43 protein-coding genes, 1 tRNA gene and 1 rRNA gene (1 of these 45 cut by a window edge) are annotated in these 44,042 nt (G+C 67.7%); 16 read left to right on the top strand and 29 right to left on the bottom strand.

The window, feature by feature from the left end; genetic code table 11:
* From ABZW96_RS11755 to argS, 24 genes are all read right to left on the bottom strand, one after another.
* Positions 1-122, bottom strand: a 16S ribosomal RNA gene (locus ABZW96_RS11755); the annotation flags it as partial.
* Between the two features lie 506 nt (positions 123-628).
* Positions 629-1,888: a UDP-N-acetylglucosamine 1-carboxyvinyltransferase gene (gene murA, locus ABZW96_RS11750; protein WP_355073717.1), complete on the bottom strand. Its 1,260-nt coding sequence runs from the start codon at positions 1,886-1,888 to the stop codon at positions 629-631.
* A 214-nt stretch (positions 1,889-2,102) separates the two neighbouring features.
* Positions 2,103-2,684: a cob(I)yrinic acid a,c-diamide adenosyltransferase gene (locus ABZW96_RS11745; RefSeq protein ID WP_355073715.1), complete on the bottom strand. Its 582-nt coding sequence runs from the start codon at positions 2,682-2,684 to the stop codon at positions 2,103-2,105.
* A gap of 57 nt (positions 2,685-2,741) precedes the next feature.
* A complete protein-coding gene (locus tag ABZW96_RS11740) occupies positions 2,742-3,164 on the bottom strand; it encodes a DUF2550 domain-containing protein (RefSeq protein WP_039796346.1) in 423 nt (140 codons plus the stop codon).
* Between the two features lie 252 nt (positions 3,165-3,416).
* Entirely contained in the window at positions 3,417-3,794 is a 378-nt protein-coding gene (locus tag ABZW96_RS11735; RefSeq protein WP_355073713.1) for a F0F1 ATP synthase subunit epsilon, read from the bottom strand.
* Positions 3,795-3,800: 6 nt separating this feature from the next.
* On the bottom strand, positions 3,801-5,249 hold the full coding sequence (gene atpD / locus ABZW96_RS11730; protein ID WP_355073712.1) for a F0F1 ATP synthase subunit beta: 1,449 nt from the start codon (positions 5,247-5,249) through the stop codon (positions 3,801-3,803).
* Between the two features lie 79 nt (positions 5,250-5,328).
* The gene (locus tag ABZW96_RS11725) at positions 5,329-6,300 is read right to left on the bottom strand and encodes a F0F1 ATP synthase subunit gamma (protein WP_355073710.1); all 972 of its coding nucleotides are present in this window, start codon (positions 6,298-6,300) and stop codon (positions 5,329-5,331) included.
* Positions 6,301-6,426: 126 nt separating this feature from the next.
* Positions 6,427-8,064, bottom strand: a complete 1,638-nt coding sequence (gene atpA, locus ABZW96_RS11720) for a F0F1 ATP synthase subunit alpha (RefSeq protein ID WP_355073709.1) — start codon at positions 8,062-8,064, stop codon at positions 6,427-6,429.
* A gap of 54 nt (positions 8,065-8,118) precedes the next feature.
* Positions 8,119-8,928 (bottom strand): F0F1 ATP synthase subunit delta, encoded by an 810-nt coding sequence (locus ABZW96_RS11715; protein WP_355073707.1) that lies wholly within the window; start codon positions 8,926-8,928, stop codon positions 8,119-8,121.
* A gap of 19 nt (positions 8,929-8,947) precedes the next feature.
* The gene (locus ABZW96_RS11710) at positions 8,948-9,508 is read right to left on the bottom strand and encodes a F0F1 ATP synthase subunit B (RefSeq protein WP_355073706.1); all 561 of its coding nucleotides are present in this window, start codon (positions 9,506-9,508) and stop codon (positions 8,948-8,950) included.
* Between the two features lie 5 nt (positions 9,509-9,513).
* Complete coding sequence (locus tag ABZW96_RS11705) at positions 9,514-9,762, bottom strand: ATP synthase F0 subunit C (RefSeq protein ID WP_039796339.1); 249 nt, start codon at positions 9,760-9,762, stop codon at positions 9,514-9,516.
* A 79-nt stretch (positions 9,763-9,841) separates the two neighbouring features.
* Positions 9,842-10,690: a F0F1 ATP synthase subunit A gene (atpB, locus tag ABZW96_RS11700; RefSeq protein WP_355073704.1), complete on the bottom strand. Its 849-nt coding sequence runs from the start codon at positions 10,688-10,690 to the stop codon at positions 9,842-9,844.
* A gap of 271 nt (positions 10,691-10,961) precedes the next feature.
* Complete coding sequence (locus ABZW96_RS11695) at positions 10,962-11,417, bottom strand: hypothetical protein (protein ID WP_355073702.1); 456 nt, start codon at positions 11,415-11,417, stop codon at positions 10,962-10,964.
* Positions 11,418-11,428: 11 nt separating this feature from the next.
* Positions 11,429-12,586, bottom strand: coding sequence for an MraY family glycosyltransferase (locus ABZW96_RS11690; RefSeq protein ID WP_355073701.1), 1,158 nt, complete (start codon positions 12,584-12,586; stop codon positions 11,429-11,431).
* Positions 12,583-13,251 (bottom strand): L-threonylcarbamoyladenylate synthase, encoded by a 669-nt coding sequence (locus tag ABZW96_RS11685; RefSeq protein WP_355073699.1) that lies wholly within the window; start codon positions 13,249-13,251, stop codon positions 12,583-12,585. Before ABZW96_RS11685 ends, ABZW96_RS11690 begins: the two co-directional genes overlap by 4 nt.
* Positions 13,252-13,831: 580 nt before the next feature.
* Positions 13,832-14,710: a peptide chain release factor N(5)-glutamine methyltransferase gene (prmC, locus tag ABZW96_RS11680; RefSeq protein WP_355073697.1), complete on the bottom strand. Its 879-nt coding sequence runs from the start codon at positions 14,708-14,710 to the stop codon at positions 13,832-13,834.
* A gap of 25 nt (positions 14,711-14,735) precedes the next feature.
* Positions 14,736-15,806: a peptide chain release factor 1 gene (gene prfA / locus ABZW96_RS11675; protein WP_355073695.1), complete on the bottom strand. Its 1,071-nt coding sequence runs from the start codon at positions 15,804-15,806 to the stop codon at positions 14,736-14,738.
* An 82-nt stretch (positions 15,807-15,888) separates the two neighbouring features.
* On the bottom strand, positions 15,889-16,119 hold the full coding sequence (gene rpmE, locus ABZW96_RS11670; protein ID WP_039796334.1) for a 50S ribosomal protein L31: 231 nt from the start codon (positions 16,117-16,119) through the stop codon (positions 15,889-15,891).
* A 632-nt stretch (positions 16,120-16,751) separates the two neighbouring features.
* Positions 16,752-18,704 (bottom strand): transcription termination factor Rho, encoded by a 1,953-nt coding sequence (gene rho, locus ABZW96_RS11665; protein WP_355073693.1) that lies wholly within the window; start codon positions 18,702-18,704, stop codon positions 16,752-16,754.
* A 415-nt stretch (positions 18,705-19,119) separates the two neighbouring features.
* Complete coding sequence (gene thrB / locus ABZW96_RS11660) at positions 19,120-20,073, bottom strand: homoserine kinase (RefSeq protein WP_355073692.1); 954 nt, start codon at positions 20,071-20,073, stop codon at positions 19,120-19,122.
* 25 nt (positions 20,074-20,098) lie between these two features.
* A complete protein-coding gene (thrC, locus tag ABZW96_RS11655) occupies positions 20,099-21,220 on the bottom strand; it encodes a threonine synthase (RefSeq protein ID WP_355073777.1) in 1,122 nt (373 codons plus the stop codon).
* A 23-nt stretch (positions 21,221-21,243) separates the two neighbouring features.
* On the bottom strand, positions 21,244-22,599 hold the full coding sequence (locus ABZW96_RS11650; protein WP_355073690.1) for a homoserine dehydrogenase: 1,356 nt from the start codon (positions 22,597-22,599) through the stop codon (positions 21,244-21,246).
* Positions 22,596-24,017 carry a diaminopimelate decarboxylase gene (gene lysA, locus ABZW96_RS11645; RefSeq protein ID WP_355073688.1) on the bottom strand — a complete coding sequence of 474 codons (1,422 nt, stop codon included), beginning with the start codon at positions 24,015-24,017 and terminating at the stop codon, positions 22,596-22,598. The genes ABZW96_RS11650 and lysA overlap by 4 nt, the downstream gene beginning before the upstream one ends.
* A 61-nt stretch (positions 24,018-24,078) precedes the next feature.
* Positions 24,079-25,737 carry an arginine--tRNA ligase gene (gene argS, locus ABZW96_RS11640; protein ID WP_355073686.1) on the bottom strand — a complete coding sequence of 553 codons (1,659 nt, stop codon included), beginning with the start codon at positions 25,735-25,737 and terminating at the stop codon, positions 24,079-24,081.
* Between the two features lie 92 nt (positions 25,738-25,829).
* On the opposite strand from argS, the gene ABZW96_RS11635 reads away from it, so the two are divergent.
* The 3 genes from ABZW96_RS11635 to ABZW96_RS11625 all read left to right on the top strand — a co-directional run bounded on the left by ABZW96_RS11635 (position 25,830) and on the right by ABZW96_RS11625 (position 28,104).
* Positions 25,830-26,750, top strand: a complete 921-nt coding sequence (locus ABZW96_RS11635; protein WP_355073684.1) for a DUF3105 domain-containing protein — start codon at positions 25,830-25,832, stop codon at positions 26,748-26,750.
* Between the two features lie 539 nt (positions 26,751-27,289).
* Entirely contained in the window at positions 27,290-27,925 is a 636-nt protein-coding gene (locus tag ABZW96_RS11630; RefSeq protein WP_062976440.1) for a DUF305 domain-containing protein, read from the top strand.
* A 106-nt stretch (positions 27,926-28,031) separates the two neighbouring features.
* Positions 28,032-28,104 (top strand) — tRNA-Arg (locus ABZW96_RS11625).
* A 41-nt stretch (positions 28,105-28,145) separates the two neighbouring features.
* Here the strand turns inward: ABZW96_RS11625 and ABZW96_RS11620 are convergent.
* Positions 28,146-28,367 (bottom strand): type II toxin-antitoxin system Phd/YefM family antitoxin, encoded by a 222-nt coding sequence (locus ABZW96_RS11620; protein WP_355073683.1) that lies wholly within the window; start codon positions 28,365-28,367, stop codon positions 28,146-28,148.
* A 176-nt stretch (positions 28,368-28,543) separates the two neighbouring features.
* Between ABZW96_RS11620 and ABZW96_RS11615 the strand changes: the two genes are divergently transcribed.
* Entirely contained in the window at positions 28,544-29,482 is a 939-nt protein-coding gene (locus ABZW96_RS11615; protein ID WP_355073682.1) for a PHB depolymerase family esterase, read from the top strand.
* A 192-nt stretch (positions 29,483-29,674) separates the two neighbouring features.
* Here ABZW96_RS11615 and ABZW96_RS11610 read toward each other — a convergent pair whose 3' ends face one another.
* The gene (locus tag ABZW96_RS11610) at positions 29,675-29,881 is read right to left on the bottom strand and encodes a DUF397 domain-containing protein (RefSeq protein WP_355073680.1); all 207 of its coding nucleotides are present in this window, start codon (positions 29,879-29,881) and stop codon (positions 29,675-29,677) included.
* Positions 29,882-30,038: 157 nt separating this feature from the next.
* Here ABZW96_RS11610 and ABZW96_RS11605 point away from each other — a divergent pair, with 157 nt between their 5' ends.
* Positions 30,039-30,206 (top strand): hypothetical protein, encoded by a 168-nt coding sequence (locus ABZW96_RS11605; RefSeq protein ID WP_355073678.1) that lies wholly within the window; start codon positions 30,039-30,041, stop codon positions 30,204-30,206.
* A gap of 243 nt (positions 30,207-30,449) precedes the next feature.
* Positions 30,450-30,998 carry a L,D-transpeptidase family protein gene (locus ABZW96_RS11600; RefSeq protein ID WP_355073676.1) on the top strand — a complete coding sequence of 183 codons (549 nt, stop codon included), beginning with the start codon at positions 30,450-30,452 and terminating at the stop codon, positions 30,996-30,998.
* 249 nt (positions 30,999-31,247) lie between these two features.
* Here the strand turns inward: ABZW96_RS11600 and ABZW96_RS11595 are convergent, their stop codons facing one another.
* Together ABZW96_RS11595 and ABZW96_RS11590 are read right to left on the bottom strand one after the other, a co-directional pair.
* A complete protein-coding gene (locus tag ABZW96_RS11595) occupies positions 31,248-31,931 on the bottom strand; it encodes a hypothetical protein (RefSeq protein WP_355073675.1) in 684 nt (227 codons plus the stop codon).
* A 136-nt stretch (positions 31,932-32,067) separates the two neighbouring features.
* Positions 32,068-32,490 carry a hypothetical protein gene (locus ABZW96_RS11590; protein WP_355073673.1) on the bottom strand — a complete coding sequence of 141 codons (423 nt, stop codon included), beginning with the start codon at positions 32,488-32,490 and terminating at the stop codon, positions 32,068-32,070.
* A 140-nt stretch (positions 32,491-32,630) separates the two neighbouring features.
* Here ABZW96_RS11590 and ABZW96_RS11585 point away from each other — a divergent pair, with 140 nt between their 5' ends.
* The 6 genes from ABZW96_RS11585 to ABZW96_RS11560 all read left to right on the top strand — a co-directional run bounded on the left by ABZW96_RS11585 (position 32,631) and on the right by ABZW96_RS11560 (position 39,545).
* Positions 32,631-33,032, top strand: coding sequence for a nuclear transport factor 2 family protein (locus ABZW96_RS11585; protein ID WP_355073672.1), 402 nt, complete (start codon positions 32,631-32,633; stop codon positions 33,030-33,032).
* Positions 33,033-33,972: 940 nt separating this feature from the next.
* Positions 33,973-34,383: a hypothetical protein gene (locus tag ABZW96_RS11580; RefSeq protein WP_355073670.1), complete on the top strand. Its 411-nt coding sequence runs from the start codon at positions 33,973-33,975 to the stop codon at positions 34,381-34,383.
* Between the two features lie 115 nt (positions 34,384-34,498).
* Complete coding sequence (locus ABZW96_RS11575; protein ID WP_355073668.1) at positions 34,499-35,809, top strand: metallophosphoesterase; 1,311 nt, start codon at positions 34,499-34,501, stop codon at positions 35,807-35,809.
* Between the two features lie 108 nt (positions 35,810-35,917).
* Complete coding sequence (locus tag ABZW96_RS11570; protein ID WP_355073667.1) at positions 35,918-36,940, top strand: iron ABC transporter substrate-binding protein; 1,023 nt, start codon at positions 35,918-35,920, stop codon at positions 36,938-36,940.
* A gap of 2 nt (positions 36,941-36,942) precedes the next feature.
* On the top strand, positions 36,943-38,496 hold the full coding sequence (locus ABZW96_RS11565; RefSeq protein ID WP_355073665.1) for an iron ABC transporter permease: 1,554 nt from the start codon (positions 36,943-36,945) through the stop codon (positions 38,494-38,496).
* Positions 38,493-39,545, top strand: a complete 1,053-nt coding sequence (locus ABZW96_RS11560; RefSeq protein WP_355073663.1) for an ABC transporter ATP-binding protein — start codon at positions 38,493-38,495, stop codon at positions 39,543-39,545. The genes ABZW96_RS11565 and ABZW96_RS11560 overlap by 4 nt, the downstream gene beginning before the upstream one ends.
* Positions 39,546-40,468: 923 nt before the next feature.
* Here the strand turns inward: ABZW96_RS11560 and ABZW96_RS11555 are convergent.
* Positions 40,469-41,206: a GntR family transcriptional regulator gene (locus ABZW96_RS11555; protein ID WP_355073661.1), complete on the bottom strand. Its 738-nt coding sequence runs from the start codon at positions 41,204-41,206 to the stop codon at positions 40,469-40,471.
* 230 nt (positions 41,207-41,436) lie between these two features.
* Between ABZW96_RS11555 and ABZW96_RS11550 the strand changes: the two genes are divergently transcribed.
* The 4 genes from ABZW96_RS11550 to ABZW96_RS11535 form a co-directional block, all read left to right on the top strand.
* Complete coding sequence (locus ABZW96_RS11550) at positions 41,437-41,838, top strand: hypothetical protein (protein WP_355073659.1); 402 nt, start codon at positions 41,437-41,439, stop codon at positions 41,836-41,838.
* Complete coding sequence (locus tag ABZW96_RS11545; protein WP_355073657.1) at positions 41,838-42,125, top strand: hypothetical protein; 288 nt, start codon at positions 41,838-41,840, stop codon at positions 42,123-42,125. The genes ABZW96_RS11550 and ABZW96_RS11545 overlap by 1 nt, the downstream gene beginning before the upstream one ends.
* On the top strand, positions 42,122-42,547 hold the full coding sequence (locus tag ABZW96_RS11540; RefSeq protein ID WP_355073656.1) for a hypothetical protein: 426 nt from the start codon (positions 42,122-42,124) through the stop codon (positions 42,545-42,547). The genes ABZW96_RS11545 and ABZW96_RS11540 overlap by 4 nt, the downstream gene beginning before the upstream one ends.
* 77 nt (positions 42,548-42,624) lie before the next feature.
* A protein-coding gene (locus ABZW96_RS11535; RefSeq protein ID WP_355073654.1) for a replication initiator crosses the window boundary here: on the top strand, positions 42,625-44,042 show its 5' portion. It continues 223 nt past the right edge of the window; the window shows 1,418 of its 1,641 coding nt (coding positions 1-1,418); the start codon lies at positions 42,625-42,627; its stop codon lies beyond the right edge, outside the window.

The raw sequence follows: 44,042 nt of genomic DNA, 5'->3' as shown, positions 1-44,042 counted from the left end.
ATCACCCACGTGTTACTCACCCGTTCGCCGCTCGTGTACCCCGAAGGGCCTTACCGCTCGACTTGCATGTGTTAAGCACGCCGCCAGCGTTCGTCCTGAGCCAGGATCAAACTCTCCGTTGAAGACTCTCGAAACACCCCGAAAGGTGAATCAGAAATATCTAAACTAGAGTCCGAAAACCCAGCAAAACAATCGCCAGCCGGAAATTAGCTGACTAAAAATGTCCGACCCTCCACACGGGGGGTGAAAAGGCCGGAACCAAAAAATATTTGGCACTGACATTCATCGACACACTATTGAGTTCTCAAAGAACACACGCACACACCATCGCCCGGTTTGAGCCGATTGATCGGTGAAGCAACTTTTCCAGCTTAGCTCAGCCGTGAACCCAGTTGCAAACTGAGGTCTCGTTCGAGCTAGTGTGACCGTCAGGCGCTCCTCGTCCTACCTCGTTTCCCTGGCCTCCCGCTCAGCGTTTCCGCTCAGCTTCTCGGCTCCGGGTCGGTGTCCGTGTCGCTCTGACTTGGAATAAGTTACGTGTCTGCGTGCACCATGTCAAATCGCCTGGTCAGCACGCATTTTCCGGAACGCTTTCGGTAACTCGCCACCGACCCGAACGCCGCGGCACTCAATCCGCGACGCCGACGCGCCTTACATCGCCACCGAGGGCCTGCAGCTGCTCGACGAAATTCGGATATCCGCGATCAATGTGGAAGACGTCGTGCACTTCGGTGGTCCCGTCGGCGACCAAGCCCGCGAGCACCAGACCCGCGCCGGCTCGAATATCCGACGACCACACCGGAGCGCTCGACAACCGCGGAATCCCACGGACCACCGCGTGGTGCCCATCGGTGCGCGCGTCGGCGCCGAGCCGGATCATCTCCTCCACGAACCGGAAGCGCGCCTCGAAGATGTTCTCGGTGATCATCGAGGTCCCGTCCGCGATCGACGCGAGCCCGATGGCCATCGGCTGCAAGTCGGTCGGGAAACCGGGGAACGGCAGGGTCGAGAAATTCACGGCGCGCGGACGCTCCGCCTGGACCACCCGGAAGCCGTCCTGCTCGAACGAAATGCGCGCACCCGCGGACCGCAGCTTGTCCAGCACCAGCGACAGGTGCTTGGGATTCACACCGGTGACGCGGATGTCGCCCAGCGTCATCGACGCGGCGATGCCCCAAGTCGCGGCGACGATGCGGTCCCCGATGACGCGGTGCGTGGTGGGCTCGAGCCGTTCGACCCCCTGGATGGTGAGCACCGACGTGCCCGCGCCGCTGATCCGCGCGCCCATCCGGACGAGCATGTTGCACAGGTCGACGATGTCGGGCTCGCGCGCGGCGTTGTCGATCACCGTCTCGCCCTCGGCGAGCACCGCCGCCATGAGGATGTTCTCGGTCGCGCCGACCGAGGGGAAATCCAGGCGGATGCGCGCACCCTGCAATTCGTCGGCCTTGGCGACCACACAACCGTGCTCGATCTCGCTGGTCGCACCGAGTAGGCGCAGACCGGCCTGGTGCATGTCCAGCGGGCGGGAGCCGATGGCGTCACCGCCGGGCAGCGCCACGACGGCGCGCTTGCACCGCGCCATCAGCGGACCGAGCACGCACACCGACGCGCGGAACTGGGTCACCGCGGGGAAGTCCGCGTGATACTTCGGTTCGGCGGGCGTGGTGATGGCGACCACTCCGCCGTCGATGGTCACGTCGCAGCCGAGACCGCGTAGGACATCACCCATCAGCGGCACGTCGAGGATGTCCGGGCAGTTCGTGATCGTGGTGGTGCCCTCGGCCAGCAGCGCAGCGGCCATCAGTTTGAGGACGCTGTTCTTGGCGCCCCCCACCGTGACCTCACCGACGAGTCGATTTCCGCCGGTAACCAAAAACCGTTCCATGCCGCCTCTCCGCGTATTCGGCGCACTGTTGGTGCAAGGATAGTTGGGGCGGCGCACTCCGGTGCCGCCTCTCCACGACTCCCCTCGCCTCCGGACGTTTTCGCCGTTGGAGCGAGTGCCGCGGGATGGGCGTACTGCGATCGACGAGGTGGTCTCGTCACCTTGCCGGCAATACCCAGTGATCGCTCGGGTACTCGCCTCGGGTGCTACGCGATCAGACGCCCGGCCGTTTCCCGCCGGGCTTCCACAGGATATCGCCGCCGGGATTGGCGACCCGGCTCAGGATGAACAGCAGATCCGAGAGGCGATTGAGGTACTTGGCCGGCAGCGCGTTGGTGTCCTCCGGATGGCACTCGATCGCCGCCCAGGCCGAGCGCTCCGCACGGCGGGCAACCGTACGCGCGGTGTGCAGCAGGGCCGCCAGCGCGGTACCGCCGGGCAGGATGAACGAATCGAGCGCAGGCAGTCCGGCGTTGAACTCGTCGCACCACGCTTCGAGCCGATCGATGTAGGGCTGGGTGACCCGCAGCGGCGGGTACTTCGGCTCCGCGACCACCGGGGTGGAGAGGTCGGCCCCGGCGTCGAACAGATCGTTCTGTATCTGTCGCAGCACCGCGAGCATCGTTTCGTCCGGGCCGCCGAGGGCGATCGCGACGCCGATGGCGGCGTTCGTCTCATCGCAGTCGGCGTAGGCGACCAGGCGTGGGTCGGTCTTCGCGACCCGGGAGAAGTCGCTCAATCCCGTGGTCCCGTCATCGCCGGTCCGCGTGTAGATCCGGGTCAAATGCACGCTCACAGCACAACCCTAACGGGCGCGGCCTGCTCGGGCCGCCGATAGCCGTCGGACCGGGAACTACAGCCCCGGCATCCGCCGGGTGCGATCGGAGGGGCGGGACTCCACCCAGGAGAGGAAGGCGGTCAAAGAGTCGCGATCCAGGGCCAACTCGAAGTCGCCCGCGCGGTCGGACACCGCGATCACTGCGATGTCGTCGGTCATGATGTCGTATTCGTCGCCACGGGGGCCGCGGCGATCGCCGATCTCGATGCCCTGACGCCGGATGGTGGAATCCGGGCCGAGTTTCAGGCTGGTGAGTTTGAAGAAGACGAGACGATCCTCGTCATAGCGGATCAGGCCGTGCCGCCACCCCTGACCGCCGCGGGCGGGCAGTACGCGCAGGATCGCGGCAGTTCCGCCGCGCCGCAACATGATCAGGCGGTAAGTCGAGGCCAAGGCGAGGAACACGAGCGTTAGCACCAGAATGATCAGCAGAACCATCCCGGTTTGCAATGCCGTACGTCCCTTCGCTCCGCCGCCGTGTCGTCCACGGCATTCGATTGGCGGTGTACCAGCTTCTCGTGGTTTCGCGGGCTTTCGCCCCCGAGCCCGATGCTGACACCGCGTGCGGTCATTCAATCACGGCCCCGAGTTTACAAATGCCCCGGCCGTGTCCGACTCGCCTGAAAGACGCTGTCGGCGGTGAAGGAAGCTTCACCGCCGACAGCGATCGTTCTCGATGACAGGTTGTTGCTAGGCGTTCGCGTTCTGCTCGACCGCGCGCACCCGAGCCTGAGCGGCTCGCTGCTGCTCCTCGCTGGCGTCGGAGTCGGCCAGCACCCGGCGGGCCTCCTCGACGTCCACCTCGTCGGCGAATTCCGCCGACTCGGCGAGCACCCGAACCGAGTTCGCGGTCACCGAGAAGAAGCCGCCGTGCACCGCGGCGACGACCCGCTGACCATCGGTGTCCACGATCGCCACGGTGCCGCCCTCGACCAGCTGGCCGAGCAACGGCTCGTGCCCGGCCATGATGCCGATCTGGCCCTCGGTGGTCTGCGCGCTGACGAACGTCGCCTGGCCGGACCAGAGCAGTCGTTCGACCGCGACGAGATCGACTGACATTTCCGCCATCGGTGACTACTTTCCGAGGATCTTCTTCGCGGCCGCCTCGACATCGTCGAGACCACCGCAGCTGTTGAAGGCCTGCTCCGGGTAGTTGTCGAACTCACCCTTGCAGACGCGGTCGAAGTCGTCGATGGTCTGCTCGAGCGGCACGACCGAACCCACCTGACCGGTGAACTTCTCGGCCACGATGAAGTTCTGGCCGAGGAACTTCTCCAGACGACGGGCGCGGCCGACGAGCACCTTGTCCTCTTCGGACAGCTCGTCCATACCGAGGATGGCGATGATGTCCTGCAGTTCCTTGTACTTCTGCAGGATCCGCTTCACCTCGTTGGCCACCCGGAAGTGCCGGTCGCCGACGATCGAGGCCTCCAGGATGCGGGAGGTCGAGGTCAGCGGGTCGACGGCCGGGTAGATGCCCTTCTGCGAGATCGGGCGGGAGAGCTCGGTCGTCGCGTCGAGGTGGGCGAAGGTGGTCGCCGGAGCCGGGTCGGTGTAGTCGTCAGCGGGCACGTAGATGGCCTGCAGCGAGGTGATCGACCGACCACGGGTCGAGGTGATGCGCTCCTGCAGCTCTCCCATCTCGTCGGCCAGCGTGGGCTGGTAACCGACGGCGGAGGGCATGCGGCCGAGCAGGGTCGACACCTCGGAACCGGCCTGGGTGAACCGGAAGATGTTGTCGATGAACAGCAGCACGTCCTGGTGCTGCACGTCGCGGAAGTACTCGGCCATGGTCAGGGCCGAGAGCGCGACGCGCATACGGGTGCCCGGCGGCTCGTCCATCTGTCCGAAGACGAGGGCGGTGTCCTGGAGGACGCCCATCTCCTCCATCTCCAGGCGCAGGTCGGTGCCCTCACGGGTGCGCTCGCCGACGCCGGCGAACACGGAGGTGCCGGAGAATTCCCGCGCGATACGGGTGATCATCTCCTGGATCAGAACGGTCTTGCCGACACCGGCGCCACCGAACAGACCGATCTTGCCGCCCTTCACGTACGGGGTGAGCAGGTCGATGACCTTGATGCCCGTCTCCAGGATCTCGGTCTTGCCCTCGAGCTGGTCGAACGACGGCGGCTTGCGGTGGATGCCCCACTGTTCGCCCTCGCGGCCGAGGCCGGGGGTGTCCAGGCAGTCGCCGAGGGCGTTGAAGACGTGGCCCTTGACCACGTCACCGACCGGCACCGAGATCGGCTTGCCGGTGTCGGTGACGGTGGCACCGCGGACCAGGCCGTCGGTCGGCTGCATCGAGATGGTGCGCACGATGTTGTCGCCGAGGTGCTGGGCGACCTCGAGGGTGAGGGTCTTGGCCACCGAGGTCAGGGTGATCTCGGCGTGCAGAGCGTTGAACAGCTCGGGAATGGCTCCGCGCGGGAACTCGACGTCCACGACGGGGCCGATGACCCGGACGACGCGGCCTGCGGCGCCGCCGGTCCGGCTCGTGTTGTCTTGAGTGACAGCTGCGGTCATTGGTGTTGGTTCTCTCCGTGTCGATGTGCGGCCTTCGAGGGGCCTTCTACGTGCCCGTCGCTCAGGCCGCTGGTGGCGCTCAGTCGCGGTCCGAGCTCGACGCCAGCGCGTTCACGCCGCCGACGATTTCGCTGATTTCCTGCGTGATCTGGGCTTGGCGCACCGAGTTCGCCTCGCGCTGGAGCACGCTCGCGAGTTCGTTGGCGTTGTCGGTGGCGGCCTTCATTGCGGTGCGCCGAGCCGCTGACTCGGATGCCGCTGCCTCGAGCAACGACGCGTAGATGCGCGTGTTGACGTACTTGGGCAGCAGCGCCGCCAGCAGCACATCGGCGTCGGGCTCGAATTCGTACTGCGCGTGGACGTCCGCGGTCGGTGAATCCGACACGATGTCCTCACCCAGGTCGAAGTTCTCGTCGACGTAGCTCACCTGGATCGGCGCCAACCGGCGCACCTCAGGGGTCTGCGTCAGCATCGAGACGAAGCGGGTGTACACGACGTGCAGCTCGTCGACACCGGCGATGTCACCCGTCCCGTTCGGAGCGGGCACCGCCCCGTCGGAGCCTGCCATGAAGGCGTCGACCAGGTGGTGGCACGCGGACGAAGCATCGGAGTACTTCGGCTGCTGCGAGAACCCGGTCCACGCCGACACGTACGAGCGATTGCGGAAGGCGTAGTACGTCAGGCCCTTGTTGCCCATGACGTAGAGCACCGGCTCTTTGCCTTCGTCACGCAAGGTGGTCATCAGCTCTTCCGCGCGCTTGAGCACGTTCGAGTTGTAGCCACCGCACATGCCGCTGTCACTGGTGATCACCAGCACGGCCGCCCGGCGCGGGTTGGCGCGCTCGGTCAGCAGCGGATGCGAAAGGTTCTTCGACGCGCTCGCCAGCTCGCTGAGGACCTTGGTGATCTCCTCCGCGTACGGCTTCGCGGCCGCGACCCTGGCCTGGGCCTTGGAGATGCGCGAGGTCGCGATCAGCTCTTGGGCCTTGGTGATCTTCTTGATCGAATTCACACCACGAATGCGGGAGCGCAATTCACGCAAGCTTGCCATCAGCGGTTCACACTCCCTTCATTCGCTGCGTGGGATGGGCGGCATCCGCCGGGCACGAGGTGGTCGCTGCCACCCTCGTGCCCGTCGCGCATGCCGCGGATCGAATAGCGCATTTGCCGACCCGCGTTACTTCTCGACGTGCTTGCGGGTCACCGACAGCGACTCGACCTCTTCGTGGTCGAGCTGGCCGGCTTCGGCCTCGTTGACCACGGGGGTGCCGTCGGAGGTGAGGAAGGTTCCCAAGAACTTCTTGGTCGCCGCCTCGACCTGCTCGGCCGTCTCGCCGGCGAGCACCTTGCCGCCCTCGATCGCCTTGAACACGTCGGCGGCGCTGCGGTGCAGCTCCTCGAGCAGTTCGGCGTTGAAGCGGCGGATGTCCGCGACCGGGATCGAGTCGAAGTGGCCACGGTCGACCAGGTAGATCGAGATGATCTGATCCTCGACCGGCACCGGCGAGTACTGGTCCTGCTTGAGCAGCTCGACCCAGCGGGCGCCGCGCTCGAGCTGAGCCAGCGAGGCCGCGTCCAGGTCGGAGGCGAAGGCGGAGAACGCCTCCAGCTCGCGGTACTGCGCCAGCTCGAGGCGCAGCGAACCGGCCACCTTCTTCATGCCCTTCGTCTGGGCGGCGCCACCGACACGGGAGACCGAGGTACCGACGTTGATCGCCGGGCGGACACCCTTGTTGAACAGGTCGGACTCGAGGAAGACCTGACCGTCGGTGATGGAGATGACGTTGGTCGGGATGAACGCCGAGATGTCGTTGGCCTTGGTCTCGATGATCGGCAGACCGGTCATCGAGCCCGCGCCCAGCTCGTCGGACAGCTTCGCACAACGCTCCAGCAGCCGGGAGTGCAGGTAGAAGACGTCACCCGGGTAGGCCTCGCGGCCCGGCGGGCGACGCAGCAGCAGCGAGATGGCGCGGTACGCCTCGGCCTGCTTGGTCAGGTCGTCGAACACGATGAGCACGTGCTTGCCCTGGTACATCCAGTGCTGGCCGATGGCCGAACCGGTGTAGGGGGCCAGCCACTTGAAGCCGGCGGAGTCGGAGGCCGGGGCGGCGACGATGGTGGTGTACTCCAGCGCGCCGTGCTGCTCCAGCGCGGCCTTGACGCCCGCGATGGTGGAGCCCTTCTGGCCGATGGCTACGTAGATGCAGCGCACCTGCTTGGTCGGGTCGCCGGTCTCCCAGTTGGCCTTCTGGTTCAGGATCGCGTCGATGCAGACCGCGGTCTTGCCGGTCTTGCGGTCGCCGATGATCAGCTGACGCTGGCCACGGCCGATGGCGGTCAGCGCGTCGATCGCGGTGATGCCGGTGGCCAGCGGCTCCTCGACCGGCTGGCGCTCCAGCACGGTGGCGGCCTGCAGCTCGAGCACGCGCTGTTCCTCGGACTCGATCTCGCCGAGGCCGTCGATCGGCTGGCCCAGCGGGTTCACCACGCGGCCGAGGAACTTGTCGCCGACCGGAACCGAGAGCACGTCACCGGTCCTGCGGACCTCCTGGCCCTCCTCGATCTCGGCGTACTCGCCGAGGATGACCGCACCGATCTCACGGTCCTCGAGGTTCAGCGCGACGCCGAGCACGCCGCCCGGGAACTCGAGCAGCTCGTTGGCCATTGCCGAAGGCAGGCCGCTGACGTGCGCGATGCCGTCACTGGTGTCGGTGACCACACCGACTTCTTCGATGGAGGTCTCGGGGGTGTAGCTCTTGGTGTAGCTCTCGATCGCGCTACGGATCTCGTCGGAGGAGATCGTCAGCTCCGCCATGTTCTTCCTGCTCTCGCTGTCTGGGTCTGGAATGTCGGGGGTGGTGGAAGCGCGCTAGGTCAGGGCCCGGCGCAGCTTCTCCAGTCGGCCGAGTGCGCTGCCGTCGATCACGTCGTCACCGACGCGCACCACGACTCCGCTCAGCAGACTCGGGTCGACCTGGATGTGCACCGTGGTCGCCTTGCCGTAGATGCGCCGCAGCGACGCGGCCAGCCGGTCGCGCTGCTGCTCGCTGAGCCCGATCGCGGCGCGCACGTGCGCGACGATCTGATCGCGACGCGCCGCCGCGAGGTCGGCCAGCTCGTCGAAGGCGGCGCTGATGCCCGACCGCTGCCTGGTCACCACCTGCTCCGCCAGGGTCAGGGTGATGGGCTCCGTCTTACCGGCGAGCAGCCGGTTGACCAGCTCGCTCTTGGCCGAGGCCTGCTGCGACCGATCCGACAGTGCCTGCTCCAACTCGGGGTTGTCGCTGATGATCCGGCCGAGCCGGAACAGCTCGTCCTCCACCGCTTCGAGCCGGCCACGCTGGGCCGCCGACTCCAGCAACGCCTCCTGGCCGAGCAGCACCAAGGTGTCCACCAGGTCGGAGGTGCGCGACCAGTCCTGGGCCACCGCGGTGGTCAGCACTGCCAGCGTGGCAGCGCTGACCTTGCCGCCGAAGACCCGCTCGCACAGTTCCGCGCGCACGGAACCCGGCACCGACACGTCCGCGAGCGCCACACGCAGCGAACGCTGGTCGTCCAGCACGGCGACAACGGCGAACAGTTCCGAGCCCGTCGTGGCCGCAGCACTGTCGCTTCCGGTCAGAGCGGCCCGAAGCGCCTCCCGAGACCGGGCACTGGCCTCGCGGCTCGCTGCGTACATGCTTCTCACTTTCGCGTCGTTACCTTCCGACCCCGATGCCTGCGTCGGTCTGGTCGAGCTCGTCGAGGAACCGGTCGATCGAGGCGGCCTGCTTGGCCTCGTCCGAAACCGACTGCCCGATGATCTTCTCGGCCAGGTCGACGGCCGTGCGGCCGACCTCGTGGCGCAGCTCCGTCAGGATCTGCTGGCGCTGTGCTTCCAGCTGGGTGTGGCCCGCCGCGATGATGCGATCGGCTTCGGCCTGGGCCTCCGAGCGCATCTGCGCGAGGATCTCCTGGCCCTGGGTGCGCGCGTCCTCCCGGATGCGCGCGGCCTCGAGCCGGGCCTCGGCCAGCTGCTGCTGGTACTGCTGCAGGGTGAGCTGAGCTTCTTCCTGCGCGGCTTCCGCGCGAGCGATGCCGCCTTCGATCTTGTCCGAGCGCTCGTCGAGCGTCTTCATCAGGCGCGGGACCACGTACTTGTAGAACAGGGCCGCGATGATGACGACGCAGACGATCGACCAGACGATGTCGTACGTTTCGGGGATGAGAGGATTCACATCCTCTCCCTCCGCCGCCGCGAGCAAAACTGACTCGTACATCGGAATCAGAAAATGAAGCCGGCGACGAGACCGATAAGGGCGAGGGCCTCGGTGAACGCGATACCGAGGAACATGTTGGTGCGGATGGTGCCCTGCAGCTCAGGCTGACGCGCGATGCCCTCGATGGCCTTGCCGACGACGATGCCGACGCCGATGCCGGGGCCGATCGCGGCGAGACCGTAGCCGACGGCGCCCAGGCCCTTGAAGGTGCTCTCGTTCGTGGCGGCTTCCTGGGCCAGGTAAGCGAGGCTCATGAGTCTTCCATTCCCTTTCTGTTGCTCACCCGCCGGTCGGCGTGGTGTAGCAGGTTTTCCGGTAGTTGTGTCGGTCAGGTCAGTGATCGGCCGCGTGCTGTGCGAGTCCGATGTATACGGCGGTCAGCAGCGCAAACACGTAGGCCTGCAGGAAGATGACCAACAGCTCGAAGAGCGTGAATCCGAGTCCCGCGACCAGCGAGAACGGCGAGAACACCTTCATCCACGAGGTGGCGTCGAACAGGAAGAACCAGGTCGCGCTGAAGAACAGCACCAGCATGATGTGGCCGGCCAGCATGTTCGCCATGAGTCGGACGGTCAGCGTGAACGGACGCAGGATGAAGGTCGAGACGAACTCGATCGGAATCAGCAGCACATGCAGCGCGGGGGGAACGTTCGGAACGACGATGCTGCTGCGCATGTAGTTGAAGAAGCCGTACTTCCTGATACCGACGTAGTTGAACGCCAGGTACGCGATGACGGCCAGCACCAGCGGCATGCCGATTCGGGCGTTCGACGAGATGTTCAACCCCGGAACGACACCCGAGAAGTTCAGAAAGAGGACCGTGAAGAAGATCGTCGCGATCAGCGGGAAGAACTTCCGTCCCGTTTCCTTGCCGAGGACCTCGTCGCAGATCTGCTCTTTGACGAAGACCAGGCCGATTTCGGCGACATTCTGCAGGCCGCGCGGAACGATCCGGGGCGAGCGGAATGCCAGCACCATCACGACCGAGAGAACAGCCGTCATCAGAATGCGGATCAGCATCAATCGATCGAGTTCGAACGGCGTTCCCTCGAACAGCACAGCTGGAGGGAAGAAGTCGGTAAGCGACGGCGCGTGGAACTCGGCCGCCAGAGTGGTGACGCTCAGCGTTCTCTCCCGTGTTCGGGCCGCGGGTACGGTCATTCCCGCGGTTCGATCGGACATTGACGATCAATTTGGGTCGACTCAGGTCGGCTCGAAGTTCGTCAGCAGCTGTGCGGTGGTTCGAAATCCACCAGGCGTCTGTACGTGTGTCGGCGACATTCGTCGACATGCAGAACCGGAACACCCCTCGGAGCCCGGCACGGCAGTAAGCATAGCGGCCCATGCAGGGGATCTCGGCGGTGACCCCTCACTGATCCCCGACTTGGTCGCTTGCTTACCAACACTTTACCAAGTCATCTACGACAGCGTGTAGGGGGTGGGGGGTTTTTCGTTACTGGCGGGTATCGGACGTGGGTTCCGAGTCGGTCGTCGTCACGTACGGAACCTTCTGCCGGACAACGCCGTACGTCTCCGCACCGAGCACGATCACCAGGGCGCCGACCACGGTGAGGAACAACACGACCCGGTCGTAGAAGTCGAATCGGTGCAGGATCCCGACGACGATCAGCGCCACCAGGACCTTCCCCACCCAGCTGACCAGCATGACCAGCCCCGCGGTGCTCGGCGGCAGTTTCGCGCCGAACAGCACCACGGCCGCGGTGGTGAGGATGAAGCCGCCGCCGATCGCGGCGCCGAGCACCGCGCCCCACACGCCGGCGACACCCGAGACGGCCGCGCCCAGCGCGACCGACAGGACCACCAGCACGCCCAAGCCGATCAGTCCGTAGCGCAGCGCGGACCGCAGCGGCGCGTCGGGGCCGGGGACGGGTTCGGGTGTGAAGCTCACAGTCGCCGACTTTACCCGGACGCCGATCCGTCGCCCGCCGGGTCCCCACGCCGCAGCCCCGGAATAGCGGTGATCACCAAAGCGAAAACCAGCCCGCCCGCCATCAGCAACACGACCAGCCTGCGATCCATCAGCGAGGTGCCGACCGCGCCGAACGCGAGCACACCGACCCACAAATAGATCAACAACACCACGCGGCGATGGGAATGGCCGATCTGCAGCAAGCGATGATGCAAGTGCATTTTGTCCGGCGTCGAGAAACTGACGCCCGCGCGAACCCGTCGCACAATGGCGAGCAACAGGTCCAGCACCGGAATGAACATCACCGCGCCGACCAGCAACAGCGGAGAAAGCAGACCGACGATGTCGCGCGGACCGTATCCCTGCAGGGGGATTCGCCCCGAGGCGCCGGTCGAGACCGCGGCCAGCATCAACCCGATCAACATCGAACCGGAGTCGCCCATGAATATGCGCGCGGGCTGGAAATTGTGCGGCAGGAATCCGAGGCAGCCACCCGCGAGCGCGGCGGCGAGCAACGCGGGCGGGTAGGTGTCGACCGAGCCGCCCTGCTCGTTCATCAGACCGAGGCAGAACACGAAAACCGCCAGCGCGGCGATCAGCCCCAAGCCCGCCGCGAGGCCGTCCAAGCCGTCGACGAAGTTCATGGCGTTGACCAGGGTGACGGTGACCGCGACCGTAACGAGCCCGCCCTGCAATCCGTCCAGCACCACCGTGGTGTTGCTGAACGGGTTGTAGATCACATACCAGCCCAATCCCATGACGGCCATCACGCCCGCCGCCGTCACCTGGCCCGCGAACTTCGTCAGCGCGTCGAGTCCCCAGCGGTCGTCGACGATGCCGACCAGCACGATGATCGTGGCAGCCACCAGCACGGCGATCGGGATGTTGGGTTTGTAGTCGAAGCCGCTGCGCAGCGCGGGCAGCTGGTGGGCGAACAGCACCGCGGCGACCACACCGATGTACATGCCGACGCCGCCCATCCGCGGAATCGGCTTGACGTGCACGTCCCGGTCACGCGGCACGGCCACCGCGCCGAAGCCGATCGCCAGCACCCGCACCCCACCGGTGGCCAGGAACGTCACCACCGCGGAGATGAGCAGCACGACGAGCAGCTCCCGGAGCGGGACGACGGCGCTCGAACCCATCATCCGAGCTGCGCGGCGCCGCTGAGCGCTTCCGGCGACATGCCGAGCACCTCGGCGATGTCGGCGACGGGCACCGCGCCCACGCGCAGGATGCGCGGCTGATCGGCGGTCAGGTCGACGATGGTGGAGGCGACCGCGTGTTCGGCCGGGCCGCCGTCCAGATAGACGCCGACCAGATCGCCGAGTTGATCGCGTGCCTCGGCGGCGGTCTTCGCCGGCGGCTGCCCGGACACGTTGGCGCTGGACACCGCCAGCGGGCCGACCTCGCGCAACAGTTCGAGCGCGACCGGGTGCAGCGGCATCCGCAACATCACCGTCCCGCGGGTGTCGCCGAGATCCCACGCGAGCGAAGGCGCTTGCTGCACAACCAGACTCAGACCGCCAGGCCAGAACGCCCGGATCAGCTCGCGCGCCTGCGGGCGCACCGAGAACACCAGGCCGTCGATGGTGTGCCAGGACCCGACGAGCACCGGCACCGGCATGTCCCTGCCGCGGCGCTTGGCCGCGAGCAACGAGCTCACCGCGGTCGAATCGAACGCGTCGGCGCCCAGCCCGTACAGGGTGTCGGTGGGCAGCACGACCAGACGTCCGGATTTCAGGGCGCTGGTGGCTGCGGACAGTCCCGCGGCGCGCGAGTCGGGATCCGCGCAGTCGTAGACGGTACTCACGGCAACCATCCTGGCATGCTCCCCCGCCTCTCCGCGTATTCAGGCCGTACTAGTGGGGTGAAACGAGAGTTGCGTTCAGGTCTTGCGCCGGGTGCCGAGCGAGTTCTGGGCGTGCCCGGCGAGTTACCCATGTGCTTACGAAATCAGTCGTCACGTGGGATGCGGCGGCTGTCGCCGCGCATCGGGAGCATCCTCGAGGCGACTTTGCGGCTCGGTGCGATACGCGGCGCGCTCGCGATCGTCTCGAGTGCGGGCCTTGCAGTTGGCCAGCTCTACAGTGCCGCGCACGCCATAGTCGCCGAGTGCAAATCCCTCCGTTCGGCAGCGCACAGTGCCGTGCGGAGGCCGCGCCGATCCGTTGAGCCCAGTTCCCGGCATAGCGAACGATCGCGAATCGTCCCGCGCACGCCAGTGCGGCCGGAAAAGTCTCGGATCGCGCAGGGCATCGTCGTTGCTTCATCCGGCGGCACGTCGTCAGACGACGCCGTCATCAGAGGAATGGACGTGGTCGGCATCACAGGAGCCGGGCAAGACCACACGAATTCGGTGCCCCACGCGAAGAACCGCGCGGAAGACTCCCTCACGTGTGGGTGGCGGCGACGAAGCGGGGTTTGCCTGCCAAGTCGGGGTGTTCGACGACGTCGGTGAAGGCGCCGGTGGCGGTGAGGAGGGCGGCTACGCCGGAGCCGTTGGTGTCGTCGTGCTCGATGGCGGTGGCGCCGCCTGGGCGCAGCAGCCGGGTGATGTTCGGGATCATGCCGCGTATTACCGACAATCCGTCCGGGCCGCCGAACAAGGCGACGGACGGATCGTGCTCGGCCACTTCGGGGTCGAGACCTGCGCCCTCGGGGATGTAGGGCGGGTTGGACACGACGATGTCCACCCGGCCGTTCAGGTCGGTGAGCAGGCCGGGATCGGTGGCGTCGTCGGCGTAGAGGGTGATCGGGGTATCGCCCGCGGCGATCCGGTCGTCGGCGTTGCGCCGGGCCCAGACCTGCGCGGCGGGATCGAGTTCCACGGCGTGCACTTCGGCGTCGGGGCGCGCGTGCGCGAGGGCCAGTGCGAGCGCGCCCGATCCGGTGCACAGGTCGACGACGATCGGCGTGTGATCGTGCGGCAGCGCCTCCAACTGCGCCAGCGCCCAGGCGTACAGCAACTCGGTCTCCGGGCGCGGCACGAAGACGCCGGGGCCCACCGCGAGATCGAGCGCACCCATCACGGCCGTTCCAGTCAAGTGCTGCAACGGGATTCGCCGTGCCCGGCGGGCGACCAACTCGCGGTACTCGTCCAACTTGCCGGGCGGGACGAGCGGCGTCAGCACCAGCCTTGTCCGCTCCACGCCGAGGACGTGCGCGGCGAGATGTTCGGCGTCGGCCCGCGGGCTGTGCACCCCGGCGATCCGTAACGTCTCGATGGCGTCGTTGATGACGGGGCGCAGCGCTACTCGGCTCGTGGACATGACACCGACTCTGCCCGAAGGACGATCATTCCGCGGCCATACGCGCTTCGCGATCCGCCTTCCCCAGAGCGTCGAGCAGCGCGTCGAGTTCTCCGTCCAGCACGGCGTCGAGGTTATGCGCCTTGAAGCCGATCCGATGGTCGGTGATCCGGTTCTCCGGGAAGTTGTAGGTGCGGATGCGCTCGGAGCGGTCCACCGTGCGGATCTGGCTGGCGCGGCCCGCCGCGGCCTCCTGATCGGCCTGTTCTTCCGCCAGTGCCTGCAAACGCGCCGCGAGGACCTGCATGGCGCGCGCCTTGTTCTGCAGCTGGGAACGCTCGTTCTGGCAGGTGACCACGATGCCGGAAGGCAGGTGGGTGATGCGCACCGCGGAGTCGGTGGTGTTGACGCCCTGACCCCCCTTGCCGGAGGAGCGGTACACGTCGATGCGGAGATCGGACTCGTCGATCTGCACTTCTTCGATCTCGTCGGGTTCCGGGTAGATCAGCACGCCCGCCGCCGAGGTGTGGATGCGGCCCTGCGATTCGGTCACCGGGACGCGCTGCACCCGGTGCACACCGCCCTCGAACTTGAATCGCGACCAGACACCGTCGCGCGCCGCGTCGCGGCTCTTGATCGACAGCGTCGCCTCTTTGTATCCGCCCAGGTCCGACAGGGCGGCGTCGAGGATCTCGACCTTCCAGCCGTGGCGCTCGGCATACCGCACGTACATGCGGGCCAGGTCGGCGGCGAACAACGCGGACTCCTCGCCGCCTTCGCCGGACTTGACCTCGAGCACGACGTCGTCGCCGTCGTGCGGGTCGCGCGGGGCCAGCAGGTCGGCGAGGGCCTGTTCCAGTTCCTCGACCTGTCGTTCCAGATCCGGGATCTCCGCGGCGAACGCGGCGTCGTCGGCGGCGAGTTCCCGCGCGGCGGACAAGTCGCCGCGGGCCGTCTCGAGCTTGCGATAGGTGGCCATGACCGGGGCCAGCTCGGCGAATCGCTTGCCGACCCGGCGCGCGGCGCCCGCATCGTTGTGCAGCGACGGATCGGACAGCTGCGTCTCCAAGCCGGCGTACTCGGCCAGAATGTCGTCGATGGCGGACGGTTGCGTCACAGTGCTTCCTTCTCCTGGTAGCTGTCCATACAAAAACACCGACGCCCGGCCTGCGGGACAGGACCGGGCGTCGGCGAGGAAGCTACTTGGCGTCGGCCTTCTTGCCGGCACGCTTGCCGTAACGAGCCTCGAAGCGGGCCACGCGGCCACCGGTGTCGAGGATCTTCTGCTTGCCGGTGTAGAACGGGTGGCACTGCGAGCAGACCTCGACGGTGATGTGTCCCGACTCCTTGGTGCTGCGAGTCTGGAAGGTGTTGCCGCAACCACAGACGACCGTGGTGTCGACATACGTCGGGTGAATTCCTGCCTTCATGGATGTCCTCTCGATTGTGGTCGCCGGGTCGCCCGCGCGAACGCGAAGCGTGAACCGGAACCGACTAGGCGGGAGCTCTGCTCACCTGAGCAGACGCAACGACCGTTCAGTATGCCAGAACTGCCGTTACGCTCCCAAAACGCCCCTGGCGAGTGGTTTGTTCCCACCCCAGGTACTCCCCCATCGTTCGCGCCCCCGGAAGTCCGGGCACGCGAATCCGCGCCACCTCCTGGACCCTGAAGTCGGGTAGTCCGCTACTCACGAATGTGAACGAATTCGTTCATAGAGTGGCAGACCTGGTGCACATCGGCGTGCCGAGACAGGAAGGAGACCCCGTGAACGTCCGGATCGCGGCCGCGATTTTCGTTCTGCTGTTTCTCTCGGTGGCCGTCGGTGTATCCGCGCTCCCCGCGAACCCGAACTATCCCGCGCCGAAGAACGCCGTGTACGTCCACACCTCGGAATCCGCCGCCCCCGATCCCGACGTCGGGCCCTGCGCGCTGATCATCGCTCTCCTCATCGGCGGCGCGGCCACGGTCGGCCTCGTATTCTTCGCTCCCCGGACGCCGAAAGGGTCCCGCATCAGCGGGACCCTTTCGGCCGTTGTCACGGCGCCGACCTGGCGCCGCTACTCACTCGTCGAGCGCGCCCGGCGCGGTCTTGCTCACCTGCATCAAGAACTCGAGGTTGTTCTTGGACTTCTTCAGACGGTCGATCAGCAGATCGATCGCCTGGTGCGAGTCCAGGCCGGACAGTACGCGGCGCAGCTTGTGCAGTACCCCCGCCTCGTCGGGGCTGAGCAGTAGCTCGTCCTTGCGGGTACCGGACGGGTTGACGTCCACCGCCGGGAACACCCGCCGCTCCGCGATCTTGCGGTCCAGCTTGAGCTCGGCGTTACCGGTGCCCTTGAACTCCTCGAAGATCACCGTGTCACCGGTCGAACCGGTCTCCACCATGGCGGTGGCGATGATCGTCAGCGAGCCGCCGTTCTCGATGTTGCGGGCCGCGCCGAGGAACCGCTTGGGCGGGTACAGCGCGGTGGAATCCACACCACCGGAGAGGATTCGGCCCGAGGCGGGCGAGGAGTTGTTGTACGCGCGCCCGAGCCGGGTGATCGAGTCGAGCAGCACGACGACGTCCTTGCCCATCTCCACCAGGCGCTTGGCGCGCTCGATGGCGAGTTCGGCGACCGAGGTGTGATCCGACGGCGGACGGTCGAAGGTCGAGGCGATGACCTCGCCCTTCACCGAGCGCTGCATGTCGGTGACCTCTTCCGGACGCTCGTCGACCAGCACCACCATCAGGTAGCACTCGGGGTTGTTGGTCGCGATCGCGTTCGCGATGTCCTGCAGGATCGTGGTCTTACCGGCCTTCGGCGGCGACACGATCAGGGCGCGCTGGCCCTTGCCGATCGGCATGATCAGGTCGATCACCCGGGTGGTCAGCTTGTTCTGCTGGGTCTCCAGCCGCAGGCGCTGGTTCGGGTACAGCGGGGTGAGCTTGCCGAATTCGGGACGGCGCTTGGCCGCCTCGACGTCGCCGCCGTTGACCGTGTCCAGCCGCACCAGCGGATCGAACTTCTGGCGCTGGTTGGACTGTTCGCCGTCGCGGGGGGCGCGCACCGCGCCGGTGATCGCGTCACCGCGGCGCAGGCCGTTCTTGCGGACCAGGTTCATCGACACGTAGACGTCGTTCGGCCCGGCCAGGTAACCCGAGGTGCGGACGAAGGCGTAGTTGTCCAGCACATCGAGGATGCCCGCGACCGGCTGGAGGACGTCGTCCTCGCGGATCTCGAGCTCGCGGGTCTCGCCGCCACCGCCGCCGCCGTCGCGGTCACGCCCACGACGACGCTCCCGGAAGCGGCGTCCGCGCCGTCCGCGACCGCCCTCGTCGTCGTCGCCGCCGCGGCCACCCGCGCTGCCGTTCTGGCTCTGCTGGCCACGCTCGCCCTGGCCGCGCTCACCCTGGCCACGCTCACCCTGGCCACGCTCACCCTGGCCACGCTCACCCTGGCCACGGTCGCTCTGGCCGCGGTCGCGGCGGCGCTCGCCACCTTGCTCGGCGTCCTGCTTCGGTTCCTCGGTACGCGTCTCGGCCTGCGCGGTATCGGTCGCGGATCGCGCCTGGTCACGGCCGCGCCGCTGCCGACCGCGGCCACGCTGGCCGCTGTCTCGGCCGGACTCCTCGGTGGTCTCGGTCGCCGTGGACGACGCCGCCTCGGCGGCGGGCGCGGAATCGGCGGGGGCCGTCTTCGCCGGGGCGGGAGCCTCGCTGGGCGCGGCCGAAGCCGCGGGCGTCACGTCGAGGGTCGCCTGCTCGGCCTTGGCCGGCGCCTGCTCAGCGGGAGCGGCGGTCTTCGCGGGGGCGTCGGCCTTCGCGGTTGCCGCGGACTTGGCCTCGCTCTTGGCGGGCTTCTCCGCCTTCGCCGCCTTGCCCGCGGCCTGATTTTCCTTGATGGCGGCGATCAGATCGCCCTTGCGCATCCCGGAGGTGCCTCGGATACCGAGCTCCCCCGCGAGCGCACGCAACTGCGGCAACAACATTCCAGTCAGCCCCGATCGTGCGACGTCGGTGTGTTCGCTCATCTTCGAAATCTGTCCGGATTCACTATCGCGCTCGCCCGTCGGGTTCGATTCCACGCCGGGTGTCGCGAGCAGGTCCGTATCTGTCACGGAAATCCTTTCCTTCCCTCGATCGCCGTGTGCTGTTTCGAGGGTTCGTCCCGCAGCCCGGGCATTCTGCCGGACTGGGATGCGTCCGTCCGGGCGCTGTGTGCCGTATCACCTGCCCCGCCGGACCGGCGGCTTCTCCACCATTGGTGAAAGGTGGGGAGAGATCATTCCAGTTGCGCAGCTACGCAGCACCCCCATGGCCTGGAGGCTCGAGCCTGGAGCCTGCTGGAGCGATTGCCCTGATGAAGCACCGGCGTCTGATGCGCACGATGTACGGACCTGCCCAGAATAGCTGTCCATTGCGAATCTCGGCAAGACAGACTCGCCGTCAGTCGATCAGGACGCCTTCGGCGATTCCCGGCTCCACTACGCGCAGGCCGTCGACCGCCGCCAGTTCGCGGAGTTCCGCGGGAAATTCGCTGGTCCCCAGGGCCAGGATGGTCGGTCCCGCCCCGGAGACGGTGGCCGCGATGCCCGCCGTGCGCAGGCGCGTGATCCAGGCGGTGGTCAGCGGTAGCGCGGGCGCACGCTGGGCCTGGTGCAGGCGGTCCGCGGTGGCGGGCAGCAGCAGGTCGGGACGCTGGGTGAGCGCCACCACGGCCAGCGCGGCGCGGCTGACGTTGAACGCCGCGTCGCCGTGCGGCACGACGTCGGGCAGCAGGCCGCGGGTGTGCGCGGTGGACGAGCGCTCCTCCGGGATCAGCACGACCGGGCGCAGTGCCGAATGCGCCTCCAGCCGCACCGCGCGGTAGACGCGACCGTGGTATTCCGTGCCCGGGGCCTCGTCGGCGGGGCGATCGCTCTCGGTCCACGAGACCACGATCCCGCCGAGCACGCTGGCCGCCGCGTTGTCCGGATGCCCCTCGAATTCCGCTGCCAGCTGCACCAATCTGTCGGCAGGCGTGGCCGGCGCCGAGTCCAGCTTCGCGGCGAGGGCGCACCCGGCGGCAAGTCCGCCGACCACCGCCGAGGCCGAGGACCCGAGGCCGCGCGAATGCGGAATCACGTTGCGGCACACCACATCGAGGCCGTCGGCCCACACCCCGGCCGACTCCAGGCCGCGCTCGATCGCGCGGACCACGAGATGCGAAGGGCCCCAAGGCACATCGTCGGCACCCTCACCCTCGACCCGGATGGTGAGCCCGGAATCGGTAGTGCGCACCTGGATTTCGTCGTAGATCCCCAATGCCATACCGAGCGAGTCGAACCCGGGACCGAGGTTCGCGGTGGACGCGGGCACCCGGGCGGTCACGGTCAGACCGGCGGGCAGCGTCGCGCTCATGACCTGGCTGTCGCGCGAATTCAACTCAGGCCAGCTCTAATTCGGCGGCGACCGCGACCGGATCGACCGAGATCGGCTGCACCTTGGGCATGCCCGACAGCGCGGTGTCGGGGTCCTTGAGACCGTTGCCGGTCACGGTGCACACCACGGTGAGCCCGGCAGCCAGCCAGCCCTCCTTGCGTGCGGCGAGCACACCGGCCACGCTGGCCGCCGACGCGGGCTCGACGAACACGCCCTCGGTCGCCGCGACCAGGCGGTACGCGTCGAGGATCTCCTCGTCGGTGGCGGCGCGGAAAGCGCCGCCGGACTGCTCCTTGGCCTCGACCGCGCCGTTCCAGGAGGCGGGCGCGCCGATCCGGATCGCGGTGGCGATGGTCTCGGGATCCTTCACCGGGGCGCCGTTGACCAGCGGGGCCGCGCCCGCCGCCTGCACGCCGAGCATGCGCGGCAGCCCGCCGGTGACGCCGTCGGCGTAGTACTCCCGGTAGCCACGCCAGTAGGCGGTGATGTTGCCCGCGTTGCCGACGGGAAGGGCGTGCACGTCGGGGGCCTTGCCGAGCACGTCGCAGATCTCGAAGGACGCTGTCTTCTGGCCCTCGATGCGGGCCGGGTTCACCGAGTTCACCAGTCCGATGCTGGGGAAGTCAGCGGTGACCTTGCGGGCGAGTTCGAGGCAGTCGTCGAAGTTGCCCTGCACCTGGATGATCTTCGCGCCGAGCATCACGGCCTGGGCCAGCTTGCCCATCGCGATCTTGCCCTGCGGAATCAGCACGGCGCAGCTCATGCCCGCGCGGGTGGCGTACGCCGCGGCGGATGCCGAAGTGTTGCCGGTGGACGCGCACAGCACCGCCTTCTGGCCGCGGTACTTGGCGTCGGTCATCGCCATCGTCATGCCGCGGTCTTTGAACGAGCCGGTCGGGTTCAGGCCCTCGACCTTCAGGTAGACCTCGCAACCGGTGATCTCGGACAGGTGCGGCGCGGGCACCAGCGGCGTTCCGCCCTCGTACAGCGTGACCGGCTCCCAGTCGGCCGCGCCGGCGAGCCGGTCGCGGTAGGCCGCGATCAGGCCCGGCCAGCGGGAGTGCACCCCTGCCTGTGGCGCGACGCCGGTCGTGTGCCCGCCCGTCTCCCGGCCGCCGCCCCTCATGGAGTCGTTGCGCGACGCTGTGGTCATTCTTCGGTGCCTTCCAATCTCAGAACGCTGGTCACGGATGTGACGGATGCCATTCCCGCCAGTGCGGCCACGGTGTCCGCGAGCGCCGACTCCACGGCGTGGTGGGTCACCACGACCAGGCGCGCACCCGAGCCGTGCCCTTCTTGACGGACGGTCGAAATGCTCACCCCGTGTTTGGCGAATTCGCCCGCCACCGCGGCCAGGACTCCAGGACGGTCCTCGACTTGCAGGTTCACGTGATAGCGGGTGGGCGTATCGCCGATCGGCGCGATCGGTAGCTCAGCATAAACCGATTCGCCGGGAGCGCGACCCCCATAGAACTTGTTCCGTGCCGCCATCACCAGATCGCCGAGTACGGCCGACGCGGTCGGAGCGCCGCCCGCGCCCTGCCCGTAGAACATCAGCCGCCCGGCGTTCTCCGCCTCGACGACCACCGCGTTGAACGCACCGGTCACCGCGGCCAGCGGGTGCTTGCGGGGGATGAGCGCCGGGTAGACGCGCACCGAGACGCGCTCTTTGCCGCCGTCCTCCGGTCCGGGCTCGCCGGGACCCGCGTCCACCCGCTCGCAGATGGCCAGCAGTTTGACCGTGCAGTCGAGCGCGGAGGCGGTTTCCAGATCCTCGGCGGTGATCCGCGAGATGCCCTCGCGGTAGACATCGGCGGCGGTGACCCGGGTGTGGAACGCCAGCGAGGCGAGGATCGCGGCCTTGGCCGCGGCGTCGTAGCCCTCCACGTCGGCGGTCGGGTCGGCTTCGGCGTAGCCCAGCCGGGTGGCCTCGGCCAACGTCTGCGAGTAGTCGGCGCCGGTCTCGTCCATCGCGGAGAGGATGAAGTTGGTGGTGCCGTTGACGATGCCGACGACCCGGTTCACCCGGTCGCCCGCCAGCGACTGGATCAGCGGGCGCACCACGGGGATGGCGCCCGCGACGGCGGCCTCGAAGTACAGATCGGCGCGACTGGCTTCGGCCGCGGCGGCGAGCTCGCCGGTGTAGTCGGCCAGCAGCGCCTTGTTCGCGGTCACCACGGATTTGCCCGCATTCAGCGCGGCCAGGATCAACCGGCGCGGCGGATCGATGCCGCCGATCACCTCCACCACCAGGTCGACGTCGTCGCGGGCGACCAGCGCGTCCGCGTCGGTGGTGAGCAGGTCCGCGGGGATGCCGCGGTCGGTGTCGAGGCTGCGCACGGCCACCCCGCGGAGCACCACCGGCGCGCCGACGCGGGAACGCAGGTCCTCGGTGTGCTCGCGCAGGATGCGCACGACCTCGGTGCCCACATTGCCCATGCCGAGGACCGCGACCCCGATCGGGCGATCGGTCCCCCACACGCCGTTCTTCGCGTTGGCCGTCACGCTTCCACCTCCAAGCTGAGCAGGTCCGCCACCGTCTCCCGGCGCAGTATCAGGCGCGGCTGTCCGTCCCGCACCGCGACGACCGCGGGACGGGTCAACTGGTTGTACCGGCTGGACATCGAGTAGCAGTACGCGCCGGTGGCGGCGACGGCGATCAGGTCGCCGGGGCCGACGTCGGCGGGCATCCAGGTGTCCCGGATGACGATATCGCCGCTCTCGCAATGCTTTCCGACGACGCGCGCGACCACCGGCCCGGCCTGCGACGACCGCGAGACCAGACGGCAGTCGTAGTCGGCCTGGTACAGCGCGGGCCGGATGTTGTCACTCATGCCGCCGTCGACACTCACGTACCGGCGGCGCAGACCGCCGTCCAGCGAGACGTCCTTGATGGTGCCGACCTCGTAGAGCGTCACCGTGCCGGGCCCCGCGATGGCGCGGCCGGGCTCGACAGCGATCGTCGGCGTGGGCAGACCCGCGCGTTCGGCTTCGGCTGCGACCAGTTCGCGCAGGCTCGCCGCGAACCGGTCCAGCGGCGGCGGGTCGTCCGACGGAAGATACGAAATGCCAAGTCCGCCACCGAGATCCAGCGTCGCGATCTGTGCGGTGCGCTCGATGCCGAATTTGTCGATGGCCTCGCGGAGCAGGCCGAGCATGCGCCGCGCGGCGATCTCGAAGCCGTCGATCTCGAAGATCTGCGAGCCGATGTGGCTGTGCAGGCCGACCAGGCGCAGGTTGTCGGCGTCGAAGACGCGCGCGAGCGCCTCCATCGCGTCGCCGCCCGCGATCGAGAAGCCGAACTTCTGGTCCTCGTGCGCGGTCGAAATGTATTCGTGGGTGTGGGCTTCCACCCCGACGGTGACCCGGACCAGCACGTCCTGCACCACGCCCGCGCGGCTCGCGACGGCCTCCAGGCGCTCGATCTCGATGAGCGAGTCCACCACGACGTGGCCGACCCCCGCGGACACCGCGGCTTCCAGCTCGGCGACGGATTTGTTGTTGCCGTGCAGGGCGATTCGCTCCGCGGGGAAGCCCGCGTGCAACGCTACGGCGAGTTCGCCGCCGGAGCAGACGTCCAGCGAGAGGCCCTCGTCCCGGATCCAGCGGGCGACCTCGCCGCACAGGAACGCCTTCGACGCGTAGTGGACTCGCGCGTTCGCCCCGAACGCGCGGACCATGTCGCGGCAGCGGGAACGGAAGTCGTCCTCGTCCACCACGAACAGCGGGGTGCCGAACCGCTCGGCCAGCTCGTACACCGGCACGCCCGCCAGGTGGACCACGCCCGCGTCGTCGCGGGTCGCGTTGCGCGGCCAGACGTTCGCGGGCAGGTCGATCATCTGCCGCGGATCGCTCGGGCGCTCAGACAGATTCGGCGCATGCGGAATCTCGGCATGCCGGGGACCGGCGGGATGCGCGCTCATAATTCCACCTCGCTGCGCTCGCTCAACTTCGCTTCCTTCCTCGCTCTGGTCGACCGGACGGTCACATGCGCTCCGGCGCACTGACGCCGAGCAGGCCCAAGCCGTTGGCCAAGACCTGGCGCGTGGCGTTGACCAGAGCGAGCCTGGCCGCGTTCGTCGGCGAGACGGGGTCGTCGCCGAGCGGCAGGACGCGCAGGTTCTTGTTGGTCTGGAAACGGTGGTACGCGCCGGCCAATTCCTCCAGGTAGCGGGCTACCCGATGCGGTTCGCGCAAGCTCGCCGCACCGCTCACCACGCGCGGGTATTCGCCGAGGGTGCGGATCAGCTCGCCTTCCTCGTCGGCCGACAGCAGCGCGAGGTCGGCGGCGACGGAGTCGTAATCGAACTCGGCGGCGTTGCGCGCGATGGACGCGGTCCGCGCGTGCGCGTACTGCACGTAGTAGACCGGGTTCTCGTTGCTCTGACTGGCCCACAGGTTCAGATCGATGTCGATGCTCGAGTTCACCGACGAACGCACCAGCGAGTACCGCGCCGCGTCCACGCCGATCGCCTCGACCAGGTCGTCGAGGGTGACCACGGTCCCAGCGCGCTTGCTCATCTTCACCGCGACGCCGTCACGCAGCAGGTTCACCATCTGCCCGATCAGCACCTCGACCGTGGCCGGGTCGTCGCCGAACGCGGCCGCGGCGGCCTTCAGCCTGCCGATGTAACCGTGGTGGTCGGCGCCGAGCATGTAGATGCACAGGTCGAAGCCGCGGGCCCGCTTGTCCTGGAAGTAGGCGATGTCGCCCGCGATGTAGGCGGCCTTGCCGTCGCTCTTGATGACCACCCGGTCCTGGTCGTCACCGTATTCCGAGCTGGCGATCCACCAGGCGCCGTCCTTCTCGTACAGGTCGCCGGAGTTCTTCAGCCGCTCCACGGCCTGCTCGACCGCGCCGGAGGCGAACAGCGAACTCTCGTTGAAGTAGACGTCGAAATCGGTGCCGAATTCGTGCAACGACTCCCTGATGTGCGCGAACATCAGCTCGACGCCCTCGGCACGGAACAGCTCGAGGCGCTCGGCCTCCGGCTTGCTCAGCACGTCCGGGGTGGCGGCCACGATCTTGTCGGCGATCTCGCCGATGTAGGCGCCCGCGTACCCGTTCTCCGGGGTCGGCGCGCCGGTGGCGGCCGCCGCCAGGGAGGCGGCGAACCGATCGATCTGCGCGCCGTGGTCGTTGAAGTAGTACTCGCGCACCACGTCCGCGCCCTGCGCGGCCAGGATGCGGCCAAGCGCGTCGCCGACCGAGGCCCACCGGGTGCCGCCCAGATGCACGGGACCGGTCGGGTTGGCCGAGACGAACTCGAGGTTGATCCGGGTGCCCTTCAGGGTCTCGGCGGTGCCGTACGCGGCGCCCGCGGCGAGCACCCGCTCGATGATCGCGCCCTGCGCGGAGGCCGCGAGACGGATGTTCAGGAAGCCGGGTCCGGCGACCTCGGCGGCGGCGACGCCGTCGGCGGCGGCCAGCGCGTCGGCCAGCCAGGTGGCCAGATCACGCGGCTTGGTTCCGGCGCGCTTGGCCACCTGCATCGCGACATTCGTGGCATAGTCGCCGTGTTCGGGGTTGCGGGGACGCTCCACGGTGACCTCGTCGGGCAGGACCGCAGGGTCCAGTCCACGTTCGACAAGCACCTTCGCCGCGGTAGAGCGAAGGAGATCTGCAAGGTCAGCTGGAGTCACGAGTCTCTATCCTATGGTCTTGGCGGGTGTGCACCTCGGGTGGGCACTGCGCAGCCAGCGGATCCATCCACGTCGAAAGAGCACACTGAGCGATGCCTAGCAGTCCCAGCGCCAAATCGGCCAAGGCCGCCAAGGCCGCGGCGAAGTTGTCGGCTCCCCGCAAGCGGGGCGGGCAAGGACAGCTTCCGAAGAAGAATCGCCAGGTTCCCTGGTTGGCCATCGGCGCGGCCGTAGTAATCATCGCATTGATCGGCGCGCTGGCTTACAGCCTGGTCCCCAAGTACCGGGAGAAGGCCGACCTGGAGAAGTACACGCCGAGCGCGCAGAAGAAGGACCCGTCCGACGGGATCGCGGGCGTGGTGAAGAAGGAATACCCCGCCGGGCTGCACATCAACTCCAGCCAGCGCGTGGCCTACGACCAGGCTCCGCCGTTCGGCGGCCCGCACGACCAGTCGTGGGCGACCTGCACCGGCGTGGTCTACAACAAGCCGATCCGGGTGGAGAACGCGGTGCACTCGCTCGAGCACGGCGCGGTGTGGATCACCTACAACCCGGACAAGGTGAACGCCGACGGCATCGCGACGCTGAAGGCGAAGGTCGAGGGCAAGCCGTACACGTTGATGTCGCCCTACCCCGGCCTCGACTCCGCCGTCTCCTTGCAGTCCTGGGGGCACCAGTTGAAGCTGGACAGCCCCGACGACAAGCGCGTCGGCCAGTTCATCACAGCTCTGCGGCTGAACAACTACACCTATCCCGAGGTCGGCGCGGACTGCTCGACGATCGTCTTCGACACCGACAACCCGCCGCCGTTCGATCCCACGCCGCCCGGACCCGACGCGGTGCCGATGGACGGCAAGGGCTTGCAGCAGGACCAGACCGAACTGGGCGGCATGCCCGGTGGTCTGCCCGGCGTGCCCGGCGTGCCGGGTCTTCCCGGACTTCCCGGTGTGCCCGGCGCTCCGGTGCCCGCGCAGCCCGCGCCCGTGCAGCCCGCTCCTGGCGCGGGGCAGTAGTGTCCGGCGATCAGGGAGGCGTCGAGTCCGGGGGGCGCGAAGCATCCGCCGGTTCCGGCGCTCCTGAAGTCACCGCGTCCGGCACTCACGACGCCATCGGACCCGACGGTCGCAAGGCGCGCGGATCCGGCAATCGCAAAACCGCTGGGTCCGGGGATCGCGCCGCGTCCGCAGGGTCCGGCACTCCCGAATCCGCCGATCGCAGCGCCACCGGGTCCAGCGAACCGACGACAGCCGCCGGCACCGGAGTCACCGAGTCCGGCGATCTCCAAGCCGCCGGCTCCGGCGATCGGGCAACAGCCGCAGGGTCCGGTATCGAGGAAGCCAGCAGGCCCGAGAGTGTCGGATCCTCGAGATCGGGCGATCGAAGGGCACACGTCGAATCCGACAGCGAAGCATCCGCCCGGTCCTCCTCGCCCGAAGCACCTGCCGGATCGGGCGATCGTCGAGCTACCACATCCGAACGCGAAGCATCTGACGGATCCGATGACCGCGAAGCATCCGGCGTCGGCGGACAGTTCCGCCGCCAGCGCACCGCGCTGCTGATCCTCGGCATCATCGGCGCGATCCTGATCGGCTTCGCGATCGGCGTGCTGGCCCGGATTCCGCTGAACGGTTCCACGGAGCCGGACCCGGGCCCGGTGGACGTCGGTTTCAGTCAGGACATGTCGGCGCACCACGCCCAAGCCGTCGAAATGGCGGGCGTGCTGCTGGTTCGCTCCACCGACACCGAGGTACGCCGCCTGGCCTACGACATCCTCACCACCCAGCAGAGCCAGATCGGACGCATGCAGGGCTGGTTGCAGCTGTGGGGCGAGCCCGCGCAGAGCGTCGACGGGTTCATGGGCTGGATGACCGAGCCGATGGGCGGCCACGATCATTCCGGTGCCGACATGCCACACCACTCCGGGCCGGTGTCCACCATGCCCGGCATGGCCACCCCCGCCGAACTCGCCGCGCTCCGCCAGGCCACCAGCCCCAAGCTGGACACGATGTTCCTGCAGCTCATGCTGCGCCATCACCAGGGCGGGTTGTCGATGATCGACTACGCCGCCCAGCACGCCGACACCACGGCGGTGCGCACCCTCGCCGAAACCATGGCCACCACCCAACGCGGCGAATCCGACCTGATGACCACCATGCTCACCGCCCGCGGCGCCGCCCCCCTCCCCTGACCCGAAACCCCGCCGCCGTCCGCCCTTTTTGGCGGACGGCCGCCGATACGATAGGCTGACCCAGCCCGATCGGACCGCCATCCCGGCCCCGACCGAGTCCTATCCCGCCCTCGTAGCTCAGGGGATAGAGCGTCTGCCTCCGGAGCAGAAGGCCGCAGGTTCGAATCCTGCCGAGGGCACCGAGCGAAGGCCCCTTGACCAGCTGGTCAGGGGGCCTTTCTCATCGGCGGCCTAGGCCTCGTGGGCGAGGACCCGAGGTGTGACACTGCGCCGCGATGTTCCGCGATAGAACGCTCGAGGTGTCGCGCGTTGAAGGGGTTGCCGAGAGGGCGACCACCACGGCCGGTTCGCGCCCGGCACGGGTGATCACCACTTCTTCCAGATCCTCGGTGGCGCTGTCGAGAACCGAGGCGGGGTTCGCTCGCGCCTCGGTGTAGTTCATCGACTTCATGCTCGTAAGGTACGAGACCCTGTGCAGTTGGCGACCGAAACTTTTGGATCACCGATAGGGCGTTCGCCGTCCCGCGACTCGGTGCGATCGACCACGCAGCGACACTGTGCGGACAGCGGCCGCATCAGTGGGTGGCCTCGCGATGCCGGGGCTCCTACCATCGAGCCGTGCTGAGATCGTTGGCCGCCATCGTCGTCGGCGCGGCCCTGGTCCTGACCGCCGCCTGCGCGCATTCGCGTGCCAGTGGACCCGATGATCCGCACCGCGTCCTGGACTACGCGGGCGCGCAACGCCACTACCTCATCCACCGTCCGGCGGGTTCACCGCAAGGCAGGCTCGCGGCGGTTCTGGTCTTCCACGGTGGTGGCGGTAGCGCCGGGTACATGGCGAACAAGAGCGGTTTCGATCGGCTGGCCGACGCCAATGGATTCATCGCGGTCTACCCCGAGGGGATCGGCAGGTCATGGAACGACGGCCGGGGTGCCGACACACGCGCGGGCGCAGCGGATGTCGATGATGTCGGGTTCGTCTCGGCGCTGATCGACCACCTGGTCGCCGCCGACGAGGTCGATCCGGCTCGGGTGTATGCCACCGGGATGTCCAACGGGGGCATGTTCACCCAGCATCTGGGGTGTCACCTGAGCGCCAAGCTGGCCGCGATCGCGCCGGTGGCCGGTCCACTTCCCGCCGCGGACGAGACGAACTGCGCACTCGCGCATCCACTTCCGGTGCTGGAGATCCATGGCACCGCCGATCCGATCGTCCCGTACGAAGGCGGTGTCGTGCGGGTGACGTCGGGCAATCACGGCCGCACGGGCACCGGCCCGGTCTTGTCGGTGGCGGCCACGCAACAACTGTGGCGCGGGAAGAACGGCTGTCCACCGCCGAACGCCAGTGAGTTGCCCGCACGCGGCGACGACGGGACCTCAGTAAAGATCGAGACGGCGCTGTGCCCGGACGATGTCGGCGTCGTCCTCTACACGGTTACCAACGGTGGCCACACCTGGCCGGGCGGCGAGCAGTACCTCCCCAAGGCGTTGGTCGGCGCGGTGAGCCGCCAATTCGATGCTTCGGAGATCATCTGGCAGTTCTTCGCCGCCCACTGAATGGGTCGCGGGACACACCTGATTCGAATCGACAGGACGCTGGTACGGGCGCGGATGCCGAGAACTCCCGGTGGTCGACACCCGATCGCCCGTCTTTCCAGCACCGGGATTGCAGGCACTTCGAATGCTAGCCGCTGCAATGATTACGAGCCCCGGGCTTTGCCCGAGGCTCGTGGTCGGCTGCGGTGACTCCTATGGTCGGACGAACTCGCCGTCGGCCACACCTGCGGTGAAGGTGTCCCACTCGCCGGGGGCGAAGACCAGCGCCGGGCCCATCGGGTTCTTCGAGTCGCGGACGCCGACCAGGCCTCCGGCCAGATAGGCGACCTCGACGCAGTCTGCTCCACCTTGGCTGCGGCTCGACTTGAACCAGCGCGCTCCGGACAAGTCAACGTTCACAATCGAACTCCCTTGCTATCTGTCGCATCAGGTCGCGGCTCGGGCGAGCGTCTGGACTAGCCCGCCGAAGCAGCGCAAATGCCTCCCGAAATTTCAGCACATCGCGATCGAGTCGCTCATCGACCATGCCACTGGGGTCCCGGCCTACCGGATGAGAATGGACGGCTCGATAATCGACATCCCCAACGGCGACCCCGGCATGATCTACTTCGGCGAAGGAGAGGACCGCCCCGACCTGGCCCAGGTACGCGAGTGGTTCCCGAAACTCTTCGACCTCTGGGACACGGTGAGAACTCAGTACTGGCAGGCCATAACCCCGAGATGATGATGACGAGTGGCACACCATCGAGAGGTCTACTCGACATTTGCCGCAGCCGTGTGCCACTCGTGGCTCGTCTACATAGGAGGGTGAATGGGATTGGATGGGAGTGGGGGGCGGCGAGGCCGGGTTGTGGTGGGCGGGCTCGTGGCCGTTGCCGTGGTGCTGGGGGGTGTGTTGTGGGCTGTGGCCGGTAGAGAGCGGCCGCCCTTCGATGTGGATACGGTTCCGGGGAGTCAAGTTATCTGGGTGAGTGCGGCGGCGGGGGCCGACCGGGGGACGTTGGAGCTGTGGCAGCGGGGGCGGTTCCGGCGGTGGGAGCGGACGCTTGCTGCGCCCGCTTGGGTTGGTGCGGAGGGGATTTCGCGGGAGGCCAGAGAAGGGGCGGCATATACGCCGGAGGGCACCTTTCCGTTGACCGAAGGATTCGGCCGGGTGCCTGCCGTGGGCGCGAAACTTCCCTACCTTTCGGTCGATCCGTCCAATACCTGGTGGTGGGTGTCCGACACCGAAAGCCCGCTGTACAACCAGAAGTATCGGTGCGCCGAGGGTGAATGCCCGTTCGACACCGCCCTCAGCGAGAATCTCGGGCGAACCGAACCGCAGTACGACTATGCGCTGGTCATCGACTACAACCGCTTTCCGGTCGTGCCGGGGCGGGGCTCCGCGTTCTTCGTCCACGTCGATGTCGGCAGGCCGACAGCAGGGTGTGTCGCGGTCGGCGACGACGTCATGCGGACGTTGCTGGCCACCCTCGAACCGTCGCGGAAACCGGTTATCGACATACACGCGAGGTGAACGCCCGACCAGCAGGCCGTTGTCCGCGGCCGACTCGGCCGCGACGTTCCGGCACTCGGCCGAACAGAATGACATCCGCTCGCGTTCGCGCTGCGCGACCAGCTGGGTGCCTACCGCCTGCAACGCAGCCCACCGACAGTCGTGGCATGACACGTGGACGCGTGCCGCCAATGCCGCCGTCATATAAGAAAAGGCCCCCGTAGTCGGGAGCCCTTCTCGGATGGTTGGGTGCCGTGTGCGGCGCGACGTTTACGGCAGGGGTTCGGTGGGTTTGTCGGTGGATGTGAGGACGCCCGCGTTGGTGAGGTATGTGAAGGCGGGGGCCGTGAAGCCGGGCTGGAGGAAGTAGAAGTGCGCCTTGGTGACGGCGCCGTTCTCGGCGGCGTCGCAGAGGGCGTGCAGGGCGGTGGGGTCGACGGTGAGGGCGGTGAGTTTGCCCGCCTCGTAATCCATCTCCACCCACTTCGCGTGAATGGCGGCGCTCATGACGCTGCCGGTGAAGTCCTCCCGGTCGGAGGCGGCGCTGAGGCCGAGTTCGAGGCCGTCGTCCAGCTCGGTCGGCGTGTGCTGCCAGCGGCCGAACTCCCACCAGCGCACGAAGCTGACCGGGCCCTGGACGCCGCCGGGCAGCTTCGTGGTCGGTTCCACGGACCGCACCCAGGCGGGCGCCGCGGCCAGCGGATCGTAGGAGGTTCCGGCGACCTCGTTGTCCTCGTCCCTCCCGAATAGCAGCGCGCGGTCACCGGCATATCTGACCAGCGAGAACCAATTGCCCTCACCGTCGTCGTTGATCAGCCGGCCGCCTTCCACTCTGGCCGTCTGCCCGATCTCCTGTCCGCTCGCGGCCCGATCGGTGTGCGTTGCGCAGGTGATCACGTCCAAGACGGTCACGCGCGCCCACAGCACCTCGGGATGCGGCAACTGAAATCCCATGCCGGGCAACGTATCACCGGCCCCTTACGGCGACAACCGGGCCGGCAATCGACGGGACAACCCATTCGGGCCGCGGCGCGCTGGACAGCAAACCTGGTTGGCAGCGATCCCGCAGATATGGGCAGGGCAGGCAAATTCACGGCAATGAGCCCGGCTCGGGTCGCGCGACATTCCCGCGTGACGATCGAGCCGATTCCGGTCCGGATTGTCCGGTATCCCGCGGACGCAGCGCATAGGCGGGAACCAACTGGTCGCGCACCTGCAGATCCGGACGTCCGTCGGCGAACTGGATGCTGTAGTTCACCCGGCCCATCCAATCGCCGTCGACGGTGGGCAACCAGTGCGTCAGGGTTCCGGGTCGCTCGCCGCGCATGATTACCCCGGCGCCGTTCACATGGCGCGGCGTCCCTGGATCGCGGACCAGGATCGCGTCCAGCCGCACCCATACCGGGCGCGGCGGGTAGGTCAGCGTCCGGTAGTAGTGGCCGGTCCGGTTCGGGTAGACCAGCTCGGGTTCCGTTCCTTCGGTTCGCGGCGTTTCATCGCTTATCGAACCCATGTTCGAATGTTAGCCGGACATATGCGGCAAGCACCAGGCAACCCGGCCCGAATCGGGCGGCATGACGACGGCCACAGTGCCATCAGCGCTCGGCTTCTAGTATGTTCGTTCTAGAACGATCATATTAGAAGGAGAACGACATGTCGGCGAAGTTCGAGGTGGTCAAGGGTTTCTACGCCGCGACGCAGACCGGTGACGGACCGGCGATCCTGGCGCTGCTGCATCCGGAGTTCGAAGCGCGAACCGCACCGGGCATGCCGTGCGACGCGGGCGGCGCCTTCCACGGGCCGATCGCGGCGATGACGGGTATCTGGGGACCGGTCGCGCGAGATTTCGACACCGCGCCGTACGACGAGACGTGGCAGGAGACAACCGACGGCACCGTCGTGGTGACCGGGCATTATCGCGGCGCGGCGCGCGCCACCGGCCGCGAGTACGAAGCGGAGTTCGTGCACCTGTGGCAGGTCGACGATGACGGGCGCATCACGCGCCTGCACCAGTACACCGACACCGCACGCTGGCACGCCGCATTGGACGCCTGACGCCGCGAGTGCCGACCTCGCGCAAGAACCCGGATCACGGGCCGATTGCTGTTCCGCCGACACCCGCGCCGACAGCCCGGACGCGACGCCTGCACCGGATCGCATCAAGAGCCGAGCACCCTCCCGCCCACACCCACACACCCCGAACACGACACCAGCACCCGACCCCACCAGAAGCCGAGCACCCTCCCCGCCCACACCCACACACCCCGAACACGACACCAGCGCCCGACCCCACCAGAAGCCGAGCACCCTCCCCGCCCACACCCACACACCCCGAACACGACACCAGCACCGGACCACACCAAGAGCCGAGCACCCTCCCCCCGACACCCACGCAGCACGCAGACGACACCTGCGCCGGACCGGATCGGGAGCCGAGCGCCACCTGGCCGCTCCACACCTGACCGAACGATCCGGTCTGGTTTGGTTTCCGGTCACCCGGGCACGCCCTTGCCGTAGCGATGCAGGCACCGGGGGCAGACCGGAGGACGACATGGCTAATCCACCGGGCGGGCAACCGCCGGATGACCGACCGCCGCAGCCGCAACAGCCGCCCCCTGGCTCCCCGCCGCCTGAACCTGAGCAACCCCTTCCGCCGCCGGAGCCGTTGCAACCCTCCCCGCCACCCGGTCCGGGGCAACCCCCTTCACCGCCGGGTCCGGGGCAACCCTCCCCGCCGCCCGGTCCGGGGCAACCGCCTTCACCGCCGGGTCCGGGGCAACCCCCTTCACCGCCCGAACCCGGGCGCCCCTTCCCACCACCCGGTCCGGGACAACCCTTTCCACCACCCGGTCCCGGACAACCGTTCCCACCACCCGGACCGGGTTATCCACCGCCCGGGCCCGGTTATCCGCCACCCGGCTACGCGCCCGGCGGATACCCACCACAGCCCAGAAAGAGCCACACCGGCCTGATCGCCGGCTTGGTGGTGATAGTCGTGCTGGTGATCGCCGGCGCGCTGATCGCCGGGATCTTCTTGACCACGCAGGGCAAAGGTCCGCTCGCCTCGGACGAGAAGAAGATCGAGCTCGCGATCCGCGACTTCTACGAGACTCTCGACAGGCGCGGCTTCCGCGCGGCGGCCGAACAGGCGTGCGCCCGCGAACGCGCCGCGTTCGAGGCGATGACCGAGAGCGAGAAGAAGGAATTCGACAGCACCTCGGTTTCGGTCACCATCGATAGGATCGACGACATCGTCGTCACCGGGGACACCGCGACCGCGAAGGTCACCGGCAAACTCACCGTCGCGGTGCCGGGCGAGCAGCCCGATACCGAAACCAGCACGACCGAGCATCTGAAGAAAGAAGACGGCAAGTGGAAGGTCTGCTCCCCGGAGGGCACGCGCTGATCACATGCACCCACGCATGAGTTGCTGCGGCCCCAGCCGCAGGACCGTCCTCGGCGCGCTCGGCCTCGCCGCTCTGCTCCCTCTTGCCGGTCGACCGAAACCGGTTCGCGCTCAATTGAATACGATCATCGCGACGGATCTGGAAGTGGTGACGATCACCGACACCTCGGTGATCCTCACCTGGACCACGCTCGCACCCGACCCGAGCGGTCGGCTGCTGCCCGTCGAGACCGACGCCCAGGTGCGAATCGGTCCCGCCGACTCGCCGCGCGCACCGGCCCAGGTCTTCGCCGACGACCACCCGACCCCTTTCCACTACGCCGAGATAGCGGGACTCGAGCCGGGCCGCGCCTACCGCTTCGAAGCCTGGTCCGCGGGCCTGCGCGCCACACCGGCGCTTTCGCTCACCACCGCCGACCCGGCCGCGCCGGAAGCGCGCGGCGAGTTCACCACCCTGGTCCCGCCGCCCGGCCGCAGGTTGCGCACGCTGGCACTGTCCAACGACGTGCACTACGGCGAGCAAGTCAGCGGGCTGATCGCGGGCGACCTGCCCCCCGGCTTCCGGCAGGGTCCCGGCCTCACGCCCTACCCCGAAGTGATGCTGACCGCGATGCTGGACGACTTGCGTCGTCCCGACCGCGCAGCCGAACTCTTGCTGCTCGCGGGCGACCTGACCGCCGAAGCCTCCGAGCAGGACACCCGCACGGTGCGGGCCCGCCTCGATGCCTGGGGCACGCTCGGCCACGACTACCTGGCCGTGCGCGGCAACCACGACCGGCCGCACGTCGGCGGCGAATACGCCGGTTGCGCCCCCGCGCCCGCCGACCACCGCGACTGCTGGGCCGATGTCTTCTCCGCACGACAGGAAATGGTCGAACACGAGGTCGGCGGTCTGCGGGTGCTGGGATTGGACACCAGCCAACTCGACGGCGCCGGCGGCTCCATCGAGCGCCCGCAGTTCGATCACCTCGCCGAACGCCTACGCGCCGATCCGGACCGGCCGACGCTGGTATTCGGCCATCACCCGGTCACGACGGAGTCCGGACTGACCAACCTCGCCGGGCCCGGCTTCGTGCTCGACGGACGCGACAGCGCCGAGTTGCAGGCGCTCTACACCCGCAGCCCCGGCGTCTTCCTGCAACACAGCGGCCACACCCACCGTAATCGCCGCACCAGGCCGGACGCGCCGTGCGCGGTCGAGTTCCTGGAGGTCGCCGCGGTCAAGGAGTACCCGGGCGGCTACAGCCTGCTGCGCCTCTACGAGGGCGGATACATGGTCAATTTCTACAAGACCCGCACCGAGGACGCCCGGCGCTGGAGCGCGCTCACCCGCGGCGAGTACTTCGGACTGCAGCCGGATTACACGCTCGGCACCTGCGCGGACCGCAATCACATTGCACTGCGCGACTTTTCGGGGCTGACGTAGCGTCAGCGAGAAATCCCCAGATCTGCCAGGGTTCCCGCATGTCGGACGCGGTATCTTCCTTAGGTAAGGCTCAACATATGCACGGGTAACGCGGTCGGAAGGACGAGGATGAAGCCGGTCAGATGGAAGACGATTGCCGCTGGATTGGTCCTCACCATGACGGCCATCGGCGGCACGGCTTGCTCGAATTCCTCCGACAACGCGAACGAGATCACCGTCTACAACGCGCAGCACGAATCGCTCACCAAAGAGTGGGCCGACGAGTTCACCAAGGAAACCGGCATCAAGGTGACGTTGCGCCAGGGCGGCGACACGGCGCTGGGCAACCAGCTGGTCGCCGAGGGCGCTGCCTCGCCCGCCGACGTCTTCCTCACCGAGAATTCCCCCGCCATGGCGCTGGTGGAGAACGCGGGCCTGTTCGCCGACGTGGACGCCAAGACCCTGGAGCAGGTGCCCGCGCAGTTCCGCCCGTCCACCGGCAAGTGGACCGGCGTCGCCGCGCGGTCGACGGTGTTCGTCTACAACAAGAACAAGGTCCAGCCCGGTCAGCTGCCCGCCTCGCTGTTGGATCTGGCGCAACCGCAGTGGAAGGGCCGCTGGGGCGCGGGCGTCTCCGGCGCCGACTTCCAGGCCATCGTGGCGGCCCTGCTGGCGCTGAAGGGTGAGGACGTCACCCGCGCCTGGCTGAAGGGCATGAAGGAGAACGCGACACCGTTCCCGAACAACGTCGCCACCATGAAGGCGGTCAATTCCGGCAGCCCGGACGGCGGCGTCATCTACCACTACTACTGGTACCGCGACCAGGCGAACACGAAGGAGAGCAGCGCCGACACCGCCCTGCACTACTTCAAGAACCAGGACCCGGGAGCCTTCGTCAGCGTTTCCGGCGGCGGCGTGCTGAAGGCGAGCAAGAAGCAGGAGGCGGCGCAGAAGTTCCTGGCGTTCATCGTCGGCAAGACCGGACAAGAGGTGCTGCGCGACGGCACGTCGCTGGAGTACCCGGTCGCCGCCGGAGTGGCCGCGAACCCGGCGCTGCCGCCGCTGGCCGATCTGCAGGCCCCCGCGGTCGATCCGTCCAAGCTGGACTCGAAGAAGGTCACGCAGCTGATGACCGAAGCGGGTCTGCTGTAGCCGTGGCAGTCCGGACCGTTGTCGCCGCGCCCCGGATCGGCAGGCCGGGGCCGCTGGTCACGAGCGTCGCGCTGCTGCTGGTGGCGGCGACGTTCGTGCCGCTCGGATACATCGTTTCGACGGTCTTCTCCACCGGCCTCGAGCAGGCGAAGGAGCTGGTGTTCCGGCCCAGAGTCGGTGAGCTGCTGGAGAACACGGCCGCGCTGGTGGTGTGCACCGTGCCCATCTGCGTGGCGCTAGGTATCGGGCTGGCCTGGGTGGTCGAACGCACCGACGTGCCGGGGAAATCCTGGTGGGGGCCGGTTTTCGCCGCGCCGCTCGCGGTTCCGGCGTTCGTCAACAGCTATGCCTGGGTGAGCGTCTTTCCGACCATGCACGGCCTGTGGGCGGGCGTGGTGATCTCCACGATGTCCTACTTCCCGCTGGTCTACCTGCCCGCGGCGGCCACACTGCGCCGCCTGGATCCCGCGGTGGAGGAGTCGGCGCGGGCGCTGGGCTCGGGCCCGGTCGCGGTGTTCGCGCGGATCGTGCTGCCGCAACTGCGCTTGGCGATCCTCGGTGGCGGGCTGCTCATCGGACTGCATCTGCTCGCCGAGTACGGCGCCTTCGTGATGGTCCGGTTCGACACGTTCACCACGGCCATCTTCGAGCAGTACCAATCCAGCTTCGCCGGTCCGGCAGGCAGCATGCTCGCCGGTGTGCTGGTGCTGTGCTGCCTGGCGCTGCTCGGGGCCGAAGCGGGGCTGCGCGGTCGGGCGCGCTACGCGCGGATCGGCAGCGGGGCGCCGCGCGCCGCGACCAGAACCCGGTTGGGCGTCGGCACGTTGCCGGTGCTGGCCGCGCTCGTCGCGGTGACGGCGGGCGCGCTGGGCGTGCCGCTGTGGACCATCGGGCGCTGGTTGCGCATCGGCGGCGCGGCGGTGTGGGATCTCACCGATATCGGCAACGCGCTCGGGCAGACGATCGGACTCGCGTCGGTCGCCGCACTGCTCACCACCCTGTGCGCGTTCCCGGTCGCGTGGATCGCGGTGCGTTCCACCTCCGCGTTCGCGCGACTGGTCGAGGGCGCCAACTACATCACCAGTTCGCTGCCGGGCATCGTGATCGCGCTGGCCATGGTGACCGTGACCATCCGGTGGGCGCCCGCGCTCTACCAGACGGCGGGCATGGTGATCGCCGCCTATCTCCTGCTGTTCCTGCCCCGCGCCCTGGTCAGCGTGCGGGCCGGGCTCGCTCAGGTGCCGGTCGGCCTGGAGGAGGCGTCCCGGTCGCTGGGCAAATCGGGGCCCGCGACGTTCTTCCTGGTCACGCTGCGTCTCGCGGCGCCGGCCGCGGCTGCCGCCGCCGCACTGGTGTTCGTCGCCGTGGCGACCGAGCTGACCGCGACGCTGCTGCTGGCGCCCAACGGAACCCGCACGCTGGCGATGCGGTTCTGGGGCCTGTCGGGCGAATTGGACTACGCGGGCGCCGCGCCGTACGCCCTGATCATGATCGTCGCCGCGGTGCCGGTGACGTACCTGCTGTTCACCAACTCGCGGAAGGCGGCCGGGATATGAGTCGCGTTGTCGTCGCCGATGTCTCGAAGACCTTCGGCCACACCCGGGTGCTCGGCGGGATCACGCTCGACGTGCCGGATCACACCGCGACCGCGGTGGTCGGGTCGTCCGGGTGCGGCAAGACCACCCTGCTGCGCGTGATCGCCGGATTCGAGTCGCCGGATGCGGGTTCGGTGTCGATCGGAACGGAAACCGTTGTCGATGAACGGGTAACGGTGCCGCCGCAGCGCCGCAACATCGGTTACGTCGCCCAGGACGGTGCGCTGTTCCCGCATCTGACCGTCGGCCAGAACATCGCCTACGGGCTGCCGGGCATGCGCCGCAACAGCCGCGGGCGGGTGCACGAACTGCTGGAGATGGTGTCGCTGGACGCGTCCTTTGCCGACCGGCGACCGCATCAGCTCTCGGGCGGTCAGCAGCAGCGCGTCGCCCTGGCCCGCGCGCTGGCGCGCAAGCCGTCGGTGATGCTGTTGGACGAGCCGTTCAGCGCGCTGGACGCGGGCCTGCGCGCGACGACCAGGCAGGCGGTGGCCGACACGCTGCGCGAGGCGGGCATGACCAGCATTCTGGTGACGCACGATCAGGAGGAGGCCCTCAGTTTCGCCGAGCAGGTCGCGGTGATGCGGGAAGGCCGCTTCACTCAGGTCGGAACGCCGGAGGAGGTCTACGCGACGCCGAAGGATCTGTTCACCGCGCGGTTCCTCGGCGATTGCGTGCTGTTGGACGCGGTGGTCGAGGCCGACGTGGCCAAGTGCGCGCTGGGCCGGATCCCGGTGCAGCGCGATGCCGCGTGCGGGCCGTCGACGATCATGCTGCGACCGGAACAGCTTGTCGCCCATGTCGCTTCGGAGAACGAGGCGGAGGCAGGCCGAGTGCGCGCCGTCGACTTCCGCGGCGCCGACGTCATCCTGACGATCGAACTGGACGGTTCCGGCACTCCCATTCTCGTACGCCGGGCCAGCGTCGCGGCCCCCGTCACCGGGCAGCGGGTTCGCCTGGAAGTGATCGGATCGGCGGTGGCGTATTCGGAGCCGAACCAAGCCGCCTGAAACAGGCTCGCGTCACGACCACGCGCCGCTTCCTGATGCGCCTCGGTGCTCGGCAGTGGCGTGACCGAGCACCGAGGACGTTTGGAGCGAGCGGCGGGAATTGAACCCGCGTAAACGGCTTTGCAGTTCGATGGTCGGCATCGTTGCAGGTCACGGCATCGTTGGCTGACGTTGGCACTGTGAGACGACCTGGGAAAACAGCGGTTTGAAGCGTTGGCGCGGTTGGCTGAGGTTGGGTCAACTGCGGACTGAATGCGGACGATATCGGCGGAGGACGTTGCTCCCCCGCCGCCTTCGCGTGTCCGGGTGACTTCCCTCCCCCTGCTTCCTCATACTTGCCGCCCTCAGCGGAACTCGGTCGTGTCAAGGGCGCTCTTTCCCTTGACTCGGCCGAGTGGAGCGAGACAATCGGCGTATGAGGAGGCAGGGGTTTCGCAACCCCAGCCATGCTCCACCTACGGATGTCTGCCGCCGGATTCGTTCAGCAATTCATCCGCGCAGGTCAGTTCAGTCTCCGGAGTTCCAAGGACGGGACCACAACCGGTGGACCGGGCAGAGTGCCGACCGATTCGTGCTCGACTGCGGGAGGTTGGTCGGGTACGGCTGGCGTCGCGCCCAGCACTGCTCGGTTATTGGAGAAGTGGCCCATAGTGTCCTGGAGCGACATTGTGGGCGCAAGCGTGCCGCCGACGTGCCGACGCGCCGGGCTCCCGCCAGCGTAGCCAGGGTGCCCGTTGCGCGTCGTGGCGCGGCGGCGGCGCGCATGCGCCGCCGCAGGCGCTCTTGACTCTATATAGCCAAATTCAGCAACAACCCGTAGAGCACCCGTAGAGCGTAGGGCGCGGGGAGAGACGGGAACGGCTGAGACGCCGACAGCTCATGGAACGAACCGGTGGCATCTCAGCCGTTGGTTAAGGGTTGGGTTACCCGAGCGAGTACTCGGCGCTGAGTTCACGGCCGGTGCCGAGGAAGTCAACGGCGTACTCCGTGGGATCGCCGTTCTGATCCCAGTAGAGGTTCGTCATGGTCAGGGACGGCGTACCGGGCTGCGTACCAAGCACGGTCGCAATCTCGGCGGGCACCGGGTTGAGGGCTACGACGTCGCGCCTCCTCACAGCTCGTCGGCCCGTTCGTTCCTCTACCAAGCCGAAAGTCATCTTCGGCAAGGGCTCGGTGGACAGCAACTCTGGTGCCGCGTCTGCGAATGAACCAGGAAGCCACGACGTAGATACCGTCACAACTCCAAGATCATCACGGTAGATGCGCCGTCGTCGGATGACGGACGAGCCTTCGGCGACTGACAGCGCTTGTGCCACTGCGGAATCGGCTTCTGTCAGTTCGGCGCCGACGACCTCGGCGGTCTCGCCAGGGCGATAGCCGTTGCCGGTGGCGCGAAGCATCTGCAACCGGTCCGGGCCGGTGGTCTGCTTGTGCGCAATCGACACGAAAGTGCCCTGGTTGTTGCTCTGGACGTATCCCTCTGCGCGCAGTTGGCCAAGCGCCTTGGCGGCGGTAGCACTGGCGACCTGCCAGCCCTGCGCAATCTCGACTACAGATGGAAGTTTCGCACCTTCGCGGAGCTCCCCATTCTTGATCAACTTCCGGAAATGTTCAGCGATTTGCATGTATGCCGGAGCGGGCCGGTCCAACGTCGGCGACATGTATTACCTCCTGGCAATCGCGTACTAGTAGGCATACAAGTCTATCATCTGGCGGATTTCGGTCATTCATGTCTGTGTGCTAGTTCACGATTGCAATCGCGTGCTAGCATACGAACTATCGACAAACAGTAAAGCTCCCCGGCGGGTGCAACCACCGGGGAGCCGAAACCAAAGCGGGTGCAACCGCTTCAGCTGCATCGATCGACCTCAGAGATTGGAGCTCCGAAGTCATGTCCATGGTACTTGAAAGCTTCCCCCACGATCCCGTCCAGGAGTTGACCGAAGACCGGGCGCGGTTGCTGTTGCTGGGTGCGGAGGCGTTGTCGATCCAGGAGCGCTGGACGCTGGCCTGGCTGTTGGCGCGGCCGAACCGGATGTCGATCGCGTTCGAGGAAATCGCCGGGTTGGGGCCGGTGGGCTCGCCGGAGTTCGGGGCGATGTGCGCGCGGTGGCGTGAGTGCGGGCTGCTGCGTCTGGCCTACAGCGAGCAGTACGACGCGATGCTGTGGCAGGCGACCGACTTCGCAGAGCTGGTTCTCCGCCTGAGCCCGGTGGAGTGGGTGCTGACGACCACTCCGCAGGTGTCGCCGGTGGAGCTGGACAACGTGATCGAGCTCGGGGCGGTGGCGTGATGGCTGATGTGGTGATGCCGAAGACCTGGATGTCGCCGAAGCGAGAGGTCCTGATCCGTGCCCGTCAGCTGATGGGGCTGGGACCGAAGGCGTTCGCCGAGCGGCTGAACGAGGTAATCGGCCCGGTGCAGTGGCCCCGTGTGCCGTTGACCTGGCACCCGATCCGGGTTTGGGAGACCGAGCTTGACCCGCCGGATTACGTGGTTGACGCGGCGCTGGTTCTGTTGCGGGTCACGCAGACGCCGTGGTCGGTGGTCGACCTGGACGCGGCGGGGGTGTCGGCATGAGCGAGCAGACGCGCGGGAATGTGATCACGCTGCGGGGCCGGACAGCTGAGCCGTTGCGTCCGCCCCGGCTGACCTTCGCCCGGCGCTGCATCTGGTGCGGCGAGGCGGATTGCCAGCACCCGGATTGCGTTGCGTTGCACGAGGTTTCGGTGTGGACGGTGTGCCGTCAGTGCGACGGTACCGGGTTGGCGTTCTCGGGGCCGCAGGGCTGCACGTGCGCGTTCGGCCTCATCCATGTCGCTCCGGCGGTGCATCGGGTGCTGGGTGTCACCGGCAAGGGCGAGGTGGTGACCGAGTCGGGGCATTGGTCGAGCTACAACGACCGCACCTACTACGAGTACACGCATCCGCCGGTGGCCTCCAAGCGGGTCACGCCGGTCGTTCCTCTCGACGCGGGAACGGGTGAGGCGGTGGCCCTGTGACCACAACCCAGCCCATCGGCACGGCTCCGGTCGGTGCCGTCGCGCCGAATCGTCAGACCGCCGCTGAGCGTCGCGCGATGCCGGACCTTCGGGATATCGCCGAAGCTGTCGCCGAACAGCACGGCGTGTGTGCTCGGGTGGTGCCGATGCGCGCGTTCGACACCAACACCGGCCGGGTCTCCTACGTCGGAGCTCCGTGCAAGGCCACCGTGGCATCGACGTGCCCGGCGTGCGCGAAGGCGAACAAGTACGTGCGCGTGACCCAGCTGCGGGAAGGCTGGTGCGCCGAACACGAACCCGTGCAACCGGAACCGGTGGTCACCGAAGCACAGGCCGAAGTGCTGGCCGCGCGTGCCGACCAGTTCAACCTGTACCACGACGCCCGCCGCGACGGCGATGACGAACTGGCAGAGGCGATCAAGGGCTTGGTGGCCGACCTCGACGCCGAGCTCCGGGAACTCGGTGTGCGTGACCGTCTTCCGCCGTTGGATGCCAAGCCACGGCGCAAGGCCAAGTCCACCCGCCGCCGTGACGACCTGCCGGACCTGCCACGCAAGAAGGTCGCGCGCACCACGATCGGCACCGCCTACGCCAACGGCAAGTATCGGCCCTCGACGTTCCACACCCTGACCGTGGACTCCTACGGCGGAATCAACCGTGTCCGCGACGAGGAAACCGGGCAGATGGTGTCGGACGGTTCCCCGCGTGATCCGGAGTCGTATGACTACGCGCGTGCGGCCCGCGACATCATGCACGTCAAAGCGCTGTTCGACCGCTGGGTGCAGAACCTGCGCCGGGCGGTGGGCTGGAACGTGCAGTACTGGGGCAGCGTGGAACCGCAGAAGCGCGGGGCCCCACACATCCACCTGGCCATCCGAGGTTCGATCCCGACCAAGCTGCTCTACCAGGTGACCGCGGCAACCTACGTCAACATCTGGTGGCCACACTTCGACCGCGAGGTCTACACCGGCGACAACATGCCGGTCTGGGACCACGGCGCCGGCACTTTCGTGGACCCGAAGACCGGGCGGGCGCTGACCTACTGGGATGACGCCCTGGACATCATCGATTCCGTCGACGACATCGAACCCGCGCACACGCTGCGTTTCGGTGGCCAGTCCAAGCCGATTCAGATCCTCGCGGGCACACCGGAAATGGATCGCAAGGTCGGCTACCTGACGAAGTACCTGACCAAGTCCGTCGCCGAAGTCCTGGAGTCCGACAGCCCGCGCGTGAACCGTCACTACGACCGGTTGCACGCGGAGCTCCAGCGCACCCCGTGCTCACCGACGTGTGCGGTGTGGCTGCGCTACGGCATCGTCCCGAAGGGCGCCAGCGAGAAGACCCAGCCGGGCCACTGCCGGGGCCGCAACCATCGCCGTGACCTGCTCGGCGTCCCCGGTAAGCGCTGCGTGACCTCCACCAAGTGGAGCGGCAAGACTCTCCCCGACCACAAGGCCGAACGCTTGGAGTTCGTACGCAACGAACTCGCCGC

Origin of the sequence: Nocardia sp. NPDC004168 (assembly GCF_040610355.1) — a bacterium.
GTDB lineage: Bacteria > Actinomycetota > Actinomycetes > Mycobacteriales > Mycobacteriaceae > Nocardia > Nocardia sichangensis.
This window is presented reverse-complemented; position numbering and strand designations above follow the sequence as displayed.

Coding starts and splice junctions, on each gene's coding strand:
- ABZW96_RS11585 (WP_355073672.1), top strand. CDS start 32,631: ATGTCGGCGAAGTTCGAGGTGGTCAAGGGTTTCTACGCCGCGACGCAG.
- ABZW96_RS11690 (WP_355073701.1), bottom strand. CDS start 12,586: ATGATGGGTTCGAGCGCCGTCGTCCCGCTCCGGGAGCTGCTCGTCGTG.
- atpD (WP_355073712.1), bottom strand. CDS start 5,249: ATGACCGCAGCTGTCACTCAAGACAACACGAGCCGGACCGGCGGCGCC.
- ABZW96_RS11620 (WP_355073683.1), bottom strand. CDS start 28,367: ATGAACTACACCGAGGCGCGAGCGAACCCCGCCTCGGTTCTCGACAGC.
- rho (WP_355073693.1), bottom strand. CDS start 18,704: ATGAGCGAACACACCGACGTCGCACGATCGGGGCTGACTGGAATGTTG.
- atpA (WP_355073709.1), bottom strand. CDS start 8,064: ATGGCGGAGCTGACGATCTCCTCCGACGAGATCCGTAGCGCGATCGAG.
- ABZW96_RS11595 (WP_355073675.1), bottom strand. CDS start 31,931: ATGGGATTTCAGTTGCCGCATCCCGAGGTGCTGTGGGCGCGCGTGACC.
- rpmE (WP_039796334.1), bottom strand. CDS start 16,119: ATGAAGGCAGGAATTCACCCGACGTATGTCGACACCACGGTCGTCTGT.
- ABZW96_RS11540 (WP_355073656.1), top strand. CDS start 42,122: ATGAGCGAGCAGACGCGCGGGAATGTGATCACGCTGCGGGGCCGGACA.
- ABZW96_RS11560 (WP_355073663.1), top strand. CDS start 38,493: ATGAGTCGCGTTGTCGTCGCCGATGTCTCGAAGACCTTCGGCCACACC.
- ABZW96_RS11740 (WP_039796346.1), bottom strand. CDS start 3,164: ATGGTTCTGCTGATCATTCTGGTGCTAACGCTCGTGTTCCTCGCCTTG.
- ABZW96_RS11635 (WP_355073684.1), top strand. CDS start 25,830: ATGCCTAGCAGTCCCAGCGCCAAATCGGCCAAGGCCGCCAAGGCCGCG.
- ABZW96_RS11725 (WP_355073710.1), bottom strand. CDS start 6,300: ATGGCAAGCTTGCGTGAATTGCGCTCCCGCATTCGTGGTGTGAATTCG.
- ABZW96_RS11705 (WP_039796339.1), bottom strand. CDS start 9,762: ATGAGCCTCGCTTACCTGGCCCAGGAAGCCGCCACGAACGAGAGCACC.
- ABZW96_RS11605 (WP_355073678.1), top strand. CDS start 30,039: ATGGACGGCTCGATAATCGACATCCCCAACGGCGACCCCGGCATGATC.
- ABZW96_RS11710 (WP_355073706.1), bottom strand. CDS start 9,508: ATGTACGAGTCAGTTTTGCTCGCGGCGGCGGAGGGAGAGGATGTGAAT.
- ABZW96_RS11555 (WP_355073661.1), bottom strand. CDS start 41,206: ATGTCGCCGACGTTGGACCGGCCCGCTCCGGCATACATGCAAATCGCT.
- ABZW96_RS11550 (WP_355073659.1), top strand. CDS start 41,437: ATGTCCATGGTACTTGAAAGCTTCCCCCACGATCCCGTCCAGGAGTTG.
- prmC (WP_355073697.1), bottom strand. CDS start 14,710: ATGTCCACGAGCCGAGTAGCGCTGCGCCCCGTCATCAACGACGCCATC.
- ABZW96_RS11715 (WP_355073707.1), bottom strand. CDS start 8,928: ATGTACGCAGCGAGCCGCGAGGCCAGTGCCCGGTCTCGGGAGGCGCTT.
- thrB (WP_355073692.1), bottom strand. CDS start 20,073: ATGAGCGCGACGCTGCCCGCCGGTCTGACCGTGACCGCCCGGGTGCCC.
- murA (WP_355073717.1), bottom strand. CDS start 1,888: ATGGAACGGTTTTTGGTTACCGGCGGAAATCGACTCGTCGGTGAGGTC.
- ABZW96_RS11590 (WP_355073673.1), bottom strand. CDS start 32,490: ATGGGTTCGATAAGCGATGAAACGCCGCGAACCGAAGGAACGGAACCC.
- ABZW96_RS11570 (WP_355073667.1), top strand. CDS start 35,918: ATGAAGCCGGTCAGATGGAAGACGATTGCCGCTGGATTGGTCCTCACC.
- ABZW96_RS11545 (WP_355073657.1), top strand. CDS start 41,838: ATGGCTGATGTGGTGATGCCGAAGACCTGGATGTCGCCGAAGCGAGAG.
- ABZW96_RS11735 (WP_355073713.1), bottom strand. CDS start 3,794: ATGGCGGAAATGTCAGTCGATCTCGTCGCGGTCGAACGACTGCTCTGG.
- atpB (WP_355073704.1), bottom strand. CDS start 10,690: ATGTCCGATCGAACCGCGGGAATGACCGTACCCGCGGCCCGAACACGG.
- thrC (WP_355073777.1), bottom strand. CDS start 21,220: ATGAGGGGCGGCGGCCGGGAGACGGGCGGGCACACGACCGGCGTCGCG.
- lysA (WP_355073688.1), bottom strand. CDS start 24,017: ATGAGCGCGCATCCCGCCGGTCCCCGGCATGCCGAGATTCCGCATGCG.